The sequence below is a fragment of the Vibrio sp. SCSIO 43132 genome (assembly GCF_019904195.1).
Classification (GTDB): Bacteria; Pseudomonadota; Gammaproteobacteria; order Enterobacterales; family Vibrionaceae; genus Vibrio; species Vibrio nigripulchritudo.
This window is the reverse complement of record NZ_CP063199.1, coordinates 173014-230684: the sequence shown is the minus strand read 5'-3', so window position 1 is coordinate 230684 and position 57671 is coordinate 173014. Positions and strand designations below refer to the sequence as shown.

The 57671-nt window shown below is 43.6% G+C and carries 57 protein-coding genes and 3 pseudogenes (2 of these 60 only partly in view); 28 read left to right on the top strand and 32 right to left on the bottom strand.

The window, feature by feature from the left end; genetic code table 11:
* The 13 genes in view from INR79_RS01055 to wecB are tightly spaced (at most 27 nt apart) and all read right to left on the bottom strand, a layout consistent with a single transcriptional unit that may run on beyond the window.
* On the bottom strand, positions 1-99 hold the 5' end (the start) of the coding sequence (locus INR79_RS01055; protein ID WP_223095639.1) for a hypothetical protein. Its footprint begins 681 nt before the window's first position; only the first 99 of its 780 coding nucleotides appear in the window; its start codon is at positions 97-99; its stop codon lies off the left edge, out of view.
* Positions 86-1078: a glycosyltransferase family 4 protein gene (locus INR79_RS01050; RefSeq protein WP_223095637.1), complete on the bottom strand. Its 993-nt coding sequence runs from the start codon at positions 1076-1078 to the stop codon at positions 86-88. Before INR79_RS01050 ends, INR79_RS01055 begins: the two co-directional genes overlap by 14 nt.
* 22 nt (positions 1079-1100) lie before the next feature.
* Positions 1101-1556 carry an acyltransferase gene (locus INR79_RS01045; protein ID WP_223095635.1) on the bottom strand — a complete coding sequence of 152 codons (456 nt, stop codon included), beginning with the start codon at positions 1554-1556 and terminating at the stop codon, positions 1101-1103.
* The gene (locus INR79_RS01040; protein ID WP_223095633.1) at positions 1557-2228 is read right to left on the bottom strand and encodes a PIG-L deacetylase family protein; all 672 of its coding nucleotides are present in this window, start codon (positions 2226-2228) and stop codon (positions 1557-1559) included.
* The gene (pseI, locus tag INR79_RS01035) at positions 2218-3273 is read right to left on the bottom strand and encodes a pseudaminic acid synthase (protein WP_223095630.1); all 1056 of its coding nucleotides are present in this window, start codon (positions 3271-3273) and stop codon (positions 2218-2220) included. The genes INR79_RS01040 and pseI overlap by 11 nt, the downstream gene beginning before the upstream one ends.
* Before the next feature lies 1 nt (position 3274).
* Entirely contained in the window at positions 3275-3970 is a 696-nt protein-coding gene (locus INR79_RS01030; protein WP_223095628.1) for a hypothetical protein, read from the bottom strand.
* Positions 3957-4610, bottom strand: coding sequence for a formyltransferase family protein (locus INR79_RS01025; protein ID WP_223095626.1), 654 nt, complete (start codon positions 4608-4610; stop codon positions 3957-3959). The genes INR79_RS01030 and INR79_RS01025 overlap by 14 nt, the downstream gene beginning before the upstream one ends.
* On the bottom strand, positions 4607-5695 hold the full coding sequence (pseG, locus tag INR79_RS01020) for a UDP-2,4-diacetamido-2,4,6-trideoxy-beta-L-altropyranose hydrolase (RefSeq protein ID WP_223095624.1): 1089 nt from the start codon (positions 5693-5695) through the stop codon (positions 4607-4609). The genes INR79_RS01025 and pseG overlap by 4 nt, the downstream gene beginning before the upstream one ends.
* On the bottom strand, positions 5692-6384 hold the full coding sequence (gene pseF, locus INR79_RS01015; RefSeq protein ID WP_223096932.1) for a pseudaminic acid cytidylyltransferase: 693 nt from the start codon (positions 6382-6384) through the stop codon (positions 5692-5694). The genes pseG and pseF overlap by 4 nt, the downstream gene beginning before the upstream one ends.
* Positions 6385-6386: 2 nt before the next feature.
* The gene (pseC, locus tag INR79_RS01010) at positions 6387-7547 is read right to left on the bottom strand and encodes a UDP-4-amino-4,6-dideoxy-N-acetyl-beta-L-altrosamine transaminase (protein ID WP_410482889.1); all 1161 of its coding nucleotides are present in this window, start codon (positions 7545-7547) and stop codon (positions 6387-6389) included.
* Between the two features lie 8 nt (positions 7548-7555).
* The gene (gene pseB, locus INR79_RS01005; RefSeq protein WP_223095620.1) at positions 7556-8569 is read right to left on the bottom strand and encodes a UDP-N-acetylglucosamine 4,6-dehydratase (inverting); all 1014 of its coding nucleotides are present in this window, start codon (positions 8567-8569) and stop codon (positions 7556-7558) included.
* A gap of 27 nt (positions 8570-8596) precedes the next feature.
* On the bottom strand, positions 8597-9856 hold the full coding sequence (wecC, locus tag INR79_RS01000) for a UDP-N-acetyl-D-mannosamine dehydrogenase (RefSeq protein ID WP_223095618.1): 1260 nt from the start codon (positions 9854-9856) through the stop codon (positions 8597-8599).
* A 17-nt stretch (positions 9857-9873) separates the two neighbouring features.
* A complete protein-coding gene (gene wecB, locus INR79_RS00995; protein WP_223095616.1) occupies positions 9874-10998 on the bottom strand; it encodes a non-hydrolyzing UDP-N-acetylglucosamine 2-epimerase in 1125 nt (374 codons plus the stop codon).
* Between the two features lie 109 nt (positions 10999-11107).
* Here wecB and INR79_RS00990 point away from each other — a divergent pair.
* Positions 11108-11758, top strand: a pseudogene (locus tag INR79_RS00990) (IS630 family transposase); the annotation flags it as partial.
* Between the two features lie 33 nt (positions 11759-11791).
* On the opposite strand, the pseudogene INR79_RS00985 reads toward INR79_RS00990, so the two are convergent.
* A pseudogene (locus INR79_RS00985) lies at positions 11792-12554 on the bottom strand (IS5 family transposase).
* A gap of 93 nt (positions 12555-12647) precedes the next feature.
* Between INR79_RS00985 and INR79_RS00980 the strand changes: the two are divergent.
* Positions 12648-13025, top strand: a pseudogene (locus INR79_RS00980) (IS630 family transposase); the annotation flags it as partial.
* 30 nt (positions 13026-13055) lie between these two features.
* Here INR79_RS00980 and INR79_RS00975 read toward each other — a convergent pair.
* The 4 genes from INR79_RS00975 to INR79_RS00960 form a co-directional block, all read right to left on the bottom strand.
* On the bottom strand, positions 13056-14039 hold the full coding sequence (locus INR79_RS00975) for a Wzz/FepE/Etk N-terminal domain-containing protein (protein ID WP_223095614.1): 984 nt from the start codon (positions 14037-14039) through the stop codon (positions 13056-13058).
* 75 nt (positions 14040-14114) lie between these two features.
* On the bottom strand, positions 14115-16745 hold the full coding sequence (locus INR79_RS00970) for an SLBB domain-containing protein (RefSeq protein WP_223095612.1): 2631 nt from the start codon (positions 16743-16745) through the stop codon (positions 14115-14117).
* Between the two features lie 84 nt (positions 16746-16829).
* Positions 16830-18155 (bottom strand): capsule assembly Wzi family protein, encoded by a 1326-nt coding sequence (locus tag INR79_RS00965; RefSeq protein WP_223095610.1) that lies wholly within the window; start codon positions 18153-18155, stop codon positions 16830-16832.
* A gap of 384 nt (positions 18156-18539) precedes the next feature.
* Positions 18540-19169, bottom strand: a complete 630-nt coding sequence (locus INR79_RS00960; RefSeq protein ID WP_223095608.1) for a TetR/AcrR family transcriptional regulator — start codon at positions 19167-19169, stop codon at positions 18540-18542.
* 190 nt (positions 19170-19359) lie between these two features.
* Here INR79_RS00960 and INR79_RS00955 point away from each other — a divergent pair, with 190 nt between their 5' ends.
* The 8 genes from INR79_RS00955 to INR79_RS00920 all read left to right on the top strand — a co-directional run bounded on the left by INR79_RS00955 (position 19360) and on the right by INR79_RS00920 (position 28054).
* Complete coding sequence (locus INR79_RS00955) at positions 19360-19596, top strand: hypothetical protein (protein ID WP_223095606.1); 237 nt, start codon at positions 19360-19362, stop codon at positions 19594-19596.
* Positions 19597-19669: 73 nt separating this feature from the next.
* On the top strand, positions 19670-20338 hold the full coding sequence (locus INR79_RS00950; protein ID WP_223095604.1) for a YjbF family lipoprotein: 669 nt from the start codon (positions 19670-19672) through the stop codon (positions 20336-20338).
* Positions 20339-20344: 6 nt separating this feature from the next.
* Positions 20345-21067 carry a capsule biosynthesis GfcC D2 domain-containing protein gene (locus INR79_RS00945; protein WP_223095602.1) on the top strand — a complete coding sequence of 241 codons (723 nt, stop codon included), beginning with the start codon at positions 20345-20347 and terminating at the stop codon, positions 21065-21067.
* The gene (locus INR79_RS00940; RefSeq protein WP_223095600.1) at positions 21067-23280 is read left to right on the top strand and encodes a YjbH domain-containing protein; all 2214 of its coding nucleotides are present in this window, start codon (positions 21067-21069) and stop codon (positions 23278-23280) included. The genes INR79_RS00945 and INR79_RS00940 overlap by 1 nt, the downstream gene beginning before the upstream one ends.
* A gap of 88 nt (positions 23281-23368) precedes the next feature.
* Positions 23369-24310 carry an ADP-glyceromanno-heptose 6-epimerase gene (gene rfaD, locus INR79_RS00935; protein WP_223095598.1) on the top strand — a complete coding sequence of 314 codons (942 nt, stop codon included), beginning with the start codon at positions 23369-23371 and terminating at the stop codon, positions 24308-24310.
* A gap of 148 nt (positions 24311-24458) precedes the next feature.
* Complete coding sequence (gene waaF / locus INR79_RS00930) at positions 24459-25493, top strand: lipopolysaccharide heptosyltransferase II (protein WP_223095596.1); 1035 nt, start codon at positions 24459-24461, stop codon at positions 25491-25493.
* A complete protein-coding gene (gene waaA, locus INR79_RS00925; protein WP_223095594.1) occupies positions 25490-26740 on the top strand; it encodes a lipid IV(A) 3-deoxy-D-manno-octulosonic acid transferase in 1251 nt (416 codons plus the stop codon). The genes waaF and waaA overlap by 4 nt, the downstream gene beginning before the upstream one ends.
* Before the next feature lie 60 nt (positions 26741-26800).
* Entirely contained in the window at positions 26801-28054 is a 1254-nt protein-coding gene (locus INR79_RS00920) for an O-antigen ligase family protein (protein ID WP_223095592.1), read from the top strand.
* Between the two features lies 1 nt (position 28055).
* Here INR79_RS00920 and INR79_RS00915 read toward each other — a convergent pair whose 3' ends face one another.
* Positions 28056-28730, bottom strand: coding sequence for a glycosyltransferase family 32 protein (locus INR79_RS00915; protein WP_223095590.1), 675 nt, complete (start codon positions 28728-28730; stop codon positions 28056-28058).
* Between the two features lie 89 nt (positions 28731-28819).
* Here INR79_RS00915 and INR79_RS00910 point away from each other — a divergent pair, with 89 nt between their 5' ends.
* Genes INR79_RS00910 through INR79_RS00890 form a run of 5 tightly spaced genes read left to right on the top strand, consistent with a single transcriptional unit; the run spans position 28820 to position 33828 of the window.
* On the top strand, positions 28820-29551 hold the full coding sequence (locus tag INR79_RS00910) for a glycosyltransferase family 25 protein (protein ID WP_022596490.1): 732 nt from the start codon (positions 28820-28822) through the stop codon (positions 29549-29551).
* Positions 29552-29570: 19 nt separating this feature from the next.
* Positions 29571-30260: an acyltransferase gene (locus INR79_RS00905; RefSeq protein WP_223095588.1), complete on the top strand. Its 690-nt coding sequence runs from the start codon at positions 29571-29573 to the stop codon at positions 30258-30260.
* 48 nt (positions 30261-30308) lie between these two features.
* A complete protein-coding gene (locus INR79_RS00900; protein WP_223095586.1) occupies positions 30309-31940 on the top strand; it encodes a sulfatase-like hydrolase/transferase in 1632 nt (543 codons plus the stop codon).
* Between the two features lie 41 nt (positions 31941-31981).
* Entirely contained in the window at positions 31982-33052 is a 1071-nt protein-coding gene (locus INR79_RS00895; RefSeq protein WP_223095584.1) for a glycosyltransferase family 9 protein, read from the top strand.
* Positions 33049-33828, top strand: a complete 780-nt coding sequence (locus INR79_RS00890; RefSeq protein ID WP_223095582.1) for a glycosyltransferase family 2 protein — start codon at positions 33049-33051, stop codon at positions 33826-33828. Before INR79_RS00895 ends, INR79_RS00890 begins: the two co-directional genes overlap by 4 nt.
* Positions 33829-33849: 21 nt before the next feature.
* Here INR79_RS00890 and INR79_RS00885 read toward each other — a convergent pair whose 3' ends face one another.
* Positions 33850-34878 (bottom strand): glycosyltransferase family 9 protein, encoded by a 1029-nt coding sequence (locus INR79_RS00885; RefSeq protein ID WP_223095580.1) that lies wholly within the window; start codon positions 34876-34878, stop codon positions 33850-33852.
* A 111-nt stretch (positions 34879-34989) separates the two neighbouring features.
* Here INR79_RS00885 and coaD point away from each other — a divergent pair, with 111 nt between their 5' ends.
* Complete coding sequence (coaD, locus tag INR79_RS00880; RefSeq protein ID WP_022552050.1) at positions 34990-35496, top strand: pantetheine-phosphate adenylyltransferase; 507 nt, start codon at positions 34990-34992, stop codon at positions 35494-35496.
* Here the strand turns inward: coaD and mutM are convergent.
* Positions 35475-36296: a bifunctional DNA-formamidopyrimidine glycosylase/DNA-(apurinic or apyrimidinic site) lyase gene (gene mutM, locus INR79_RS00875; protein ID WP_223095579.1), complete on the bottom strand. Its 822-nt coding sequence runs from the start codon at positions 36294-36296 to the stop codon at positions 35475-35477. The two genes, coaD and mutM, sit on opposite strands and share 22 nt — an antisense overlap.
* 77 nt (positions 36297-36373) lie before the next feature.
* Here mutM and INR79_RS00870 point away from each other — a divergent pair, with 77 nt between their 5' ends.
* On the top strand, positions 36374-36844 hold the full coding sequence (locus INR79_RS00870) for a hypothetical protein (RefSeq protein WP_223095577.1): 471 nt from the start codon (positions 36374-36376) through the stop codon (positions 36842-36844).
* An 88-nt stretch (positions 36845-36932) separates the two neighbouring features.
* On the opposite strand, the gene rpmG is transcribed toward INR79_RS00870, so the two are convergent.
* From rpmG to INR79_RS00850, 4 genes are all read right to left on the bottom strand, one after another.
* Positions 36933-37100, bottom strand: coding sequence for a 50S ribosomal protein L33 (gene rpmG, locus INR79_RS00865; RefSeq protein WP_004405486.1), 168 nt, complete (start codon positions 37098-37100; stop codon positions 36933-36935).
* A 13-nt stretch (positions 37101-37113) separates the two neighbouring features.
* Positions 37114-37350, bottom strand: coding sequence for a 50S ribosomal protein L28 (gene rpmB, locus INR79_RS00860; RefSeq protein ID WP_004405487.1), 237 nt, complete (start codon positions 37348-37350; stop codon positions 37114-37116).
* A gap of 367 nt (positions 37351-37717) precedes the next feature.
* Positions 37718-38392 (bottom strand): RadC family protein, encoded by a 675-nt coding sequence (gene radC / locus INR79_RS00855; protein WP_022552053.1) that lies wholly within the window; start codon positions 38390-38392, stop codon positions 37718-37720.
* Between the two features lie 161 nt (positions 38393-38553).
* Positions 38554-39534 carry a cytochrome-c peroxidase gene (locus INR79_RS00850; RefSeq protein WP_316606961.1) on the bottom strand — a complete coding sequence of 327 codons (981 nt, stop codon included), beginning with the start codon at positions 39532-39534 and terminating at the stop codon, positions 38554-38556.
* Between the two features lie 505 nt (positions 39535-40039).
* On the opposite strand from INR79_RS00850, the gene coaBC reads away from it, so the two are divergent.
* The 3 genes from coaBC to lpxL all read left to right on the top strand — a co-directional run bounded on the left by coaBC (position 40040) and on the right by lpxL (position 42927).
* On the top strand, positions 40040-41242 hold the full coding sequence (gene coaBC, locus INR79_RS00845) for a bifunctional phosphopantothenoylcysteine decarboxylase/phosphopantothenate--cysteine ligase CoaBC (protein WP_223095573.1): 1203 nt from the start codon (positions 40040-40042) through the stop codon (positions 41240-41242).
* 148 nt (positions 41243-41390) lie between these two features.
* A complete protein-coding gene (gene slmA, locus INR79_RS00840; RefSeq protein WP_004405494.1) occupies positions 41391-41981 on the top strand; it encodes a nucleoid occlusion factor SlmA in 591 nt (196 codons plus the stop codon).
* Positions 41982-41988: 7 nt separating this feature from the next.
* Complete coding sequence (gene lpxL / locus INR79_RS00835; protein ID WP_022605214.1) at positions 41989-42927, top strand: LpxL/LpxP family Kdo(2)-lipid IV(A) lauroyl/palmitoleoyl acyltransferase; 939 nt, start codon at positions 41989-41991, stop codon at positions 42925-42927.
* Between the two features lie 74 nt (positions 42928-43001).
* Here lpxL and pyrE read toward each other — a convergent pair whose 3' ends face one another.
* Positions 43002-43643: an orotate phosphoribosyltransferase gene (gene pyrE, locus INR79_RS00830; protein WP_223095571.1), complete on the bottom strand. Its 642-nt coding sequence runs from the start codon at positions 43641-43643 to the stop codon at positions 43002-43004.
* 105 nt (positions 43644-43748) lie between these two features.
* A complete protein-coding gene (gene rph / locus INR79_RS00825) occupies positions 43749-44465 on the bottom strand; it encodes a ribonuclease PH (RefSeq protein ID WP_223095569.1) in 717 nt (238 codons plus the stop codon).
* A 210-nt stretch (positions 44466-44675) separates the two neighbouring features.
* Here rph and INR79_RS00820 point away from each other — a divergent pair, with 210 nt between their 5' ends.
* The 3 genes from INR79_RS00820 to INR79_RS00810 all read left to right on the top strand — a co-directional run bounded on the left by INR79_RS00820 (position 44676) and on the right by INR79_RS00810 (position 47180).
* Positions 44676-44906 carry a hypothetical protein gene (locus tag INR79_RS00820; RefSeq protein ID WP_004405940.1) on the top strand — a complete coding sequence of 77 codons (231 nt, stop codon included), beginning with the start codon at positions 44676-44678 and terminating at the stop codon, positions 44904-44906.
* 23 nt (positions 44907-44929) lie between these two features.
* Positions 44930-46162 carry a hypothetical protein gene (locus INR79_RS00815; protein WP_223095567.1) on the top strand — a complete coding sequence of 411 codons (1233 nt, stop codon included), beginning with the start codon at positions 44930-44932 and terminating at the stop codon, positions 46160-46162.
* Between the two features lie 151 nt (positions 46163-46313).
* Complete coding sequence (locus tag INR79_RS00810) at positions 46314-47180, top strand: YicC/YloC family endoribonuclease (protein WP_022605219.1); 867 nt, start codon at positions 46314-46316, stop codon at positions 47178-47180.
* A 62-nt stretch (positions 47181-47242) separates the two neighbouring features.
* Here the strand turns inward: INR79_RS00810 and INR79_RS00805 are convergent, their stop codons facing one another.
* Positions 47243-47518, bottom strand: a complete 276-nt coding sequence (locus INR79_RS00805) for a hypothetical protein (protein ID WP_223095565.1) — start codon at positions 47516-47518, stop codon at positions 47243-47245.
* A gap of 272 nt (positions 47519-47790) precedes the next feature.
* On the bottom strand, positions 47791-48063 hold the full coding sequence (locus INR79_RS00800; protein WP_004405944.1) for a hypothetical protein: 273 nt from the start codon (positions 48061-48063) through the stop codon (positions 47791-47793).
* Between the two features lie 277 nt (positions 48064-48340).
* Between INR79_RS00800 and INR79_RS00795 the strand changes: the two genes are divergently transcribed.
* The 5 genes from INR79_RS00795 (at position 48341) to trmH (ending at position 54221) form a co-directional block, all read left to right on the top strand.
* Positions 48341-50236, top strand: coding sequence for an LTA synthase family protein (locus INR79_RS00795; protein ID WP_223095563.1), 1896 nt, complete (start codon positions 48341-48343; stop codon positions 50234-50236).
* Between the two features lie 134 nt (positions 50237-50370).
* A complete protein-coding gene (gmk, locus tag INR79_RS00790) occupies positions 50371-50994 on the top strand; it encodes a guanylate kinase (protein ID WP_004405946.1) in 624 nt (207 codons plus the stop codon).
* 59 nt (positions 50995-51053) lie between these two features.
* Positions 51054-51326 carry a DNA-directed RNA polymerase subunit omega gene (gene rpoZ, locus INR79_RS00785; protein WP_004405947.1) on the top strand — a complete coding sequence of 91 codons (273 nt, stop codon included), beginning with the start codon at positions 51054-51056 and terminating at the stop codon, positions 51324-51326.
* 34 nt (positions 51327-51360) lie between these two features.
* Entirely contained in the window at positions 51361-53484 is a 2124-nt protein-coding gene (gene spoT / locus INR79_RS00780) for a bifunctional GTP diphosphokinase/guanosine-3',5'-bis pyrophosphate 3'-pyrophosphohydrolase (RefSeq protein WP_004405948.1), read from the top strand.
* A 50-nt stretch (positions 53485-53534) separates the two neighbouring features.
* Complete coding sequence (trmH, locus tag INR79_RS00775) at positions 53535-54221, top strand: tRNA (guanosine(18)-2'-O)-methyltransferase TrmH (RefSeq protein WP_004405949.1); 687 nt, start codon at positions 53535-53537, stop codon at positions 54219-54221.
* A 290-nt stretch (positions 54222-54511) separates the two neighbouring features.
* Here the strand turns inward: trmH and INR79_RS00770 are convergent, their stop codons facing one another.
* The 3 genes in view from INR79_RS00770 to INR79_RS00760 are tightly spaced (at most 60 nt apart) and all read right to left on the bottom strand, a layout consistent with a single transcriptional unit that may run on beyond the window.
* Positions 54512-54898 (bottom strand): VOC family protein, encoded by a 387-nt coding sequence (locus INR79_RS00770; protein ID WP_223095561.1) that lies wholly within the window; start codon positions 54896-54898, stop codon positions 54512-54514.
* A 38-nt stretch (positions 54899-54936) separates the two neighbouring features.
* Positions 54937-55746: a helix-turn-helix domain-containing protein gene (locus tag INR79_RS00765; protein WP_223095559.1), complete on the bottom strand. Its 810-nt coding sequence runs from the start codon at positions 55744-55746 to the stop codon at positions 54937-54939.
* Between the two features lie 60 nt (positions 55747-55806).
* A protein-coding gene (locus tag INR79_RS00760) for a non-ribosomal peptide synthetase (protein WP_223095557.1) crosses the window boundary here: on the bottom strand, positions 55807-57671 show its 3' portion. The gene runs 3763 nt beyond the window's last position; only the last 1865 of its 5628 coding nucleotides appear in the window; the start codon falls outside the window, past its right edge; the stop codon is at positions 55807-55809.

The following is a 57671-nucleotide window of genomic DNA, read 5'->3' as shown; positions in this document are numbered from 1 at the left end:
AGCTATCATATTATTTATAGCTTTCCTAATTGACCAAGGAATTGGTAGCCTTACTGCTTTGAAGACTAATTTTTCTTTTAAAGTTCTAGTTTTTATCATTTTTAATCAAACTCCTGTATTTTTTAATTCCAAGGCTGCCATTATATTTATTGGTCCAAACATCTCTAATCGCATCTCTTGACATACTTTTTGTGAGTGATAGCTTCTCATTAAAATCACTAAAGCTCTTATGATTGAAAGTAACTCCAATCCCATCTTTCGACAACTCCCTATGAACTGCAATATTAGACATAATACTTGGAACACCGTGCATTGCAGCCTCAATACAGACCGTAGGTATCCCTTCAGCGAAAGAAGGTAATACCAACGCGTCAAATTGGGAAAAGTACATATGTGCATTATTTTTTCTGCCTAGATATATGATATTGTCCTTTGCTTCAATCATATTCAAGACATTGCTCTTTAAATGACCATCACCTATGATCACTAGGCACATACCTCCTTTTATATTTTCAATAAGTTTCAAGATATTTTTTCTTTCATCTAGAGAGCCACAAAACCCAACAATAGTCCTGTTTTTATTTTTATTAAGGAAATCAATATATCTTTCATCTGGGTTTATAATTTGGCAATCTGACTTTCTCCAATTCCTAATTACATAACTACTTTCATTCTTTAGCTTATATTTATAATATCTCTGCATCGCATTAGAAATGAATACCCTTTTATCTATCCGATTAACAAAGAAAGACCATAGTAAATATGATATTTTAGATTTAAAGACCCCGTAATCAAAAGCTAAAGCATGCTCAAAAAAACTGTGTATTGTTGTGACGGTCTTAGCTTGGGTGAAAATTGAAATCAAGCCGCATATAATATCAGGTCTCAATGTATGAGAGTGAACAATGTCGCTTTTGTTAAGTTGTAAAATATCTTTTAGAGTAAACCTACTACACGGTATGCCCTCGCTAGAACCAGTTATTGTCTTATTAAGAGTTTTTATCTCAACATCCATTCCGGATGCTTTGAGCCCTTTCGCTATCTCCCTAGCAATTATTACTGGACCAGTCTCTTCCAATCTAGGCACCAACACTATATACCTAGCCATTCGTAAAAACCTCTCCCGCTTCGACGTCATTTCGAACCACTGAGCCAGCACCTATTATAGCTTTTTCACCAATAGAAACACCGGCAAGTATAATTGCATTAGCGCCAATCCAAACACCATCAGAGATAAAAATATCTTTAGATTTATGCTCTCTTTTAATAGAATGACGATTCAGACCAGCAGTTTCAATAATTACGCCTTGTGATATCGTAACATCATTCCCAATTACAACAGAGCTATGAGCTCCAATTGAAACACCTAATGATATTCTGACATTATCCCCAAGAGTTATATTTTCCGGATACTTATAGTAAAAATCGTGCGAAATATACCGACAATCATATTTTCCAAATTTAGATTTTATCTCGGCTCTTTTAATTCCTATGTATAGTAGCTTTAGAAAACTCTTTATTTTAAGAATAGGTTTTACAAACAAATAAAATTTCATTTAAGCTACGCACCTTTCGATAAAAAATGCTTCTGCATATGGCAATCCATGTGTCAATCCCCTATATTCAGCTAAAGCTAGTACACTCCGATAACATCGGCTATGAGGACTAGGTCTCATCTCCTGCTCATAACATTTTAATGCATCTATCTTCCTGTCAATTTGGTTGGTTATATCAACTATCCTTTGTGGCAAGAACTGAGGTGCACTCTTTGAATTCCACTCTGTCGCAGATAACACTTCGAAACAATAGATCTCCTTTACACTACACCACGCTTGCGGGCGACAGGCGGTCATCACTGCTTTGTGTGTAATCTGGTGATCAATATTTAGATCTCCAGCAAAATGGGTATAGATAATATTCGGAGAGACTTCAGCGAGTACTGCTTCAACTTGTTTTGTCACAGATAATAGAGGAACGCTATCCATTTGGTTATCGGGAAAGCTAAACCTGAATGCTTTTTTAACACCAAGTACTGACAATGCAGCCTCTGAGGCTTCATGGCGCTCATCACTGCCATCAGCACTTCCTCTTGCAGTAACGCCATCTGTCATGAAAACAACGAATACATCATCTCCGCTGTCAATGTGCTTAGCGATGGTGCCAGCACACCCCAGCGCTTCATCGTCAGAGTGTGCTGCAACAACAAGAACCGTGTTTTTACTCGCCACGTTCAATGTTCTCCCAAGAGGTCGCGTCACCAAAATCAACATTCACTTTGACTGACTTTCCGATGAGCTCCTCAAAGTACTTCGGAGGTAACCCGTACCCAGGGCGTACTCTTCGGATATGCTCTGGCGTGATCTCTTCACCCACTTTCAAAGGTTTTACGAAGTAAATGGAACGTCGAAACTTCATACTTGCTTCTTCAACCGGCTTACGCTCGTAGCCTGCTTTACCAATCGCTTTCCAAGCAGATTCAGTATCCAAGCACAAAGTCTTCAGCTCCTCAGGCTCAAGTGAGAACTCAGAATCAGGCCCCTTATCTTCACGGCTAAGAGTGACATGCTTTTCAATTAGGCTTGCCCCCATAACAATCGACGCAACTGAGACAGCTGTTCCTAATGTGTGGTCAGAGAGTCCAACAACACAATCAAACTCTTTAGCGATATCTGGAATGGTCGCAAGGTTGGCTTGATCAACGGGTGACGGGTACCCACTAATGCAATGCAAAACAACCAACTCTTGGCATCCATTATCTCGTGCCGTGCTCACAGCCTCAGCGATCTCTTTGTAGTTGGCCATACCAGTAGACATAATCATTGGCTTGCCTGTTTGAGCAACACGCTTGATCAACGGTAAATCGGTGAGTTCAAATGATGCAATCTTATAAGCTGGCGCATCGAGCTCTTCCAGCAAATCCACAGCTGTTTCATCAAATGGGGTAGAGAAAACTGTGATTCCTACTTCTCTCGCTTTCTCAAACATCGCTTTATGCCACTCGAAAGGAGTATGCGCCCATTGATACAAATCGTAGAGTTTATATCCGTCCCAAAGACCACCTTCTACCTGAAAGTCCGGTTTGTCACAGTCGATGGTCATAGTATCAGGAGTATAAGTTTGTAGTTTTATAGCGTCTGCACCTGCACGCTTCGCCATCTCTATTGTTTCAAACGCTCTATCGATCGAACCGTTATGGTTTGCAGATAACTCAGCAATGATGTAGGGCTTGCTGTTTGGGCCAATGGTGCGCCCTTCAATTTTAATTTCTTTCATATTACTTACTCAAATTACTCTTCATGATACTCACACGAGCGTGCAATTGACCGTGTTCATCTATCTCTGCTTGACTGAATTCTAAACGAAAATCACCATGCTCCAAAAACGCCATCGGATAGGTTTCGGCATCTAACATGCGAATATGGTCATATACGTTGTTAATATCCCCTTCACTTGGCAGTACACTCTGCTCCGACGTCCGTCTTTTAAACAAGGTGACTTCACCTTCTTGATCTTTCGGCTCTGGCTCATCAGTGGCAATATCTCGTGCCAGCTCAAGCATCAATGGTGCCATTCGATGGAAAATGTCTTGGGCCGTCCCCTCCAAAGAAAGCGGAAGTTTACGATAAACAGGACCAGCATCTAACTCACTTACCATCCTAAGTGCACTCAGCTTAGTTTCGGTGTGCCCTCTTACAATCAGGTTTTGTAAAGGACTACCACCTCGCCCATAAGGAACATCGGCCATGTGGAAACAAACGCACTCCCATCGTTCAAGTATTGCGCTTGGTACAATCCAACTCCAATGAGGGAAGAAGATGTAGCGTGGGTTTAACTTCTCGAGTAATTCTACTGTCAACTCAGTTTGATCGGTAACTAAATGCCAGTTACCAGGAAGCGTATCTTTTACTTTTTGAAATTGTTCGATGTTCCAAGGTTTTATGGTGGCGACAAGGTAATTATTCGACGTCATATTCTGAAATCTCGATTTTGTATTTTTTCCCGCGATGGTGAAAGAACGCAGGAAAATTATCATTATCAACAGTTCGTAATAGATCAAACTGTTGCTCTAGCGTTTTCTCAATCGACAACTCACTATCGAGAGGAGTACGTCGGGCGTAAAAAGATTCCACGCCATGCTGTTTGATAGGAGTAATGCTCTGAGAGTCATTTAGAAACTTGATGCACAGAGCGAGTGTGGCTTGCCCTTGCTTAGCTCTCCACTCATGGTACAACTCATTTCCAGTAAGTGAAAAGTTGTCTTGAAGCCAAATATCCCCACTGTCTGCAGCTTCTGATGCTTCTATCAAACAAATGGGGATATCATGTTTCCCTTCAATGATCTGCCATGCTACCGGTGCAAAGCCTTTACCTTCTGGAAGGGCACTTTCATGCACGACGAGACTCAGCGCACTTTTTTTCAGATTTTCCGGACTCACCAATTGAGTACAACCAATAAAAAAACTGACATCACTTTGAACCAACTGATGCTGATTGCGTGCAAAAGTTACGTCCAGTCCCATCTCTTTGCAAGTCGTCACCAACTGTACTGCATACGGGAGTATCCACGAGTCATTATCAACCAATACATTGACTGTGTTTATGTTGTTCATTGCGTTAAAACTCCTACCACGCGTTGAGTACCAAGCCCATCACTCACTTTAAAACAGCTTGCGACCATTTTACTGTATGTGTTCGTATCAAAGGTCTGATGTAATAGTTCTTTTATGTCCTCTGGTTGATCAGTGAGTTCAAAAACAGAAATCGCACCAAATTGGTTGAGCATCGACAAGATAGTCTTTTGATTGCTCGCAAAAGCAACCAATATACTTGGAAGACCCATTGCGCAACGCTCCCAAGAAGCCGTCCCCGCTGCGCCAAAGCACACGTCATGCTCTAGCATTAGCTCAGCAACATTAGACACACCAGAAAGAATCTCTACGCGACTATCGGATCCAAATGTCTGCTCTATCGCCTCACGATGAGGTGCAGTAGGACCTAACACCACGGTGATTTTTGAAATTGAAGATTCCGGCTGTATGGCATTTAACACCGTCGCCGTCACATTTAGGTGATCAGTCCCACCCATCATCACGAGAATACGCTTTGCTGCCTCATCAAAGCCCAAACGACGAACATCTCTAGCTTCAGAGCTAAATAAAGCAAACTCAGACCTGAGCAACGCAAATTGAGTGCCTAGCATTAATTGGCAATGCTTAGGAACAAGCGAGGAATAATCCGAATTTAAACGCATAAATGTCTGATCTAAAAGATAGTCACACTCGTGGTCTCTATCTGCTAAATCATCAATAACAAAAATCTTCGTTGCGTCAGAGTGCGCTTTAACTACCTTGTGCCACTCTCTGTCGATACCGTAATGGTCAACAATCACCAAATCCGGGGCTTTCTCGAAATATTGCTGGCTCATTGCAATGGTTTGTCTTGCATCAACTTGTTGAGAGCCACCTAACCATTTTGAGTGATCGAGAGTGCCCCGTTCGTTTTTACTATCGACAGGGAGTAGCCGTACTGTAAACTCTTCATTCTCTAGATGGCGAACAATGTTTCCATCATGATCTTTACAGACAAAAACAATCGTATGCCCTGCCGCTCTGAGCGCCCTAGCGAGCGTCAGACACCGCATTACGTGGCCTGTACCGATTTCTACACCTGAATCAGCTCGAATGAAAATATTCACTCAAATGCTCCCTGTGAGTGAAGCACATGGTACATTGACTCCGCTCTAACCCAATCTTCTAGCGTATCTATGTCTTGCACAAAGTGTCTCGGTAGCACTATAGGAGAAGTGGTGCCCGAAAAAAGGGGAGCATCCTGCAGAAATGCTTGTGCCGTACCCCAATACACTTGTCCGGCATCGTGAAACATCTCTGGTAAATCTTGAGAACGTGTCATTCGATGTTCGGGCTCATTCAGCTCCAACATCTCTGCATCATTTACCCTGGCAGCTCGCTGAATAGGAAAAGGAAAGGACGTCACTGTCACTGCATAATCGCCGCCGCTTTTTGTCAAGGTGCTCAGTCCACGATTTAACGTTTTAGAAGTCACAAACGGCGCGGTTGCATAGATACAACAAACCTCACCATCAGAGATATTGAGCCTACGCAGGACATCTGCAACTACCGCATTAGTCCCCGTGAAATCATCGGCCAGCTCCGGAGTTCGAATAAAAGGAACTTCAGCGCCGTGATCTCGGGCAACATCAGCGATCTCCTGGTCATCAGTAGATACAACCACTCTATCAAAGCAACCTGCGCCCAATGCCGCTTCAATCGAGTACGCAATAATAGGCTTACCATGAAACAGTTTAATGTTCTTTCGAGGGATCCTTTTACTGCCACCTCGAGCTGGGATAACGGCTATTCTCATCATTACTCCACTAAGATTTTCGTCAAGACCTGAACAACCTCATCTTGCTGTAGTTCGGTCATGGCATGGAACATAGGAAGGGAAATGGCTTCTTGGTAGTAACGCTCAGATTCTGGGTAGTCACCAAGTCGGTGACCTTTCGCTTGATAGTAAGGCTGAGTATGCACCGGAATATAGTGTAAGTTCACACCAATTCCATTTGCACGGAGTGCGTCGAACACCTCACGATGCGACAACTTAATTTCATCGAGTTTTAACCTGATGACGTATAGGTGCAGACCCGAGTAGGTGTTCTCAAGTTGATGAGGAAGCACCACCGGCAAGCTTGCCAATTTTTCGTAGTAGCGCGCAGCCAATCGATGGCGAGCAGCAACAAATTCATTAAGACGCTGCATTTGAGTAATACCAAGCGCCGCTTGAAGCTCAGTCATACGATAGTTAAAACCAAGATCGACCTGCTGGTAGTACCAACCTCCATGGCTTTCACCAACCATTTTCTCGGTATCACGCGTTATACCATGACTGCGCAGAAGCGCCATTTTATCGGCAAGCACTTTGTCGTTAGTAACAGCAGCACCGCCTTCGGCAGTCGTTACTATTTTTACGGGGTGGAAACTAAATACCGTAATATCAGAGTAGATGCAATTTCCAATCGGCTCATCATGGTATCGACCACCAATAGCGTGTGAAGCATCTTCAATGACTTTAAAACCGTACTCATTAGCTAATTTACCAATCGCAGCCATATCACATGGCTGTCCACATAAATGCACTGGGACAACCACTTTCGGTAACCTACCTTCAGCTTTTGCTTTGATTAGCTTCTCTTCAAGGCGCGTAGGACACATGTTATAAGTTGCTGGGTCAATATCAACAAAATCAACTTTAGCACCACAATAAAGGCCGCAATTTGCAGAGGCCACAAAAGTCACAGGCGTTGTCCACAAAAAGTCTCGATCACCTAGCCCTAAAGCTAAGCAAGCGATGTGCAAAGCTGATGTCGCACTATTGACTGTAAGTGCATACTTAGCACCTGTATGTTCAGTTAGCGACTTTTCAAACTCAGGCACCTGTGGGCCCTGAGTGAGAAAATTAGACTTTAAAACATCAACTACACTATCAATGTCTTGCTGTGTAATATCTTGTTTGCCGTAAGGGATCACTTTGCATCTCACACTGTAAAGTTTGGTTCAACGTGCTCTTTAATCAGTTCACGCAAGCCTTCAATGGTTTCCCATTCAGTGTTGGTTCCTGAGTTATACTTAAAACCAAATGGGACCTTTTCCGCTTTATGATGATCAATATATTGTTCTTCAGTGTAGGTAAACGACACTGACGGAAGGATGGCGTAATAACGACCAAGATCTATTGTGTTTAAAGAATCGGTATCAGTAATCATCTCTTCATGAAGTTTCTCACCAGGACGGATGCCAACCACTTTTATCGGTACACCTGGCGCAACAGCTTCAGCAATATCAAGAATCTTATAAGATGGAATTTTGGGGATAAAGATTTCCCCACCGAGGTGGTTCTCTAAAGCATACATAACCATATTCACACCATCTTGAAGAGAAATATTGAAACGAGTCATCTCTTTATGAGTGATTGGTAATACACCTTCCGTGCGCTTACCTAAAAAGAATGGGATTACCGAACCACGAGAACCCATCACATTACCATATCTCACAACACTAAAACGAATATCTTTCGAACCTTTAATATTGTTAGCCGCAGTGAACAATTTGTCTGACGCAAGCTTAGTCGCACCATAAAGGTTAATTGGAGCACAAGCTTTGTCTGTAGAAAGCGCTACAACATCCTTAACGCCACAAGTTAAAGCAGCATTAATCACATTTTCTGCTCCATCTACGTTTGTGCGTATACACTCTGTTGGGTTGTACTCAGCTGTATCAACTTGCTTAATCGCAGCCGCATGTATAATTACATCAACGCCTTCACATGCTTGTACCATTCGGTTGCGGTCACGGACATCACCAATAAAGAAACGTAATTGTGGGAAATCTTTTGACGGGTACTTTTGCTTGAGTTCAAACTGTTTGAGCTCATCACGAGATAAAATTATGATCTTCTTAACATTCTGGTAACGCTCTAGTATTGTCTTAATAAATTGCTTACCAAATGAGCCTGTTCCGCCCGTAATTAATACTACTTTATTATTTAACATTTAAATTTCTCTAATTCGGTTATCTATTTACCAGATACCTTTTGTATCAACTAGGTATCTCAAGCTAGGTTTTAGCATAATGAATTTATTATGATCGACAAGTAAGACATGAATATCTGCTATCGCTAATGCTTCATTTATATCAACTAAATCTACATTTTCTAGGTCCAACTCCGTTATATTAGGTTCAACAGCTACAACCGTCCCCGAATGCACCTGCGATAAGCTTTTAGTGATATCCAAAGCAGGACTTTCTCGTAAATCATCAATATTAGGCTTAAAAGCCAAACCATAACAGGCTATTGTAATATCTTTTGTCGTTTTATCAGCATTCTCTTGCAGGAAGTCTGCAATAGCCATTTTGGTCTTATCGACAACCCAACCAGGCTTGCTGTCATTAACTTTACGTGCCGTATGAATAATCTGAGCTTCTGCTGGTGTTTTTGAAACGATAAACCATGGATCAACAGCAATACAGTGGCCACCAACACCTGGACCTGGTTGAAGGATATTCACTCGAGGGTGACGGTTTGCCAGTGCAATCAACTCCCACACATTGATATCTAACTTATCACAGATAACAGAAAGCTCATTTGCAAATGCAATTTGAACATCACGAGAGCTGTTTTCGGTCAACTTCGCCATTTCTGCTGTTCGTGCGTTGGTGACAACACATTCGCCTTGAACAAATGTTTGGTACAATTCAACTGATCGTTGTGAGCATTTAGGTGTAAGACCGCCAATAACGCGGTCATTTTCAACTAACTCTCTCACTACATGGCCCGGTAATACACGTTCGGGACAATGTGCGATATTAATGTCTGCATCTTCACCGTGGGTCTGTGGGAACGTAAGATCTTCTCGAGCTTTAGATAACCACTCAGCCATTTGCTCTGTTGCACCAACTGGTGAAGTCGATTCTAGTATAACTAAATCACCTTTCTTCAAGACAGGAGCAATTGCCTTACTTGCAGCTTCAATATAGGAAAGATCAGGAGCAGGGACTTCACCTTCTTTACAAGGTAAGAAGGGAGTTGGAACCGCAATGAGAAACGCATCCGCTGCTTCTGGAGTTGTCACCGCTTTTAGATAGCCCTCTTTGACTGCAGCATTTACGATCATATCAAGCTCTGGCTCTACGATATGAATTTTACCTTGATTGATAGTGTCGACAGCATGTTGGTTAACATCAACACCAATGACCTTTTTTTTGCGTGATGCGAACATTGCTGCAGTTGGCAGACCAATGTAGCCCAAACCTACAACTGATATCGTTTCAAAAGACATATATACTTCTCGTTAAATTATTTTGCTAGAACATCTAGAATTCGTTGGCATGCTTTTCCATCACCGTAAGGGTTATGCGCAAAGCTCATTTCCTTATACGCCTGCTCATTTTGAAGCAAAGTCGTTAAACCTTTAACGATTCGATCTACATTGGTACCAACCAATTTGACCGTACCTGCCTCTACCGCTTCTGGACGCTCTGTTGTATCTCTCATAACCAATACGGGCTTTCCTAAAGAAGGAGCTTCTTCTTGGATACCGCCCGAGTCGGTAAGAATAATATGAGATCTATTCATTAAGTAAATAAATGGCAAGTATTGTTGAGGCTCAATCAAATGTATATTGCTTATTCCTGCAAGAATTCGATTGACAGGCTCACGTACATTAGGGTTCAAGTGCATTGGATAAACGATTTGAGCTTCTGGATGCTTCTGCGCAGTATGGGCTAACGCTTCACAAATACGCTCAAAACCACCACCAAAACTTTCTCTTCTATGCCCAGTAACGAGTACCAACTTTTTATCTTCGTGAAGAAATGGAAATTGCTCAGATAGGTGCTGCTGAAGGGTATCATTATTATCGATTTTTTCTTTGACCATCAAAAGAGCATCAATAACAGTATTCCCTGTCACTGAGATGTTCTCTTCATCAAAGTTTTCTTTCAACAAGTTGTTTTGTGAAGTCTCTGTAGGGGCAAAGTGATATTGAGTTAGCGCTCCCGTCAACTTTCTGTTTGCTTCCTCTGGCCAAGGAGAGTAGATATTTCCTGTTCTTAATCCAGCCTCTACATGACCAACAGGAATTTGCTCATAATATGCAGCAAGGCTCGCTGAAAATGTTGTTGCTGTATCACCATGAACTAATACTACATCCGGTTTAAACTCTTGTAATACTGATTTTAATTCTAATAAAATTTGTGCCGTAACATCGTTTAGTGATTGCCCAGCTCTCATTAAGTCCAGGTCATAATCTGGCTTGATTTCAAATAGTTCAAGCACTTGGTCTAGCATCTCTCGATGTTGAGCCGTTACACAACACTTTGCTTCAAATCTTTTATCATCAGATAAAGCATGAACCAAAGGTGCCATCTTTATTGCTTCAGGTCTCGTGCCAAAAACACTTAAAACTTTCTTTTTAGACATGGAGTTACCACTATTTACTATTTGGGAGGACTAACAGAATATATCTTTATATACCCGTGATCATTAAAGGTGCTTGATTTTCTTCGAATAGAGGATCATGCTAGCAGCAATGAAAATTACTCTGACCAATCAACAGAAGCAAGAACTCAAAACCCAACATAGAACGACTCGTGGTGCACGAGTTCGTGACCGTATAAAAGCAGTTATCCACGCGAGTAATGGTTGGAGTCCCGAGGAAATTGCTGATGCACTTCTTACTCATGAATCCACTGTTCGACAACATATCAAAGATTACCTGCAATCGAACAAGCTCAAGTCTGAAAAGGGCGGCTCACAAGGTTATCTGTCTGCTCATCAAACCCTAGAGTTGGTTCAGTATCTAACTGAAAATACATACCACCATTCACACGACATTGTGGCTTATGTACTGGAACGTTATCGGGTTCACTACAGTGTTCCTAGCATGAATAAATGGCTTCATCACAACGACTTCAGCTACAAGCAACCTAAGGGGATTCCTCACAAGTTTGATGAGGGTAAACAGCAAGCGTTTATTGAAGATTATGAAGCCCTTAAAGCGAGCTGTGGTAAGGATGAGTCGATAATCTTTATTGATGCTGTTCATCCAACTCTTTCGACGAAAATCTCACATGGTTGGATACGGACAGGTCAAGATAAAGTGTAGGAAACGACAGGGAATCGTAGCCGACTGAATCTTGTTGGTGCGCTGAACCTATCGGATATAGGAGCGACCACTATTAGGTCGTGTTGATCTTTGCTGCACATTTCATGCTCAACAATACATCGGTAGCCACATTAACATGAATGCCAGCGATAACATGCTGGCATAATTCCTTTCTAGCTCGTCATATCTACTTGAAATTGCTCGATAATGCTTAATTCTCCCAAAGGCATTTTCGACCAAGTGACGATACTTGTATAGACACCAATCCATACTGTCTTTGTCTATATCTTGTCCGTAATTGCGTTTAGCAATTACCGTTTCTCCGCCACGTTCCTTAACAAAAGTACGGAAAGGTTCGCTCTCATACCCTTTATCACAAACGATGGTATTAACTTCATCGAGTTGTTCAACTAAGCTTTCGGCATGCACTATATCGTGGCGTTGTCCTTCTGATAAATCAAAGCAAATCGGCAGACCACCACCATCCACAGCTAAGTGAACTTTGGTTGAGTTGCCCCCGCGACTTTTTTCCTATTTGCTCTGAGCTTTCAGTAGCTGTACCTGTGCTATGCTGATGCGCTCGAACTATAGAGCCATCAAGAAAGACCCATTCAAAATCAGCCATACTAGATAAGACTTTGAAAAGCTTATCTAAAATTCCTTTCTTTGACCAAAGATTAAATCGTCTGTAAACGGTACTTCACTCTCAGAACTCAGAGGGTAGATCTCGCCAAGGAATACCTGTCCTCATAAGATAAAGTATTCCTTCAAATGTCATTCGATGTTCAGTTTTATCTTAAATACGACCTGTACTTTTCATAACTTGGAGTAGCAGTTCCCATCGAATATCAGTTAGCATTGTTCTTGGCATGGTATTGGTTATGGTTTTACTTTTGTCGAAGCAAATTATAACTCTTTACCATGCTGTTCAAAAAACACCCACAAAAGATCAACACGCCCTAGCAATTACGAAGGTATTAATAGTGAAAACATCGTTCGCTTTTTCTGCCATTTAAGAGAGAGTTATCCATTATAGCACAAGCTTTATATCATCTTAGATGGAGCAAGATATCATCGTAGTGATTTGGTCAGAGATGCAGCGCTCATCCTAAATATCAGCCTTCATTATCTTCCACCTTATAGCCCTAATCTTAATCCTATAGAAAGGCTATGGAAGGTAATGAACGAGAAGTCGAGAAATAACGTTTACTTCAAAAATAAACGTGACTTTAAGGCAGCCATCGACCAATTTTTTACAGTGACTCTTCCGGAGATCGCAGGCTCACTGACCTCTCGAATCAATGATAATTTTCAGGTGCTCAAGCCGGCACCTTCAAGTTGATTGTGTATAGCCCTTTGAAAATATGCGTATTTAAGTTGCTTCCCTAGAACAAGTTCCTTTAGTGAAATGAAGAACTAGAACTACCAAAGCGCCAAACATGCCACCAACTAAAGTGGCTAATACGTATATGAAAACTCGCTTTGGTCCAGCTTTTTCTTCTGGTACTACAGCTGGATCTATGGTTTTAAAAGCAAATTCGGTTTCCACTTCTGCCAACATCAAATTTTTGGTTTGCTCTTCAATTAATTGGAAAAACACAGTTCTCATATCAGATAAATTGGTTTTGCCTAACTGTTGCTCCAAATATCCAATATTTCGTTTTGTTTCAGTCAGAGATTTTTCTTTCATCCAAGTATTTAAGTCTAACACTAACCTGTTAACCCACTGCTGAGCGATTATTGGAGAGTAATGGGTAATAGATATACTAACTAACCCCGTGTTCTTATCTTCTGAGCTGGAAAGGATCGCTTTAAACGCTTTATGTGCTTCCCAATCCGTCGGAATCGCCGATTGTCCGGCGGATACCTCTCGGATCCATTGACTAGATATGACATCATATAACTCTGGGTTCAATTCAAGCTCACCGCTGGCTTTATGCCATCGTGTTGAAGCCATTAATGGCACCAACAAATCGTGCTTATGGATGAACGCATTAATAAATTGGCGAGAATGCAGTACCGCAAGTGCCATGGCTTTATTATCGGTTTCGCCCCCCCCTAGGTTGATACCCGCTAAAGAAGCCAAACCACCAAATTGACTAGCCATTGCGGCCATCCCTCCCTTTCCACTGTCACTGGTAGCAGCCAAAACCGTGGTTGCTTTGTAAGTATTGGGCTGTGAAAGCGCATAAAACACACCGCCACCAGCAAATACAACGGTGAATAGAATAATTATCCACTTCCCTTTCCACAACGCAGAAAAAAGTTCTCTTAAATCAATTTCATCATTTTCAGCGACTGGTGGTTGGGGGTAATATCGAGGATACGGTTGATTTGGCGGTAATTGTTGATTCATAGGGTTACCTAAAAATAGAGCGCGAAATTAATCATGCTCCAAATACATATTTTGAAAAAAGTTTGGAATCGATGATTAATCTGAGACAGCTTTCCAAGCCACACCAATTTGATAAAGAATCTGAGTTGCTGAAGTAAGTGTGCTTAACCCATCTAGGTAGTCCGTATCAATCGGTACTATGATGGTGTCACCTGGTGCTAGAGGTTTATCTTTTCGACTAAACCAGAATGAATTATTTGGTAGCATTACTGAGCCGTCCGCTCTTACTATGTAGATACGGTCTGTATCCGCCTGTTTTTTGGTACCACCAGCTGATTGCAAATACTCTTCCACTGTCATGCTTGGACGGAAAGTGTGGTTCGAAGCGTATTGAACTTCACCCATAATACTGATCGTAGGATTTTTCGCTGGAATGTACAGCTTATCGCCTTTTTCAAGCATTACATCCGATATTGGGTCTTCTTCCATCGCTTCAGGCAAATTGATTACAAGTCGCCCTACCGCTTCAGTTTTAGAAAGCTCTTCTGCAATCTCCATTGCCTGTGCAGGCGGGGTTGTATAAGTTGCGGATGAATTTTGCCTTCTAAGTGCAAGATTACCGATCTCTTGCTTAAGCTGCATATTAAGCAACCTCAATCGCTCTTGCTCCTGCCGCTTAAGTCTTACACGGCTGAACACAGCACCCTTTGCATAAGCATATTCCGTTAAACCACCAGCACGGTTAATCACATCACTCAATGTTTCACCACGCTGAAAACTATACTTTCCAGGAAATACGACTTCGCCTTGAAGCTCGATTACCATATCTTGCTGCCAGTTTGGCTGAGTTTTAATTACGATATGATCTTGTGCTTTTAGTTCGAGATTTGAGTTTCCAGCTAGAACATCGCGCAATGAAAATGGAATGTGGCGGGACTCAAAACTTTCACCAGTACGTTGACTACGAGTGACCTCAGCTTGTGTCAAGTAAGCTCTTTCACTCAAACCACCTGCTGCTTCAAGTAGTTTGTTGAGCGTTTCACCTGAAGGTAAAGGATACGTACCTGGAAACTTTACTGCCCCTGAAATTTCAACTAGCTTGGCTGGTTCTTCAAAACTTGATTGCGCCTTCAGTCGCTCGATTATTGGATTGAGCAACTGTTCACGACTTGATTGTTTGATGTTGTCTGCATTCGCGATCGTATCCGCTTCTTGAACGTTTATTTCATTCACGCTGTCATTGATAACAACCGCTCCCGTCTCAACATCAATCATTTCTTGATGCTTTTCGCCCCCCCCCTTTTTAGTCTGGACTTTTTTGTTCTTTTGGGTGTCGTACCAGTATCCAATCTCTAAACCGTTATCGAAGACAAAGATTTGGTCTCGTTCTTTCAGTCTCAAGTTCTCTTTAGATCTTCTATTTTTTATAACTTGACTAAGGTTAAACTGAAGAACTTCGATATCTCTGTTAGCGTTGATTTCTCGGACGATAAGCGCATATTCAAGATCAGCGTTGAGTTTGAGATCATTTTCTACGGAGCCGATCACATCTGAGACTCTCATCCCCTTTTTATATGCAATGGCTCCTTGCCTGACTACTTCACCACGAATAGCGACGGCACCTTGAAGAATATTGGAGGAAGTGGCAACCTCAATTTCATCTCCTGACTTAACCATAAAATTAAGACCTGAGGATTGTGTAATGTCGAGTGTAAATTGCTCTTGACCACTAGCTGTTTGTCTACGAACACTTATCTTTGAAAGATATGCTTGAGGCAGCATACCACCGGATAACGATAATACGTTTTCTAAAGATGTAGAACCAGAAAGCTCATAGGTAGCAGGTCTTAAAACCTGTCCATCAACTGCAACCGTAGACGACTTAGTTGGAATAAAGAGTGTATCACCGGCACGAAGGCGTACATCTGACGATGTATCGCCATCCATAAGGAGTGCATAAAGGTCTAATGTTGCAACGATTTCGCCTTTGCGTTTTAGCTGAATGTTCCTTAAACTTCCGGTTTCTTTTATACCGCCGCTGGCAACAAGCGCCTGTGTCATCGTTGTAAGACCGTTGACATTGTATGCACCAGGCTGCGATGTTTCACCAACGATGTAAACCTGCATAGTTCGCATGTTGCCCATGGTCACAACGACATCTACGCCCAGTACTTTTTGTTCTACCAGCTGTTTTATTTGTTCTCTAATTTGAGCAAAGGACTGGCCAGATACCGCTACTGGACCAAACTCTGGAAAATAGACCTTTCCTTCTCTGTCAACTTTTAAGCGAAACTCTTGGTTATTTTTCCCGTAAAGTTGCACTTTTAACTCGTCACCAGACTCCACTATGTAGTCGAGCGGTACTGGAATATTATCTATAGCCGTAAAGCCTTGAGACTCACCAAGTAGAACATCGTATCCAAATGCTTTGAGTTCATCGTTATCTAAGTTGGCTTCAAGCTTAGCATCAGTTTCAGTAGTACGAATCTTCTGCGTTACTCTTTCTGGAGCATTAGTCATTTCTTGTACGTCATGGGAAACCGTTTCCCCATTACCAGGAAGCGCATTTAAGTCAATACCGTAATGACGGGCCAATTGCTCTTGTTGTGCTTTAGGCAAACTCTTAAATTGAGCCACTTGGGCTGCTGTTGGTGATGCTGCGATCCCGCTAAAGCTCACGGTTGATATACACAGAGCTAAGAATCGAGTTTTGAGGGAGTTTTTCATACTTACGTCACTGTTGAAAGCTCACAGATACTAATATCGCGAGCAAAAAGTCATTTATTTTATTTGGTTGTATATCGCATTTAACTAGAAACGGAACTCATAACCTGTCCAAAATGAGGTTTGATTATCTCGACCATCATTCTGACTATATCCAACTCCGGCATGAACCATACCCGCTAAAGCAGGCAATCGATAAGATAACTGGCTCGTACTACATTGCTGCTGATCTTGCTTAGAATTCTGCACAACAAGACCGAGCTTGTGATCATTTTCTAGCTGGACATACAAAGAAGCAGAAACACTGCTGTCTAGAGTATATGTGTTTCGCATTTGGTTATTATGAGATGAGGGGTAACTGTTTCGTTGCCAATGCGAATCAACACTTTCAATCTTGTCTTTTGTTGAGTTTTGTTTTTCTAGAATCAACCGCCATGTTTGATCAAATAAATCGATCTGCCCAGTCCAGCCATAAAGGTAGGCACCAAGCTTTGTTGTCTTAGAAGTTGACGCTAGCTCAGTATAGACAGAGTGGTACATTCCATTCATCTCTGGCAGAGAGAATTTCAAATCCAATGCACTTTGCTGCTCACCGCTTCCAAGATTCGCTCCGTCAAACCATGTTTGGTAAGTAAGACCAATATCTAGCCAACGACTGGGTTTTGATGTGAAACGAGAAGCGGTGTACCGCTCATAGTCAGAATCGTCGGTAAAACCGATGATGCTTTCAACACTCCATCCACCCAGGTAATCATTACTACTTATATAGCTAATACTGAAATCTGGACTGGAAGCACTATTGCTGCCCAAAATTAAATTGTGTTGCCAACCCTGCCCCCACCAACGGTCTAAGTCACCGACGGAAAACAACCACTTTCCAGCATTTAATGAAAGATAACTATCATCCCAAACAAACTGACTTTCACCAGTATGGTTGGCATACCCTGTAGATACGCGAAAAGCAAAGCTATCTTCCAAAGACTCATAACTGGCATATGCTCCCCATTTCTTTTGGTTAAACTGACCAAAGCTACTAAGTTTGGGATCATAATTTCCCAAGATGACTTTTGCTGCGCGATTACCGCGTAGATATTTTGCTGAGTTCAAAGCGTAGCCAACATGAGCATTGGCTCGCTCTAGTTCTACATTGTTATCAGTAGAACGGCTTAAATCATCGCCGATGGTCGCCCATCTTAAGGGATAGTGGTTGACTGAAGAACTAAGCAGACCAGCATCAGAAAGTAAGACAACATCTGAGCGAAGGAAAGGGTCAGTAGCTTCTAACCATGGGGAGGAAAATGAAGGCATTGGGATGAAACATAGTGAAGATAGAGCAGCTAGTCGCTTTACAGCTGATCTTGTCAAAGCCAAAGAAGTGCAATGAGAATTTATCACGGGGGTGCGTCCTGTCATAATGCAACTCGTCTTTTAGACACGCTACCGCCCATTAGCGAACGTATAGCCACATTACGTATCATCTATCCAAGATTTGTATTCAACACGGCACTTTATAGGTATCTTCTTAATATCGTGCCGACGGTTTGGGTCACCATTATCCACACTGCGAGTCAAATCTCAACGTGCCTAATCTGCTATTTGATAAAAATACATCATTCATTTATCTCGAAAATACAGCCAACCCACATAACCTCTTGGTTTCATATAGAACGCTTACTCATAATAACTGTGTAACCATTTATTTATACGAAAGAATTTTTAGATATAATTTCAAACAAAAACAAAAGGCATGCGAACACAAATCACTTCAAACCAAAGCTAGTTAAACTGCTGTAATATCTACCCTTTATCTAACACTTCGGTGATACATACAGACAAGACAGAATTACCTCTTGAAGTTGCATAGGGTTGAACAACACTCAACATTTGTTTAATACCATTAATTACGTCACTCTTAATGACTTTGGTTTCATGTTTCAATCCTGTCTGATAGTTAAACCAATTGGTAGTGATTAAATGCATAGTTGTAATGGTGGTTTCCTGCTCTTTATCATTCATCTCCAACAGCTTTGCTTCACGAAACTGAAGGCAGATTTGTCTTAGATTCTCCCTCAAACGCGTTTGAGTAGCTGAGTACCTTTCATGCAACTCGGCATCATTGGAAAGGATCTCCGGAAGGCTGGAGTAGAAAAAACGGTATTTCCACATCATATTAAAAATACTGCCCATATACGTTTCGAAAAGCTCAACCGAGTTGACTGATTCTCTAGGTGCAAATGAAGTCAAAAGTTCATTTTCGTAAATATCATAGATACTTTGGATGATTTCTTGTTTGTTTCTGAAATGATAATAAAGATTACCCGGACTTATGTTTAAATTTTCAGCAATATGATTAGTCGTGACATTTCTCTCCCCTCTTTCATTAAAAAGCTCCAATGCGGTAAGCACAATTTTTAACTTTGTCTTCATATACTATCCATCAAATGATCCATCATTCCTAAAGTTCGATGTTACGGCACTCTAGTTTGACAAAAAATGTTTATAAACTTGGTCTGATCTGCTTGCTGATTATTTACTTTTTCTAAATCAGTACACTAGAATAAGGTTGAGGTAAATTTCATCACCTCATTACATCGATGTAAATTAGTAAGGATAAAAAATGAAACATATCGCTCTAGCAATGCTAGTTGCACTAGGTGCTGCAGGTAACGCTTTTGCCGCTGGTGAAACGGGTGGTTCAACAGCAGCTTCTGGCGGTGGTGCCGCTGGTGGCGCAGGCGCAGCTGGCGCAGCTGTTGGCACTACTACTGCTATCGTTGGTGGTGTTGCAGCCGCGGCAGTTGTGGCAGTAGCTGTAGCTGATTCAGGTACGACTTCTACGTCTGTATCTCAATAAGCACACACTGCATTGCAATCGCCCTGACTTGTTCAGGGCGATTTTTTATATATGCATTTAGGAAGTCAGAATAGTGCTATCTCGACCTTTAAAACTCTTAATCTTCGCTGTATTGATAATTTTTGTATCAGGCTGCACGCAAAAAATGACTGACGTTGGCAGTAGCTTATCGGAAGCATTTACAGCATCTGATGATGTTACACTCTCATCTAACGAAATTTCAGAGCTTCCCTACGCCAGTACTTATGTTCGTATCAACGAAGGCAGACAAGTTTTTATGGTTTTGGCATTTGCCGACTTAAATCCCCAAACAGGAAATACACAATTAAAGTGGGTCTCAGCCGACAGCTCAATTATCGTTACTGAAAAAGGACGAATTGTTAAGACGCAAGGGTTTGATGGCAATAACCTACTGCAGCTTTCTGGGACAGGTCTTAATAATGGAGTGTCTCACAAAAGAGATTGGCATGCCACGTATGACTGGTCACCAGATTACCGTTATCAATTCGAAGCAACAGTAAGCCCGAAACTTCTTGCTAATGAAACATTAAGAACAAGTCAGTGGATGCTAGAAACCAAAAAGATTGAAGAAAAGGTCACTTTCAAAGGTCTTGGTTTGGGGTTTACCAACCTGTTTTGGGTTGCGAACGATGGAGATGTAATGAAGTCCATTCAGTACATCGGTCCTGATATGAATAAATTTGAGATGACTATTCTCAAAACGTTTGCACCGAATGAGTAACCCGCTATGAAAATACTCTACTCTCTGCTAAGAAGTATTCCTTTTGTTTTACTCTTTTTTCTTAGCACCAAGGTAATCGCCCATCAACTCACAGTTCGTTTGCCTGAACAACGGCTAAACCTCAGCTACATGGCGCCTGCTCGTCTCTCTCAAGTTATCTCAGATACCCAAGCTCAAAGTAAAGAAAACCTATTTTTCCCAGCAGCAATATTGGCTAGTCGTAGCAAACAAGAAGAAGTTGATGCGCTAAGACACTCGATTTCAAAACAACTGACTCGAAAAAACTCTGACGACAGTTCAAAAGTCCTTAATCAACTCACAGACTTTCAATTCGTTGGAAGAGAATGGGTTAGCACAGATTTTGATGAACTTCGCTTAAATCCAGAACTGAACCCATTGCTATCGGGGAGCTATGACTTGTATGTTTCCCCTCGTAAAAACACAGTGGAAATTTTAGGTTACGTAAAAAACTCAGAGTCTCTGCCAATGGCGAGCAGCCAAGATTTAATTCACTATCTAGATTCTATTGAAGCTCTTACATCTGGTGATTTGGATGAGTTGTACATTATTCACTCCGATGGCACAGTTATTAAAACAGAACTTGGATACTGGCAACCCAAGCGATATTACCTTAGCCCTGGAGCTAAAATTTTTGTCGGCTCAGAAGACAATCCAAATCTGAATAGAGAAATTGCTGAACTTCTAAGATACGCTGTGGAGAAACCGTAATGCGCTTGTCTGTCATCACTGCATCATTCTTCGCATGCTTCTACGCTAACGCCTCAAGTGGTAATTATTTTCAGCCAGTTACCTATACCCCATCCCAAATGGACTTTGGCGGTGTAGGATTGATAAAGATGCCGACTGGAAGAATGGCTCCGGAAGGCGAATTCAATCTCAGTGCCAATATCAACCACGAATACCGAATGTACAACGCCTCCATCGCATTGTTTCCTTGGTTTGAAGCGACCATTCGTTATGCCATTGTCCCAAATAAGCGAATGGGAACCCAAGAGTTCAGCGGAGACAGCCCGTATCTGGATAAAGGCATTGATTTTAAATTCCAATTGTTGGAAGAAAGCCGTTGGCTACCCGAAGTGGCAGCAGGTATACGAGATTTTGGCGGTACAGGTCTATTTGATGGGGAATTTATTGCTGCATCTAAGAAGGTCTATACCAATAACTATGGCGTGTTAGATTTCACCGTCGGTATGGGCTGGGGATACATGGGCATGCATGGCAACGTGACCAACCCATTTTGTAAAGCCAACGATAAATTCTGCGAACGTCCGAAGGACTTTGGCGGTACTGGCGGTGAAGTAGACTATCATCGATGGTTTAAAGGTCCAGCCGCGATTTATGGTGGCATCGAATACCAAACACCTTACCAACCATTGCGTTTAAAAATTGAATACGACACAAACGACTATACCGAAGATTTCCCTACAAGATTTAGACCGGGTGACTTCTACGAAGTCGACATGACGCAGCATACACCATGGAACTTTGGTTTAATCTATCGCGCTCACCGAAATATCGACCTTCGATTAAGCTATGAGCGAGGCGACACGGTATCAGCCGGGTTCAGTTTGCGCACCAATTACAACGAACTGGCTTCGCAATGGCGAGATGAGCCTATTCCGAGACCAAGTAACAACCAACCAAAAGAATTGGCAGGTGTTGATTGGCAAGATCTAGAAAAGCAACTTGCTGTTGTTGCAGGCTATGAGAATGCCAAAGCTTATTTGGATGGAAATACCATCATCATTGAAGGTGAACAGATAAAGTACAGAGACTCTGAACTTGCTCACGAGCGCGCTGCGGCAGTTTTACGCAACCAACTTCCAAAGAGTATTGATACCTACAAAGTGATTAATGCTCAACAGCACATTGCAACAGAATCTGTTGATATCGATGCTAAAAAATATGACCAAGTTGCGAATATAAAATACATCAACCCTCATATTTCGGATGCGTCTACGACAAGTGAAAATACCCGTACGACAGGCAGCTTGTTACATGATGGTTCTGAACGCCTTTACTATGGTGTTTCACCCACCCTTCGTCAGTCGATCGCTGAACCCGAGGAGTTTTACATTTTCAACTTTGGTATTCGCGGCGAAGCCCGTTATTGGTTAACAAATCACCTTCAAGCTTCTGGTTCAATTCAAGTAAACCTTTACGACAACTATCCTGAGCTGAATTTTATTGTTCCGCCAGATGGCACCACAGTGCCACCAAGAGTGCGCTCGCTGGGCAGAATGTACTTCCACGACAACCCAGTTCGCATGGACACCCTTCAACTGACCTGGTTTGATAATTTTGGCGACAGTATTTATCAGCAAACTTATGCTGGTTATCTCGAGAGCATGTTTGCTGGTGTAGGAACTGAGTGGCTCTATCGTCCAAGAGGTAAAAATTGGGCGATCGGGGCTGATATTAACCTTATCACTCAGAGAGATCCGGATAGTTGGTTTGGAGTATACCAGCAAGAAAATCAATTCAGTGAAAAGGACGGACGTTCATTCAAAGTGCTAGACAAAGGCTACACCGGATTTGTTTCTGGCTATTACATGCCAAAATGGTCCTGGTTAGATGACACACTGTTCCGAATTGACATCGGTCAGTATCTGGCTCAAGACGTCGGTGTACGCGGTGATTTCTCTAAGCAATTCAAGAGTGGTGTTATTGTTGGAGCATACGCAAGTATGAGTAACCTTTCTGCAGAAGAGTTCGGAGAAGGCAGCTTTACCAAAGGCTTTTATATCTCCATTCCATTTGACGTCATGACAGTCAAACCTAGCCGAAATCGCGCTAAGTTCGACTGGCAACCCCTGACTCGGGATGGGGGGCAGAAACTCAACAAAGAGCATGACCTATTTAGTATTACTGACTCTGCATCACCTTGGTATACGAGGAAAAATACTGTCCCCCAACCTTAAACTAATATACAGAGGCAATATGCCTCTGTATTTTTTAGCGCCTTATTTGGTACACTCGCATCAATTCAATATTAAGCTTGGTGAAAACATGATCATTGTAACTGGCGGCGCTGGCATGATTGGCAGCAACATTATCAAAGCCCTGAATGAAAAGGGCATCAACGATATCTTGGTAGTTGATAACTTGAAGAATGGCAAAAAGTTTAAAAACTTGGTTGATCTTGATATTGCCGATTACATGGATCGTGATGACTTCCTGACTCAAATCATGGCTGGCGATGACTTTGGTCCAATAGATGCCATATTCCATGAAGGTGCCTGTTCTGCAACCACCGAGTGGGACGGTAAGTACATAATGCTCAACAACTATGAGTATTCAAAAGAGCTCCTACATTACTGTTTGGATCGCGAAATCCCTTTCCTATACGCATCTTCTGCTGCTACCTACGGCGAAACCGATGTATTCAAGGAAGAGCCTCAATATGAAGGCGCACTCAACGTTTACGGATACTCAAAGCAGCAATTCGACAACTATGTAAGAAGAGTCTGGCAAGATGCAGAATCGCATGATGAAAAATTGTCTCAAGTGGTTGGCTTTCGCTACTTCAATGTCTACGGACCAAGAGAAGATCACAAGGGCTCAATGGCATCTGTCGCTTTCCACTTAAATAATCAGATGAATGCTGGCGAAAATCCGAAATTGTTTGAAGGTAGCAAGCATTTCAAACGTGACTTTGTCTATGTGGGTGATGTGGCTGTCGTTAACTTGTGGTTTATGGAAAACGGTACGTCGGGTATTTTTAATTTAGGCACTGGTCAAGCTGAATCTTTTGAAGAAGTGGCTAAAGCAGTTATCGCACATCACGGTCAAGGTCAGGTCGAAACCATTCCATTCCCGGAGCACCTAAAAGGCGCTTACCAAGAATACACTCAAGCGGACATGTCCAATCTAAGAGCGGCAGGGTGTAATCATCAATTCAAAACGGTTGCACAGGGCGTCGCAGAATATATGAAATTAGTGAATGCATAATATCTGTATACAGGCTCTAGATTATTGGAGCCTGTACAAAAAACTACTGCAAAGTATCAGGACGCTATACTTTCATTAAAATGATCACGCGATAGGATTCAAAGATGATATCGTATTGTGTTTCGATGGGTATTCAGTGAGCAACAAGATGAAAATTCTGGTAATTGGTCCTTCATGGGTAGGTGACATGGTGATGTCGCAAAGCCTGTATACCGAGTTGAAGAATCAACACCCAGAAGCCGTAATTGATGTTCTTGCCCCCGCATGGTGTAAGCCCATCTTAGAGAGAATGCCAGAAATAACCAAAGCAATCGAAATGCCTTTGGGACATGGGCAATTTGATCTAATGGGTCGCCGAAAAATTGGCAAATCTTTATCTCAGGAAGGTTATACACATTCCTTCATTTTGCCTAACTCAGCCAAATCAGCCCTCATTCCTTGGTTTGCAGGTATTCCCCACCGTATTGGTTGGAAAGGGGAGATGCGTTACGGTCTTTTGAATGACTTGCGCCCGGATAGAAGAGTTTTTCAATACATGGTTGAGCGTTATGTCGCGCTTGCTCACTCAAAAAATAGGATGTTAGAGTCCGTTTCTCTGCCGGATTGCCCGACACCTAAGCTCACAATCGACACTGAATCTCAGAACGGCGCAATGCAGCGGCTAAACCTTTCCAATGAGCGTATTGCGGTAGGATTATGCCCCGGGGCAGAATACGGTCCAGCCAAACGATGGCCAGATCATTACTATGCTGAAGTGGCAAAATTTGTCATTCAGCAAGGCAAACAGGTCTGGCTTTTTGGTTCCGCTAAAGACAGAGAAGTCACCCAGAAAATTCGCTCTGCCTTACCTGAAGGTCTTCAAATTCACTGTCATGATCTGGCGGGCGAAACCAGCTTAATTGAAGCAGTAGATTTATTGGCAGCATGCGATACCGTTGTGTGCAACGATTCAGGACTAATGCATGTGTCTGCCGCGGTGGGTTGCAATATTGTGGCTATTTACGGCTCCAGTTCACCAAAATACACGCCACCACTCACCGAAAAGTTAACGATGCTGCATACCGACATTGAATGCCGACCTTGCTTCAAAAAAACGTGCCCCTACGGACACATGAAATGCCTGACCGAACTTCCTCCAAGTCGTGTTATTTCTGCTCTTAGTTCAATTAGGCTTTCAGCATGATAGTAAGAATGCTCTACACCTTTATCTTGGCAATAGCCGCTCCTTTTCTGTTGTATGGACTGTTCAGAAAGCGTTCGAATAAGCCTTCAATCGGAAAACGCTGGAAAGAACATTTTGGGTTTACTCCCAAATTAAATTTCGATAAGCAACCCATATGGATACATGCGGTTTCCGTCGGAGAAGTATTGGCAGTGACTCCCTTTATTAAGGAACTCAATTCACGTAAGCCAGAAACACCTATTCTACTGACAACCACGACCCCAACAGGAGCAAAACAAGCGGAAAAACTGTCTGCGATAGCTATACACCGTTATATGCCGATTGACTTTGGCTTTGCGGTTAAGCGTTTTTTAAAGGTCACCAGCCCTTCGCAAATGATCATTGTTGAAACCGAGCTTTGGCCTAATACCTTGCATACAGTAGGCAAAGCAGGTGTCCCAATTTCAGTATTAAATGCTCGGCTTTCTGATAAATCTCGACGTGGCTACCAAAAAGTTCGCCCTCTATTCAATGAAATCAGTAAAAATTTGACCAAAGTGCTTTGCCAACACCTAGAAGATGCTGGTAACTTCAAAAAGCTCGGTGTTTCCGAAGAAAAACTGCATGTAACTGGCTCGATAAAATTTGATATCACGGTTTCAGATGAAGACATTCAGGCTGGTAATACGTTACGAGAGCAAATCGGCAAAGACCGCCCAGTATGGATTGCAGCTAGCACGCACCAGGGAGAAGACGAGCAAGTATTAAACGCTCATAAAGAAATTATAAAAAAGCTTCCAAATGCAGCTTTAATTCTCGTCCCTCGACACCCAGAAAGATTTGATGCGGTTTCACAGCTTGTAGCTAATGAAGACTTTTCTTTTGCAAGAAGAACTTCCACAGACCATCTCAGCGCCATCCAAGTGTATATCGGCGATACAATGGGCGAGATGCTCACTCTGATGCAAGCGGCTGATGTGTGCTTTATGGGTGGAAGTTTAATTGGCGATAAGGTAGGTGGGCACAATTTATTAGAACCTACAGCAATAGGAATCCCTTCATTAATTGGCCCGAGTTTTTACAATTTTAAGAGTATTACAGAGAAATTAATTGCTATCGGTCTAACTGAAGTTGTGGGTGGAAATGAATTATCAAGTAAAATCCATAAGCATTTTTCATCTAATAATCATGACTTTTTAAACATATCTAGAGAGTTCGTTCTTAAAAATAACTCCACATCCTCGTATATAGAATTACTAGAAATTTAGATAAAAATGAGTAGAGACAAAGTAGCCAAAATTTTAGATTCTGAAAGGTTCATCCTTCTAATGGCTTTCAGCGCTTGTATTTATGCGGCATTTAAGGATTCATGGAGATTATTTGCTGATATTTTTCAAACTTTTTTATTATTGGCGTCTTTGGCAACCCTAACAGTCCATTGGTCTTTCTTTAAAAAAGAAAAACTCTTATGGCTGTTACCTATAGCATTGGTAGTCCAATTAAGTAGCTGGCTATACTCCCTACACTCTTATCCAGAGATAGCAACTGATTCCCCACAATTAGGACGATTTCTTGAGTTTTTCATTTTTTTCTTTATCGCATTTTGGCTTAGAGGCAATGAAAAATATATCTGGGCTATGCTGACTTGCTTTGTTTTCGGCTCTATTTTTACGCTCAACTATCATTCTCCTCTGCTCGAAGAAATCTCTGTAGGTTTATCTGGAAAACGAGTAGACTTTGACTATAGAAATGCTCAACATGGTGCTTTAATTATTGGCGCATCGACTTTAACTTTAACCTATTTTCTTACTAAGCTTTGTAGAGAAAATCTTAAAAAAAGCACACTATTCGTAGCTTCTATCTTAGTACTTCTATTACTTGTACTTCTTCAAATAGTAATGCAAACTCGCCAAGCTTTGCTTGGTATTGCAGTAGCTTTAGCATGTTCAAAAATTTATAACTATCACACTAAAGAAAAACTAAAGATTAAAACCATAGGATTTATTTTTGTAGCCGGTGTTTTGTTAATTCTTATTGGGCTTCAGTTTGACATTATCTACAAAAGATTACAGTCTGAGCTTTATGTTATAACCGATTATATTCTAACTGGAGATTTTTCTAATATTCCATATACAAGTATTGGTATTAGAGTTCAACTGTGGTTTGAATCTGCTATATGGATCATCAAAAGCCCTCTATTAGGGTTTGGTAATGGAATTGAAGCGTTTATGATTGAACAATCGTCTCGATTGGCACACCCTATCACTGTCGAGTTCAAACATGTACATAACTCATATATAGCCACTCTACTTAGGTTTGGTCTTCTGGGTCTATTACTAGGTTTTGCTATCTTAATATTCCCAATAATAGATTTATTTAAATCAACTAAAGGCAAAGAACATATTCAGCATATGAAATATCTAGCTATTATGTTTTTAGTCTACTGGCTAGTCGTCAATGCTTTTGAGTCTTTTTGGTATATGAAGGCAGGGCTATGGACATATACAGTCTTTATGGCTGCAATCTATACCATTCCTTTGTCCCAAAGATACGAAAAGTATCAAGCTTCGTTAAAAAGCTAGCTTATTTCCATCTAAATAGGGGCTTCTGGTATTCATACAATTTGCCAAGAAGTCCTTTATGTTTAGATTTTAAATAAGGAATCTCATTGTTTTCCCAAGTATGCTGATACCAATGTATCAAATATGCATTATCTGGATGAGAAAATTCAATAGCTTGCCCCTGATAGGAAAAAAAGTACTCCGTATCTAATATTTTAACTGAACTATCATCTTGAGACTCCTCAAGTATCCGCGTCATGATATCTGGTCCCATGTACAAGTCAGACTCCATTATGCCTTTTTGATAGAAATCCAACAATTTACTTAAAACTTCGTTTGAGCGTTTTGCAAAAATAGAGGCAGTGCCAACCAAACTATCATTTTCACGTCCAACGCAGAAATCGCAGTCACTAAACAACTGAAACGGTTCTCGCACTATCGTCACATCCGTGTCTAAGTACAAGCCACCAAACTCAAATAAAATGCGAATTCTTAGATAATCACTAACGAATGCAAAAAGCCCTCTCTTGTAACACTCTTTTGTAAACTCGCATTCATCAATCCAACTTAAAACCTGCTCAGACGAATCTGTCCATAGTTTCACTTCATACCCTTGTTTTTTCCAGTCATTAACACAGGCATGGGAAAGAGGGGGCATTTTGTTACCAAGCCAAATGGCATGAATCAATTTACTCATATGAATTAGAAGAACTTTATTATGCGTGGTCTTGTGTTGCTATGTTAAACTACATCCCGAACTAAGTCAGCAGATACAGTTAATAGACCATGGACATCTTCATCATAAGTTTGGCGGAAGCCACTGAGAGACGTTCAAGAATCACAAGTATTCTTGACGAAGCAAAGCTAGACTATTCCATCTTTGATGCTGTCAACGGGCACAAAGGGTTACCCAGCGAGCTTATCGGTTTACCTGATGACCATTTTAGAAAAGTGTATAAAAGCCGACCTCTTTCGAGTGGCGAGCGTGGATGTTATGCAAGCCATTATTTGCTATGGCAAAAATGTATCGAATTGGGAAAGCCTATTGTTGTTCTCGAAGATGACGCCATCCCATTAGATGGCTTTAGAAGCATACTCAATAAACTCAAAGAACTTCATACTAAGTACGGTTATATACGACTAGAAACACAGTCAGGCAGGCAGTCTAGAGTTCAATCAATAGACGAATCCTTCGATTTGGTGTATTGGGACTCCAATGATATGCGAACTGGTGGTTATTCTATATCTCCAGCAGGTGCTAAGGCATTTCTTGAAGCAAGCTCAAGATGGTGTTACTCGGTTGACTACTTTATTGGAAGCTCTTATTTGCATAAAGTACCTTCTGTTGGCATTGAGCCTCCAATAGTATCTGCGCCCAATGATTTAGGCACCCATATACAATTGGACGCTAAAACAAAAGTTCACTTCTTCTATAAGATCACACGTGAAAGCTATAGGTTTTATCGTTTTTGTCGAATGAGATTGTGGAACTTAATGTGGAAGAAACACGTTTCCTAGAACCAGAATAAAGGTAACCATGAGTCTCGTTAAACCATTAGCAAAGATCTACCTCTATTGCAGAGCAATACCAAAAAGCATTCTCTTTAATTTTTGGTATTTGCCGTTTTCTCAAGCCATTAGGCTACCTATCGTCGTATCTCACCGAGTTAGAATTTTACGCTTAAGCGGGAAGCTAGACATTCCCAAATCAGCAAAAACCGGGAAAATCCGATTTGGCTTTGGTCAAGTTCAAGTTGCTGATAGTCACCGCTCTCGCATGCTTTGGTCATTAGGGAAATCCGGAAAGATAACATTGGGTGAGCGAGTAAAAATCGGTACTGGTTGCAAACTATTTGTGGATGGGGCACTTAATATTAGATCTCGAACAAACCTCACTGGTGAGTCCACTATCGTTTGTGAAAAAGAAGTCCATATTGGCGAAAGTTGCCTTATTTCATGGCAGACCATAATCATGGACACTGACTTTCACCCTATCTTCGACATTAAGCAAAACACAAGATTAAACCCAAACTCCTCTGTTACTATCGGAAATAATACGTGGCTCGGCGCAAGAGTAACTATGAACAAAGGGACCTCAATCGGAAGTAATTGCGTGGTTGCTACCTCAACGCATATTCACAAACCATTCAATCAGGATGACATCATTCTGGGCGGCAACCCTGCCAGGGTAATCGGTAGTATGAAAGACAAGCATTTCACTGACTAACCAGCGATACAACATATTCAGACATTAAAACCAAGTTGAACAAAAAGCATGACCTTAAAACACAAACTACGTAATACTTTATTGCTTACTGTATTGCTTTCAGCGACCTTGTATTTCGCCGAATATCTACTGCGTTCAATTACAGATATTACATCTAGCCAAAATATTTCTGAGAGTTTACAAATCTCTCTAGTGCTTAGCTTACTTATCGTTTTTTCAACTAAGAAATTCAAAGTCTTTCTTTCTGCGTTTATCTCTATCGCATTGATTTTTCAAAGTTCAAACGCACTTTTTTATGGAGGGTGGATCGATCCTGTAAATCTCTACCTGTTCTTTGAAAACCTGTCTGAAGTGGTCAATATCCTCCCTAAGCTGAGCCTTTCAATTATATTGAAATCTTTGGCTTTTATTGTCGTATCAATAGCCCTACTGTATTGGTGCTATAGACTCGCTAAAGACTCATCTGGTTACAAAATCGCCAATACACTCATCTTGCTAATTTTTATATTTCAACCCATTAGAGATGGCGTGTTTTATCCTGAAAAAATTGAAAAGAGATTCACGAAAGACACGCACAGTCTCATCCGATCTTTTCACAACTCATACGGTATTTTTGCTTCTATGCTGATTTCCGATGCAACAGGGGGAAATCTATACTCGAGTTTCAGGCAAGATGAGTATCAGGATTTAAGAAACAGCTCGTCTGAAACTCCTAATATCTTTATCTACTTTGGGGAGAGCCTAAGCTCAAAATACATGGGAGAGTATGGCTATCATTTAGACACAACACCAATAATTAGTAAGCTCATTGAAGATAGCGACATACATACATTATCAAAAGAAACCGTCGCTGGGGCAGCCGCTACGATGCCGTCAAGTGTGCGCTTTTTCCACATGATTGATAAGCCTGATGCGAGAAAACAGGCATCTTCATTCAACACAAGTTTGTTCCGATACGCAAAACTTGCTGGTTATGAAACGACTTATCTAAGCACACAGGGAGAAAGCTATGTGAATCACATCTATAAGCTGATAGCAGGCAAATATAGTGACCACTACTTTACCCCACCACTCATGGATAGTCGCTTCAATGACAGGCAGGAGTCAGACGACAGACTCGCCATTGACCAGTTCGCAAACTTGGAGCTTCAAGAGCCATTTTTTGCAGTCTTGCAACCAAATGGAAGTCATGCTCCGTTTGACGCGAAGTCCCCTAGTGATAAAAAAATCTTCGGTACCGGTACAGAGTTGAAGGAGTATGAAAACTCTGTGTACTACACAGACTTAAATATCAAGGCGATCATAGAACAAGTTAAAGAAAAATCTAAATCTAAGCCTTGGATCATTTTCATTACTTCCGACCACGGTACACACGTTGACGGAAAGCGAATCAGTCGCTCTTTGGATTTACCAGCATCCTATATGGTTCCTGGTATTGTGCTAACGGACTCTCAGAGTATCTACAATACCATCGTCAAACCTTATGCAGACTGTAAAAAGCTCTTCCATAAAAATTTCAGCGAGATGATAGCGAAAGCCTTAAACAGAGACGTCCCTATTGGTTCTTGCGATAAAGGCGTTTTGTTTAACGGATTGCTCAACGGTTACGACTCAAGGTTTGTCGATATAGATGAAGACGGTGCTGTTAAATTATCCGTTTTTTCCGAGACTAAAAGTTAAGTAATATACGTCTATGTTCACTATTTTAACGTATTCATATTGTGAAGAATAAGCTGGTATCAGAATCAATCTGCATTGTCAGACTCTCCGCTCTCGGAGACGTCTGCAATGCCGTTTCGGCTGTCCAAGCGATTCAGAAACATTACCCTTCAGCGAGAATAACTTGGGTATGCGGTGGAGTAGAAGCACACCTTATCCGGCTAATTCCTAACGTTGAAGTCATGCCATTCGATAAAAATAATGGTGTTAGAGGCTACTTTGATATTTGGAAAAAACTCAAAGACCGTCGTTTTGATGTCCTTCTCCACATGCAATATGCTTTGCGTGCCAGCTTTGTTGTTTTAGGAATTAAGGCAAAACGTAAAATCGGATTTGATGAAGACCGCAGTAAAGATCTTCAGCACTTGTTCATTAACGAAAGAATCAAAAGCTCTGACAAAAAGCATGTGCTAGATGGAATGATGGGTTTTGCTGAAGCAGTTGGTGTCGAAGACATAACGCCAACTTGGAACCTCCAGCTCTCTGAATCAAACAAAAATTGGGCGACAGGACAGCTATCTGAATCAGGATCGAACTTAGTTATCGCGCCAGCAACCAGCAAAGCTTACAAAAACTGGACGACAAAGGGTTACCAAAATTTAATAAGCCATGCTCTCAACCTAGGTTGGAAAGTTACGCTTATTGGAAGCCCTGATAAGACCGAGATAGCACTCGCGCAAGACATCGTGAACCATTTTGAGGACACCCAAGTTAATAATTTGGTTGGAGAGACTACGATAAGTCAGATGATCGCAATCATAGACCAAGCTGATCTTCTCGTTGCTCCGGATTCGGGGCCAACGCACATCGCAAATGCAATGCAAACTCCGGTCATAGGGTTGTACGCACACCATAATCCTGAAAGGACCGGTCCCTATTTGCAGCTTGATAACGTTGTCTCTGTTTATAACGAAGCTATTTTGGAAGAAACAGGGAAAACATCAGATGAGCTTCCATGGAGAACCAGAGTAAAAGATCCGAATGCCATGGAGCGTATTACTTCTGATATGGTGATTAACAGATTTGAAACAGTTGTTAGCCGACTCCTACCAAACAAAAAGGAATCATCGTGAGCAGACCGACACTTGCCGTTGCACTGATAGTAAAAAATGAAGCTGCTCATCTAGAACAGTGCCTCTCAACTGTCCATGAGTGGGTTGATGAAATCGTTATTCTGGATTCAGGAAGCACAGACAACACAGAAGAGATTGCGAAGAAGTTCACTGATAAGTTCTATGTGAATACTGACTGGAAAGGCTTTGGACCTCAGCGTCAGCTCGCTCAATCCTATGTCGAATCGGATTACCTGTTCTGGCTTGATGCCGATGAGAGAGTTACGCCAGAGCTCAAAGACAACATTCAGATTGCATTGGAAAAAAGCCCTTCATCCACCGTTTTTCAGATACCAAGATTAAGCTGGGTGTTTGGTCGATACATCAAACACAGTGGATGGTACCCAGACAGAGTGCTTAGGCTCTACCCAACAAAGCTCACCAGTTACAACGATGCGTTGGTCCATGAAAAAGTCATCACCGACGACAACATGAAGATTGAATCACTTGAGGGTGATCTACACCACTATACGTACAACAATCTAAATCATTACCTCGTTAAATCAGCAGGATACGGCAAGGCATGGGCAGACCAAAGGCAGGCGAAAGGTAAGAAAGCATCGCTTTCCCAAGGAATCGTTCATGCGTTGGCATGTTTTATCAAAATGTATGTATTGAAACGAGGATTCTTGGATGGAAAACAAGGCTTCTTAATTGCATTGCTGTCAGCGCATTCAACCTTCATCAAATACGCAGACTTGTGGGCACGAGATAACGATCAACACTACAAGCTGTAATACGAAATATCCGTGGGTAAACTAATTCAGATTTGCCCACCACTTATTGGTTTCTTCCGCGCACTCCAACACATCAATCCGCGACATATCTTCTTGTTGTTCTTTGCTGCTGGCTTCTGGTGGGCAAAACGCAATGTGCTTGCCTTCTGAATTGATAGGTCGCCAGCGAAGTGGTGTAGCGGAGCGTTTTCTTGGGAAGAACCCGACTGTTGGTACATCTAAGGTCGCAGCAATGTGCAGAGGTCCAGTTGAGCCAGCGATAAATAGATCCGCGCAGGCGATGGATTGAGTGAAATCGACTAAGCCATCATTTTTGCTGTATACGACTGACTCTACGCCCAATCGACTTAGCAAAATTTGAAGATCAAGTGCTTGTTCTTCTCCCGGTCCCGCTGTAAGAATGTATTCACCATCAAACCGCAAGTTTTGAATAAACGTGGAGTACTGCTCTAAAGACAAATTATTAGCAGAACCTCCGCTTCCGGCATGAACAAACACCCAAGGTTTGTCTTGGGATATTTCCAACTGATTTGCCAATTTGTCCTTTTGTGCAGCCAAAACATCCGCTTTCAAATCCAAATAAGGCGCACTTGGCTCAACAATCTTGTGTCCATTATCCGATAGAAATGAGCGAATAAGATCCAGATTGTATTCAAACTCCGGTTTCGCCGATTGAGAGCGCTTTTGTTTGATTCGCTTGTTATAGAAAATTTGTGCGATCTTAGTCGCTGGTGCAAGCCGATATGGGATCTTTGCTTTCCATACCAGAGAGGCATTATAAGTCGTCGAAAACAAGTTGATTGATGCATCAAACTGCTCCGCACGTAAAGCTGCGACGAGTTCATTTTTGTCTGTCTTGGCGGCTTTCGAACCACAATCCACCATCACAGAATCTATCCACGGGCAGATCTCTGCCAAAGCTTTGGTGTAGTTTGGAACCAAGGCGGTTATTTCAACGTTGGGTAGAGACTGCTTGAGCATAGCGAAGCTTGGCCATGCCAACATAAAGTCGCCAATTTTATCGTTTCGAATAACCAGTATTTTTTTCATTGTGATTCCTACGCCGTGGTTCGCCCCACATGATAACCACTTCCATGGCGAAGTTTGAGCGTTTTTTGCTATGATGACAGCAGATTAACGAATATAAAAAGTGAGTAAGCAGTGTCGCCAAAACGCATTTCTCGAGTCATTTACCCTGGTACTTTTGACCCTGTGACCAACGGTCACCTTGATCTTATTGAACGTGCTGCAACCATGTTCGATGAAGTGATCGTTGCCGTAGCGGAAAGCCCAAGTAAGAACACCATGTTCAGCCTGGAAGAACGGGTTACATTCACTCAGGAAGTCACCAAACATTTGGATAATGTCACATCAAAGGGGTTTTCTGGTCTCATGGTAGATTTTGCCCGTGATGAGCAAGCCAATGTTTTGATTCGGGGCCTGAGAACCACGGTCGACTTTGAGTACGAATTTGGTTTAACCAACATGTACCGCCGCCTATTACCTGGTCTGGAAAGTGTATTTCTAACACCAGCAGAAGAGCATGCGTTTATCTCTTCAACCATAGTCCGAGAAGTCGCGATTCATGGCGGAAATGTCGAGCAGTTTGTTCCCGCCATTGTTGCTAAAGCGCTAGAAGATAAATATCAGGAACGCTCAAGCGGCTGACATTCCGGGCAGTAGAAGGTGTTTCTCTGCCCGATCTTCACCTCTTCGATTTCTGATTCACACGCTTGGCACTGCTCTCCAGTACGTCCATACACTTGCAGCACCTGAGCAAAGTAACCCGGCTTGCCATCCACTTGGTTGAAGTCTTTTAATGTCGTCCCGCCTTGCTTAATTGCGGTTTCCAATACAGCAATAATATTTTTATGCAGCAATGCGAGCTCGTCATCAGTGAGTTGATTGGCAGGAGTTTGTGGATGAATACGAGACATAAACAGTGACTCATTGGCATAGATGTTCCCCACCCCTACCACCACTTTATTGTCCATGATGAACTGCTTCACCACCGTTTTTTTACACTTGGCTTTATCTACAAAATATTCAAGGCTGAACTCTTCAGTAAGAGGCTCAGGACCAAGGTGGCTTAATACTTCATGTTGTTCGCCCGGCTCTGCATGAAGCCAGGAACCAAAGCGGCGAGGGTCGTTGTAGCGAAGCACTTTGCCATTTTTCAAAACCAGATCCACATGATCGTGCTTTCCCGGTTCCATCATCGCATCTAGAATTCTTAAGCTGCCAGACATTCCCAAGTGCACCACGGCACTTCCTGCTTTGGTTTCAATCATCAGGTACTTGGCGCGGCGAGTAATGTCTACGATCTCTTCTCCAACCAACGATTGAAGGCTATCTGGCACCATCCATCTGAGTTTCGGTTGCCTGACGTGTATGGCTTTGACCTTCTGCCCTTTTAGATGAGGCGTAATACCCAATCGACTCACTTCAACTTCTGGCAACTCTGGCATCTTAAATCCTTGATTAGACTGTCTGCGTAGCAATAGCGTAGTATTATATACATAAATACTTCTGTTTGAGGCACTCAATGAAGCTATCCCGCCGTGGCTGGAATAACGTTCTGATCTTAGCGATCTTGGCATTCATCGCCATCATCAATGCCCCTAGTGTTCTTCGGGAACATTTTGGTTTAGGGCAGACAAGCGCTTTACCTTATGTATTGGACCCCAATGAAAAGCCCGTTGCACTGCACTTTGCACAGTGGTCAGTAGAAAATGCGAATAATGAATGGCAATCGACCAGACAGTTGTCTGTTGAACCGCTTCAAGCTGCACTTCGCTGGACGGAATTGACAGGGACTTCCGTAGATCAAGCCACTTACAACAAACTAAAAGACAACCTTCCCCCAGCCAGAACTCTAGAGGTTTGGTACTCAAACGTCGAAGAGCCCGCGAGAATCACGTTTTATCAAACGCCGAGCTTTTGGTTATTGCAAAATTGGGAAAAAGAGTGGGTTGCGGTATCAGTAGATAAACAGTATTTGTTCCCGTTTTTGTAGCAACCTGAATCTCACCTTGGAGAGCAGGCAATAAAAAACCCAGTCGGTTGACTGGGTTTTAAATTTTTACAAAGATTTTAAAAATCAATTACTTGATTTTCGCTTCTTTGTACATAACGTGCTTGCGTACAACTGGATCAAACTTTTTGATCTCAAATTTGCCTGGCATGTTACGCTTGTTTTTGTCAGTTGTGTAGAAGTGACCAGTTCCAGCAGAAGATACTAGACGGATTTTCTCACGAATGCCTTTAGCCATTGTTCAATTCCTCTTATACGTTCTCGCCACGAGCACGGATATCAACAAGAACAGCTTCGATGCCTTTCTTATCGATGATACGCATACCCTTAGCAGTTAGACGTAGTTTAACAAAGCGCTTTTCGCTTTCTACCCAGAAACGATGAGTTTGTAGGTTCGGCAGAAAACGACGCTTGGTAGCATTTCGTGCGTGTGAACGGTTGTTACCCGTTACTGGACGCTTACCAGTTACTTGGCATACTCGGGACATGAATGTCTTCTCCAAATCGTTTCAGCTCGATATCAACCTTGGTGGCCGAACCTCTCTATCTATCATTAGAAGACTGGAGGCCAAAAACCGTTATGGAATACCCATACAAGGCTATCAAAGGTCGCGCATTATACTAACTTGATATGCATTGCTCAAGTCCCGAACAGATCCTTTTTCAAGGTTTTCGAGATCTTTTTTAGGCAGAGCTGATTGAGGTTCAAAAATTTCAGTGCGGGGATGATAGCAGATTCTGACCACCAGACAACAAAAATGTGACTTTCCCACAGGCTAAATTCCCACTCTGTAAGCCTTGGTACCTATCTTTCTATTTTTATGACGGTTTTCATGCGAAAAAGGTCATAAGCTTTTATATCCAGCCCCTTTCTGCAAAAGACACCACCTCGCCATCTCCAATCACAAAGTGATCCAAAATACGGATATCTACCAATGCCGTCGCATCCACCAACCGGCGTGTGATTCTTCGGTCTGCCTGACTGGGCTCTGCAACACCTGAAGGGTGATTGTGGGCGAGAATCAGCGCAGCAGCATTATGATGGAGCGCCCGCTTGACCACTTCTCTGGGATACACAGAAGCCGCATCAATGGTGCCTTCGAACATCACTTCATCCTGAATCACCCGGTGTTGGTTGTCTAAAAACAGTATATAGAAGGCTTCTCGGTGCCTATCTCGCAAAATACTCGAAAGATAAAGCTTGGTGTGTTCTGGGCTGGTCAGTGCATCTCCTCGCTTTAACGTTTCGCCTAGGTAACGCTGAGTCATTTCCAGTACGGCTTGAAGTTGCACGTATTTCGCCTGCCCCAAGCCTTTGCGCAGACAAAATTCTTCTAAGCTTGCAGAAAACAACGCCCTCAGCGACCCAAACTCTTTTAACAAGAGAGAAGCCAATTCAATAACGTTGGTGCCTTTAATGCCCGTTCTTAAAAAAATTGCCAATAACTCAGCATCCGTTAGAGCACTGGGTCCCTGATGAAGTAATTTTTCTCTGGGTTGGGATTCTGAGGGAAGATGCTTAATGCTCATACCGACTACTCCAATCATAGAATTGGGCGTATTGGATAAGGGATAGCGTATGTTATCAATCCAGATTACGGATTCTTCGAGCGACTTTAGAACTTCATGAAACTGAGGATTTGGTTAATTCCATTCAGATGCGGGAAACAGATTCCCGCATCCGTCCGAGCTTATCCTACGTCTGGCCTTGGTGTATTCACCGTTGAAGGCGGCAGTGCAGGCAGCACCACCTTGGGTTGGTCCCCAGTTAGAGACTTGAGAAACTCAGTGATCTTAGTCGCTTCTCCATCCGTTAACGGCTGACCTAACTGGATGTCTGCCATGGTTTTCACCGCTTGTTTGAGATCCCACTCTGAGCCGTCGTGGAAGTATGGGTAAGTCAATTCCACATTTCTAAGAGTCGGGACTTTAAACACGAAGCGATCAAAGTCGTTCCCCGTAATCGCTTTTCGTCCTTCATCTGGGTTATTGGTTTCAAACGGCTTCACCAAGCCCATTTTTTGATACATCTGCCCACCTAACAGAGGTCCTGCGTGACAAGCGGTACAGCCTTTCTGTTTAAATAAGGCATATCCCTCTTTCTGCGCATCTGTCAGAGCGGTTTTGTCTCCTTTTAACCACAAGTCAAAGGGGGCATTCGGGGTTCTCAGCGTCTTCTCAAACTCCGCAATGGCAACCGTCACCTCATCAATATCAAATTCCTTCTTACCAAACGCCTCTTTAAATAGAGCTTGGTATCCCGGGATAGATTTAATGGTATCGACCGCCAAAGTATGGGTAAACGCCATTTCTTTTGGGTTTTCAATAGGGCCTGCGGCCTGAGCTTTGAGATCCTCCGCTCTTCCGTTCCAGAACTGGACAAAGTTCAGCTCTGCATTAAGAACAGTGGGAGAATTAATAGGACCGATTTGCCAGCCATGACCAATAGAGCTGGGAAGGTTATCCACCCCTCCAGTCGCGAGGTTATGGCAAGAATTACAAGAGATGGCGTTTGATTTGGACAAACGTGGGTCAAACCACAGCTTTTTTCCCAGTTTCACCAAGGATGGATTTAAGCCTTCAACAGGTTCTATCGCTTGAACAGGTTCCTGTGAAGACACTTGGGCTTGCACGCTAAGCGATAGCGCGCTCAATGTTACCAGTGTTTTTATTTTCATTGTTGTCTTCCTTAAATTGCCCAAACATTGTCTGTTTGGTATTCCGACATCACATAGGTGGCAGCAAGTAAACACCTGACAACAAAGCCTGTTTTACAAAAACCACACTATGTATGAGCCATTAAAAATAAGTGATGAAAAAAAGAACAACGCAAAAAATCGATTGGATTTATCGACAAATTAGATGAATAAATGAGCATTTGCTTATTTATCTTCAATTTCAGTCAATTATTCACATGCACCTGTGTGGTTCTCATTAATGAGTCAGAAATTTATCTCAACCTTTATTGATTAAGGTCAAAATATAACCACATGAAAAATATACGGTTCAATACCAAATATTGACCTCAATAACCCAGAAAGAAAGCGAACAACAAACTGTCAGGTCTTATAGACAACTTCATAGCTCTGAGATTTAAATGACTGGGATTCACACCAGCGCTCGCGAGCTGCGGTAGATATGGTAAGGTTTACACAGGAATAGCTTGAGAAACAAAACATGCAGACATTAGCTGGAAAGAAAATACTGTTAGGGATCAGCGGCGGGATTGCTGCTTATAAATGTGCAGAGCTGACACGTCGACTGACTGAACGAGGTGCCACGGTTCAGGTTGTTATGACTAAAGCAGCCAAAGAATTCATCACACCGCTCACTATGCAAGCCGTCTCGGGAAGACCCGTTTCCGACAGCTTGCTAGACCCTGCTGCCGAAGCGTCGATGGGTCACATTGAGTTGGCGAAGTGGGCAGATCTTGTTTTGCTTGCCCCTGCTACCGCTGATCTTATTGCTCGTATGGCAGCCGGCATGGGGAACGATTTACTGACGACATTAGTGCTCGCAACCGACGCGCCGATTGCGGTATCCCCGGCGATGAATCAGCAAATGTACGCCAATGTAGCCACTCAATCCAATATTCAGACACTCGCCGATCGAGGAATGCACATTTGGGGACCCGCTTCTGGTGAGCAAGCCTGTGGGGATGTGGGTAAAGGTCGAATGCTAGAACCAATGCAACTGGTTGGGTTCTGCGAGGAATTCTTCACGCCTTCTGAACTTGCGGGTAAATCCGTCGTAATCACCGCAGGCCCCACTCGCGAAGCGATCGACCCGGTCCGATACATCTCCAATCACAGCTCTGGAAAAATGGGCTTTGCCATTGCAGATGCTGCAGCAAAGTTGGGAGCCAATGTCACCCTAATCAGTGGGCCTGTTTCTTTAGCCACACCAGTAGGCGTTCAAAGAATGGATGTCGACAGTGCCGTCGAGATGCATCAAGCCGCGCTTGAACAAGCTATAAAGAGTGACGTGTTTATCGGCTGCGCCGCCGTGGCCGATTACCGCCCGGAATCTGTTGCCGATCAGAAAATTAAGAAGACTGATGACAGCGACAGCATGACCGTCACCATGGTGAAAAATCCAGATATCATCGCTTCGGTAGCACAGCTTTCAGAAAACAGACCATTCACCGTCGGCTTTGCCGCCGAAACGCAAGACGTTGAAACCTATGCTCGCCGTAAACTTTCAAAGAAAAATCTCGATATGATTTGTGCGAACGACGTGTCCATCTCGGGGCTTGGTTTCAATAGCGACAGCAATGCGCTCCACCTATTCTGGCAAGACGGCGACAAGGTGTTACCAACCACCAGCAAAACTGAACTTGGCAAAGCATTGATGAAAGAGATTGCGTCGAAATTGAGCTAATCACCAAATTCAGTAGTATTAAATGATTACTGAAAAATGCGATTTTCTCTATTCAGCGAAAATCGAGACTTCATCTCTAGCCTACTCTGCAAGCTGGCGCTAAAATGCTGGCTTGTAAATTTTCTGCCAAAATTAAGGAATGGACTGAATGACCGGCAACCGAAAATCCAATCGTCGTGAAGAAATCCTGCAGGCACTGGCTGAGATGCTGGAATCCGCTGATGGAGCATCCCGCATTACTACAGCTAAACTAGCCAAACAGGTAGGCGTCTCAGAAGCCGCGTTATACCGTCATTTCCCAAGCAAAGCTCGCATGTTTGAAGGGCTAATCGAATTTATCGAAGATGCTCTGATGTCACGTATCAATCGTATCCTTGATGAAGAAAAAGACACACTTCAACGTATTCGCCTCGTCATGCAGCTCATTCTGGCATTTTCGGAACGCAACCCAGGTCTCACACGTATTCTATCTGGTCACGCTCTGATGTTTGAAAATGAGCGTTTAAGAGAACGCATCAATCAGCTGTTCGAACGCATCGAAACCCAGCTTCGCCAGATCCTACGTGAACGCAAATTGCGTGAAGGCAAATCTTTCCCGGTGGACGAGAGCATTCTTGCGACTCAGCTACTTGGTCAGGTAGAAGGTAGCTTAAACCGCTTTGTCCGTTCCGATTTTAAGTATCAGCCAACCGACAATTTTGAGGAATACTGGGCACTACTTAGTGCGCAGATTCAGTGATTCATTCATGAAAGAATTCGAAACTGCCACCTTCCACAAAGGTTTACTCCACCCTCGATACTGGCTTGTCTGGTTTGGTTTTGGGCTGCTTGCCCTAATTGTGACGATTTTTCCTTACCCGGTCCTTAAGAAATTGGGGCGAGGTCTGGGGAAGCTTGTTGCACCATTGATAAAAAAGCGCGCCAAAATCACTCACAAAAACCTTGAGCTTTGTTTCCCTGATATGGAAGAAGCGGAAAAACAGCGCATTACCGATGAGGTATACAAAAATTCTGGCCTCGCTTTAATCGAAACAGGTATTGCCTGGTTTTGGCCAACATGGCGGTTTAAACGCATCATCAACTTCAAGAATCATCAGCATGTTCTTGATCTTGAAGCTCAGGGAAAAGGTGTACTGGTGGTGTGTACTCACATGCTAAACCTTGAAATCACCGCGCGCGCCTTTAGTTTGTTTGCCCCAGGGTATGGGGTATATCGACCTCACGAGAACCCAGCGGTGGATTTTATTCAGAACTGGGGACGCACTCGTTTTGGTCATCAAATGGTGGATCGCGAAGATGTACGCGGCATGGTACGAGTCCTTAAATCAGGCGGACGTTTGTGGTACCTGCCGGATCAAGACTACGGCAGCCAGAATTCCGTGTATGTCCCATTCTTTGCTTATGATAAAGCTTGCACACCCTCAGGAACCGGGTTTCTGGTAGACATGGGTAAATGTGCCGTTATTACCGCTTCCAGCCTTCGTGATGGTAACCAGTACTGCCTGGAAATCGACAGTGATATCAGTGCCAACTTCCCGCGCCGGGATCCAGAAGGCGCAGCCGTTGTGATGAACCATGCTATAGAGAAAGTCATTACACGCGGTATGGACCAGTACATGTGGATGCACAGACGATTCAAAACCATGCACGACGGCAGTGAACGCGGACATCTTTACAACGATTAACTCTTTGTAAAAAATCAAAAAAGACAGCCAAGGCTGTCTTTTTTGTTGTCCAGAAAGTGACTAACTTTGGTTAGTTAAATTCCATATTCTGCTCGGTACGCTTTTACCGCTTCAAGCTGCTCAGGGTTACCACCCTTCTCTTCCAGGTAAGTAATTAAATCTGTCAGGCTGACAATTGAGGTCACTGCACAACCAAAGTCGCGTTCTACTTCTTGAATGGCAGACAGTTCACCTTTGCCTTTCTCTTGACGGTCAATCGCGACCAAAACACCCGCTAAGTCTGCACCGTTGGCTTTGATGATTTCCATCGACTCACGAATCGCGGTGCCTGCAGTAATCACGTCGTCCACCAACATGATACGACCTTCAAGTGCGCTACCTACCAAGTTACCGCCTTCACCGTGGTCTTTGGCTTCTTTTCGGTTGAAACAGTATGGCGTGTCTACATCGTGGTGATCAGCCAACGCCACTGCGGTTGTTGTGGCAATTGGGATCCCTTTATATGCAGGACCAAACAACACATCAAACTCAATACCCGAATCTGCCAATGCAGCCGCGTAGAAGCGACCCAGCTTTGCCAAATCACGCCCAGTATTGAACAAGCCAGCGTTGAAGAAGTAAGGGCTCTTACGACCTGATTTTAAAGTAAACTCACCAAACTTAAGCACTTCTTTCTCTAGTGCAAACTCAATAAAATCACGCTGGTATGCTTTCATTTTTCGCTCTCTAATGATGGTTATAATCGAAACCAAGGAAGGTCAATGCCTTCTCCGGTTTCTGCTCAAAAAAATAGCCCCTCAATGAGGAGCTACCTTTCAAAATCAATTCTCTAACGCTTTTTTCTGTGTTTCTACAATGGTGCCAATACCGGTCTTCGCCAGTGCCAGCAGCTCAAGTAATTCTTCGTGGCTGAACGGTTCGCCTTCTGCGGTGCCCTGAACTTCGATCATACGACCATCTTCTGTCATGACCACGTTCATATCCGTGTCTGCTGCGGAATCTTCAACGTACTCCAGGTCGCACAGCGCCTTGCCTTCGACCACACCAACCGACACTGCAGCCACATGCCCTTTCATCGGGTTGGCTTTCAGTTTGCCCTGCTCAATCAGGTATTGGAACGCATCTGCCATAGCGACGCTTGCACCGGAAATCGATGCTGTACGCGTTCCGCCATCGGCTTGAATCACATCACAGTCAACGGTAACCATGATTTCACCCATGGCTTCCAAATCCACCACTGCGCGCAGGCTACGAGCAATAAGGCGCTGGATTTCCATGGTGCGTCCACCTTGTTTACCACTAGCAGCTTCACGACGGTTACGTGTGTGTGTGGCGCGAGGTAACATGCCGTATTCTGCGGTCACCCACCCTTTACCCTGACCTTTCAGCCAACGAGGTACGTTTTCTTCCACACTGGCATTACACAGTACTTTGGTATTGCCAAACTCAACCAGCACAGAGCCTTCTGCATACGCTGTGTAGTTACGAGTCATTTTGATTGGGCGAACTTGGTCCGCAGCGCGATCGTCTGGACGCATGGAATCTTTACCTTATAAGGGAGGCGAATCGGATTGGGAGCAAAGTATATAGGAAATCGCTCGGGCTGCCTACCTGTATGGCGTGTTAAGAGGGAACTAAACATCTTGTCAATTATGTTTAGCCAGATCGCTTAGTGAGTCTTTCCAACAATGGTAATTTTGTATGCACAAAAAAACACCGTTTGTTTTCAAGCTAGTGCGAGGTACTCCATGAAAAAATTCCTTATTGTAGCGATAGCAGCGTCGCTTTCCGCATGTGGCGGTGGCAGTGATGACTCAGGCTCTTCTTCAAACAAAAACTCTTCTAGTAACAAATCATCTTTCAACATACAAAGTCGTCCTGATATCGCTCTTACAGAAGCTCAAATCAGCCAGTTAAGATCTGAATCATTCAGTGCTCTCAACAAAACTGGTTTCAAATCACCAAAACACTTCGAATAAATTGCGGAATAAGGAAAACCCACATGAATAAGACAACCTTAGCTTTGCTTATTGGTGCTTCCATAGTGAGTGTCGCCTCTTTTGCCAGCGAGCTGAATAACTTACAGGGCTACTACAAATCGAAAGCTTCCATTAGCCATACAGCCAAGAAAATTCAGCAAAACAAAGTAGAATTTATGAACCTGGATGAGGCTCTAAAAACGCTTTCACCAGGTAACTCTCCTCAAACACTTCGCTCGATTTCTGATATCGCCAATGGCAAAGGGCAAGTCTATCTGGACACTTACAAGAAGTTTAATCTGAGTAACAAAGTGTGTGTGGTTGGCAAAGGCGGAGCAACGATTGCTTTCGAAGCCAACGATGGCGACACTAGCTGCTCATTTAACGCTGGGAAAGTATCAAAAGCGATGGCGAAGTCCAGTAAGGGGCTGACTTTCTACCAGCAATTTGGCACAGGTTCAAACGCACAATATTCAATAGACAGAATCAGTGCTGATGGTTCAAAACTATCGTCTAGTTTCTTATTTAGCTTTAAGGGTCAACTGGTTGGCGAAGTTGCGATAGTTAATAAAGCACTAAAATCCGGGCTTTACACGGTTGAACATTATTCTGACTATGGATCAGCGGATGGTGATAAATACGCATACAAAGCCTACCAATGGACCAACGAATTTAGCGAAAGCTCTGACGCTACAGTAAACACATTTTCGCAATTGTCAGCGACGAATGTTCCTCCTTATTACTGGGCAGCAACAGATACCGTGAAAAAAGTACCCGTGACGTCAAACGCCGAGCACTTCACCGTATCGCAAGTTCAACAATTCCAACAACCTGTATCGGGTGGTGTAGCCATTAAATATAATTACTCTGCAGCCGATCCTGGTGACCTCATTGCCTACATTTTTAACAATGAAAATAGACTGGTTGGATTGAGTCCTGATGCTTGTACGATTAAACAAATTGCTGATGGAAAATCGCCAGTGGTTTGGTACAAAGGCTGGAACCGAGGGACAAGCTGTGGATCTGCGGGAGCGAATTCGGAGAAAGTATCTTCAACCACTTTGCTAAATGATGCGAGCAAAGCTATTCCTGTTAACACTCTTCAGTCCAGTGCAAAGACAGCCATCGAAGCAGTTGGAAACCTGTCGACATCAAATTCAAAAATGACAGACCAGCAATTCAATGCATTAAAAGCCAAATACGAAAGTGCGCTGAAAACGTTCTCTAACTTTAATAGCCTTGAGTTTTGGAAATAATTTACCCAAAAGGTTCATCGAAAGGCAGCACTCGCTGCCTTTTTCTTTAAGCTAAATTTGAAGCCTTTGGTTGTCTATCCCTGTTGATGCACAACTGTGCTACTATACCGCCCATTCGACATTTTCATCTCCGCGAGCAAAGGATAATTCAATGATCTACAGCATGACTGCTTATGCACGAAAAGAAATCAAAGGTGACTGGGGCAGCGCAGTTTGGGAGATTCGCTCCGTAAACCAACGTTATCTGGAAACTTACTTTCGATTGCCAGAGCAATTTCGAGGTCTTGAGCCTATCCTGAGAGAGCGTTTTCGTAAGAAATTGGCGCGCGGTAAGGTGGAATGTCACCTGCGCTTTGAAGCTAATCCAGCAGCCAAAGGCGAAATCACCATCAATCAAGATTTGGCTAAGCAAGTGATCAATGCTGCAAATCAAGTGATGTCGATGACGGGCGAAGAAAGCCGCATTAACCCTTTCCAGGTGATGAACTGGCCAGGCGTGATGGAAACGCCAGAGCAAGACATGGACGCTATCAATAAAGAGTTGCTTGGCGCATTTGATGAAGGCTTGAAAGACTTCATTGATGCTCGTGGACGCGAAGGTGCGAACATGAAAGCGCTTATCGAGCAGCGCCTGGAAGCCATCACTGAACAAGTCGTCAAAGTACGTGCTCGCATGCCAGAAATTCTAGAGTGGCAACGTGAACGCCTGCTGTCTAAATTCGAAGAAGCGAAGATTGAGCTGGACGGCTCTCGCGTTGAGCAAGAACTGATTCTACTGGCTCAAAAATCCGACGTTGCAGAAGAGTTAGACAGGCTCGATTCACACGTAAAAGAAGCCAATAACATTCTTAAGAAAGGCGGCGCATGTGGTCGTAAACTCGACTTTATGATGCAGGAGTTCAACCGCGAATCCAACACCCTAGCTTCTAAGTCCATCAGCACCGATATCACGGCATCTGGCGTAGAACTGAAAGTGCTGATCGAACAAATGCGCGAGCAAATTCAGAATATTGAATAAATCAAACAAAAAACGGGTCACTAATTATAGTGACCTGTTTTCATTAGAGGTGTTCGTTTCGGCTACACACCAAGCTTTTCACAGGCTTTAGCGCTTAAATGCAACCCTAAGAGTAATACAGCAAACGTTGCTACTCCAACAATGAACATCATGACGACAAACTCTATGTTTCCGGTTTCACTGGCTGAGGCAGAAAGATCAATACCTATTATTTCCGCACCAATATGCGCTGCCAGCATACCGGCTGCGCCAGTAAAAAAACTTACAGGTATGAGAAGCAGGTGTCTCACCACTCGTTTAAATAAAGAATCAGCTTCTAATGTATATATGTGTTTCATATTAAGTAACCACCTACAAGTGCTTAAAAAGTACACCTCGCTCCAACATTAAAACTTCCGCTTCCAGAATCACCTGAGCTATTTGGGCTTGTATGTCAACTAACAAACATTGGTGCCTGCCTTGCAAATGAACGTCACCGACATCACGGCATCTGGTGTGGAACTGAAAGTGCTGATCGAATAAATGCGCTAGTAGATCCAGAACATCGAATAACAAGAAGGGAGAGGTCGCTAAAATAACGACCTGTTTTCATCGGGCATATTGGTTTCAGCTACACACCAAGCTTTTTACACACTTTGCCGCTTAGATATAAACCTAATAAAAATACAGCGAATGTTGCTACACATCCAAAAAACAATGCGACAAACCCAATGTTTCCAGTTTCACTGGTAGGGGCAGAAAGATCTATACCTATCAATGACGCAACATAATGTGCTACTAGCATACCAACCGCTCCAGCCAAAAAGCTAACTGGTATTAAGAAAAGATGCCTCACCACCCGCTTAAAGACAGTATCAGCTTCCAATGTATAAATATGTTTCATGTTGTCCCTAAAAAACAAACGATCCTAACCTAACTATTTAAAAAAACGTCTTTTTTCGTTGCTACTACTGTGATTTGGGAGTGACTCCACACATTCTTGTACCTGAAAATGTGTCTAACTTAATCAGTCATGCAAGAAATTACTTTGTCAAAGAGACAGGTTGAGAGATTTTGTTTTTGTTCTGGTAATCTATGTGAAACTTTTTCAGGCAGTTAACTCATAATACGAACTCTGGCCTTACTTACTACGCGAATACTGACCACACCCCGAGTAAACAATGATAAGAAACATCGTAAAACTCTTTCTATTTTTCTTGCTGACAGCATTTTCCAGCAAACTGATTTTTCTATCCGCTGCCAGTTACATTCCAATCAGTATTTTCAGTGCAGATGGTGCCCTAAGTCTGCTCTACGGATTGAGATTTGATGCCACCATCGCAGCATTACTCACCGCTCCTGCTGCATTAGCCTTATTGGTATTGAACTTTATTCGCTTGGATATGCGCTGGGCAGTGCGCTTATGGGCGGCGCTTGCATCTTTATGGATCGTCGGCACTACGGCATCTGACACCATTTACGCCGAAGATGCACGAAAGCATGTCACCTTTGAATTGTTTACGGCTTCAGGTCTGGTGGATTCGGTACTGATTACCGCTTTCACCTTATACTACCCTCTCATCATTCTGGGGCTTGTGCTCAGTGTGGTATCGGTCTTTATTAGCTGGCGTATCCGTTGGGTCAATATGAAAACCAGCCGACTCACAGTTGGTAAATACACGCTGGCAACGTTGTCTTACTTAGTGCTTACCGTCACCTTTATCCGTGGTGGTTGGTTTGATGCTCCTCAATCGCCGATGAGTGCCTATAAAATTGGTCACAACGATCAGGCGTATCTGGCGTGGAGCGCCCCCTACAGCGTGACCTATTATCTAGCGAATGGAAAACACAAATCGGTTTCCCGCGTAACAGCAAGCCCAGATGAGTCCGTACAAGAGGTATTTAAAGCGGCACTCAACAAAGAAAGTCAGGCGAATATCAGTAACCTGAAGAAAGCGAATGTCGTCTTAATTTTGCTGGAGAGCTGGGTTTCTATAGATATGAATAGTGAGAATCCCGCTCATCACTCCACACCGTTTTTCGATGAGCTACGCGCTAAGTCGCTGACTGCAGATGCCATGTATGCCGATGGCTATCGCACTGTGCAAGGTGTGTTTGCCAGCATGTGCAGCTTCCCGAACCCAAATGGTGGTATCGTGGCGGGTACACACCTTCAAAACAGCAAATATAAATGCTTGCCGCATATGCTTCGTGAACAAGGCTGGGATACCCGTTTTATTCAGGGAAGTGGTAAAGGGATCGTAGGTGCCTATTCTCAGTCTCTTGGATTTACCGAATCTTACGGCAAAGAAGACTTTGACTTTGAAGCGCCTCATAACGAATGGGGATTCCAAGACGACAGCATTTATCGTTTCTCAATGGATCGAATCAAAGAAATTCAGAACAGCGATTCTGACTCACCATTTTTCGTCACGATAAATACAGGCACCACCCATGGTTCTATTTTGCCAAACGAAAGCGATTACACTTTTGGTAAAGAATCGATGCCTGAACTTCGTCGCAGTACCATGCATTATGCCGATCTTGCGTTGAAAGACTTCATTAAAGAACTGCATGAAACAGTGAAAGAGCCAACTTTAGTGGTCATGATGTCGGATCATACCGCGAAGATTGTCGAGCCAGGTCTAGCCAAAAACTCCATCCCGTTCCTTATCTACGCGAATGACGGCAGTGTACCGGCTCTGCACCACAAAACCGCAGTATCTCAGCGGGACGTCGGTGCAACGATACTTGACTGGCTTGGGGGTTCCGCTCCTTGGTTTACCGGCAGTTCATTACTGGATGAAAATTTTAACGGGCAATCAAGCTTCTCAGACGGCAGCCTGTTCTTTTGGGTCGATGGTAAAAACATGATAACCATTGAATCCAGCAATCACGAATTACAACAATGTTTCCATATCCAGAAAGACACCGTGACTCTACAAAAAGCCGACTGTTCAGAACCTTGGGTCGAACCTTTGTACCAACAAGGTCGAGATTTTAATGCCCTTACCCAAGAACTTCTGTTCAACGGTGAAACAACCCAATATCGGGATATATTTAGCCAGAAAAACTAAACTCAAAGGGCGAAGACAAGCATTGAGATGATCGAACAAAAAATGCTATCCTTTCGCCCCATTTTTTAGGCATCTTATCCTACTGTGATTTAAACTTGCAGGCAGGTAACCAGGAATCAACAAGCGGAATTTTCATGGGTAAAGGTACGTTATACATAGTGTCAGCGCCAAGCGGTGCAGGTAAATCTAGCTTGATTTCAGCGTTGTTGGAGAAAAACCCAACCTACGCAATGAAAGTCTCTGTATCTCATACAACTCGTGGCATGCGTCCTGGTGAAGAAGATGGTGTCCATTATCACTTCGTTAGCAAAGATAAGTTCGAAGAACTGATTGAGCAGAAAGCGTTTTTGGAATACGCCGAAGTATTCGGAAACTACTACGGCACATCACGCCCGTGGATTGAGGAAAACCTAGAAAAAGGCATTGATGTGTTCTTAGACATCGACTGGCAGGGCGCGCGTCAGATTCGCGAGCAAATGCCACTGGCTAAGAGCATTTTCATTCTTCCACCTTCAAAAGAAGAGCTGGAACGTCGTCTTAACGCACGCGGTCAGGACAGTGAAGCTGTGATCGCCAAGCGCATGAACGAAGCACAATCTGAAATTTCTCATTACAATGAGTATGATTACGTCATTGTAAACGATGACTTCGACACCGCAGTGGTCGATTTCAAAGCGATCCTTCGCGCTGAACGCCTGAAGGAAGACAAACAAGCCGCTAAATACAGCAGCATGTTAACAGCGCTATTGGCCGAATAAGCTATTAGACTGTATAATTTCTCGTCATATTAAATTTTTAGTTAAATATTGGAGTCCTCATGGCACGCGTAACTGTACAAGACGCTGTTGAAAAAATTGGCAACCGTTTCGACTTGGTTCTGATTGCGGCACGCCGCGCTCGTCAAATGCAAACTGGCGGCAAAGATTCACTAGTGCCAGAAGAGAACGATAAGCCAACGGTTATCGCACTTCGCGAAATCGAAGAAGGTCTTATCACGAAAGAAGTTCTGGATGCTCGCGAGCGTCAAGAACAGCAAGAACAAGAAGCAGCAGAACTGGCGGCAGTTAGCAGCATCGCTCACAACCGTTAATCGCTCCACTTCATAAAAATTCCGGGCCCGTAATTTGTATCTTTTTGAAAGCCTAAAAGAAGTTGCCCAAGAATATCTGACAGAGCCTCAACTTGAGGCTCTGAGTCGATCTTATGTGGTAGCAAGAGACGCCCATGAAGGGCAAACCCGCTCTACTGGCGAACCTTACATCATCCATCCTGTTGCAGTTGCACGTATCCTCGCAGAAATGCGTCTTGATAACGAAACCCTGATGGCAGCCCTGCTGCACGACGTTATCGAAGATACCGAAGCCACCAAAGAAGATTTGGAAGAGCAGTTTGGCACTACGGTAGCCGAGTTGGTCGACGGGGTATCTAAGCTGGATAAGCTTAAATTCCGCGATCGAAAAGAAGCGCAAGCCGAAAACTTCCGCAAGATGGTGCTCGCCATGGTTCAGGATATCCGCGTTATCCTGATCAAACTGGCTGACCGCACGCACAACATGCGCACGCTTGGGGCACTTCGCCCCGACAAAAAGCGTCGCATTGCTCGTGAAACTCTGGAAATTTATGCACCGCTGGCACACCGTTTAGGTATCCACAACATCAAAGTGGAGCTGGAAGAGCTTGGATTTGAAGCCCTCTATCCCAACCGCTACCGCGTTCTGAAAGAAGTAGTGAAAGCGGCTCGTGGTAACCGTAAAGAAATCATTCAGCGTATACACTCTGAAATTTCTGGTCGCCTGGAAGAAATGGGGCTTGAAGCACGTGTCTTTGGTCGCGAGAAGAACCTGTTCTCCATCTATAACAAGATGCGCACTAAAGAGCAGCGTTTCCATACCATCATGGATATCTACGCATTTCGTGTCGTCGTCGATTCTGCCGACATGTGTTATCGTGTACTCGGGCAGGTACACAGCTTGTACAAGCCACGTCCGGGCAAGATGAAAGATTACATTGCAGTCCCTAAGGCCAATGGCTATCAGTCTCTGCATACCTCGATGGTAGGCCCTCATGGCGTGCCGGTTGAAGTGCAGATCCGTACCGAAGATATGGACCAAATGGCAGACAAGGGTGTCGCGGCACACTGGTCTTACAAATCCAACGGTGATAAATCCGGTACAACGGCGCAAGTGAAAGCCCAGCGCTGGATGCAAAGCTTACTAGAGCTTCAGCAAAGTGCTGGTAACTCTTTCGAATTCATCGAAAACGTAAAATCTGATCTGTTCCCAGACGAGATTTACGTCTTCACGCCGAAAGGTCGTATCGTTGAGCTTCCTGTTGGCGCAACTGCCGTCGACTTTGCTTATGCGGTGCACACCGACGTAGGCAACATGTGTGTTGGTGCGCGCGTTGATCGTCAACCATACCCACTTAGTAAGTCACTGAAGAATGGTCAGACTATTGAGATCATCAGTGCGCCGGGTGCTCGCCCGAACGCTGCCTGGTTGAACTACGTAGTGACTTCACGTGCTCGTACTAAGATCCGTCAGGTTCTGAAAACCATGCGTCGTGAAGAGTCCATTACCCTTGGTCGTCGATTACTCAATCACGCATTGGGCGACAACTCGATTTCAGACATCAAGCAAGAGAACATTGATCACGTACTGGCAGAGCTAAAAGTGGAATCGCTCGACGATTTGCTGGCAGCTATTGGTCTAGGTGAATTGATGAGTATTGTGATTGCGCGTCGCCTGTTAGGTGATGTGGATGAATTGACGGAAACCGAAAGCTCCGATCCGAAGAAAGCCAAGAAGAAACTGCCGATTCGTGGCGCCGAAGGTATTTTGCTGACCTTTGCCAACTGTTGTCACCCGATTCCAGACGATCACATCATTGCACACGTCTCTCCGGGTCGTGGCTTGGTGGTACACCGTGAAACCTGCCCGAACGTTCGTGGTTATCAGAAAGAACCGGACAAATACATGGGTGTTGAATGGTCGAACGATTACGATCAGGAGTTCATTACCGAGCTTCAAATCGACATGCAGAACCATCAGGGCGCATTGGCCGCACTAACCAGCGTGATTTCCCAGACGGGTTCAAACATCCATGGCATCTCGACTGAAGAGAAAGACGGACGCTTGTACACAATCACCGTACTGCTGACGACCAAAGATCGAGTCCATTTAGCTGGCATCATGAAGCGCATTCGCGTTATGCCACAGGCAACCAAGGTTCGCCGTCGCAAACATTAATTGCTTTAAAGCCTCTTCTCTCATGAGAAGAGGCTTTTTCAGAGTTTCTTATGAATTTAGACCGTTACCATCGCATTCAAACCGTGCTTAAAGCGCGCCAGCCAGATTTAACCCTGTGTCTGGAAGAAGTCCACAAACCCAACAATGTCTCCGCCATCATCCGCAGTGCCGACGCCGCAGGCGTTCATAAAGTACACGCTGTGTGGCCGGATCCAAAAATGCGTACCCTAAGCCATACCTCTGCAGGAGCAAGAAACTGGGTTGAAGTAGATACCCACGAGTCCATTGACGACGCCGTAGGCGTATTGAAAGGTCAGGGCATGCAGATTCTGGCAACCAACCTGTCAGACACGGCTGTGGACTTTCGTGAGATTGACTACACCAAACCAACCGCAGTTATTCTAGGCGGCGAAAAGCATGGCATCACCAAGCACGCTCTATCCATGGCGGATCAGGACATCATCATTCCTATGGTCGGTATGGTGCAGTCTCTGAACGTATCGGTCGCCAGTGCGCTGATCTTGTTTGAAGCACAGCGTCAGCGTCAGAATGCGGGAATGTACGATCGCAGTGAGCACGCCCTGCCAGAAGAAACCATTCATCGAATTCTGTTTGAACGAGGGCATCCGGTATTGGCGAAAGTCGCCAAGCGCAAAGGGCTACCTTACCCTCCTCTTGATGAAGAAGGTCAAATCGTGGCTGATGAAGCTTGGTGGGCAGAAATGCAAAGAAAGTAGTCATCAGGGTCTGTTAACCTTTCGCGGTTAAGTTTTGTTCGAGTTCTATGTGATTTAATCGCGGCGCAAGGTCTTTAGCTTAGTCATTCTAAGCAAATACCTTGCAACAAAGAGTAAAGCACATAGAAACGAACCCTTCGGGCAGCATTTGTGGCTCCTTTCTACTGTGTTACCGCTTATTGATGTAGAGCGGCTACACCGAATAAGCGTTGCCTTGTATAAAGCACCCACAAATGGCTGCAAAAATCAGCTCGAAAGGTCAACAGACCCTAGCTACTTTCTTTTTATATCTACTGAGACACGTGCTCAACAACATCAATTCTAAAGCCTGCCGGGTCTTCCACCATAAAATGTATCTGCCCCCAGACTTCTTCTTTTAAGGGCATCGCCAGCGTGAGTTTGTTTTCCATCGCCCATTCATAAGCCGTTTGTGCATTGGCAACCTCCAATGAAATCACGTACCCATCCTTCCCCATTTGAGGGTGAAGAAACTCCGGTTGTGTCGCATGGGAAGGGACTAAGAACCCCAATTGAATGCCGCTCTCTGACACAAGATGCAAATAGAATTCAGGGTCATAAAACACGGCTGTAAAACCAAATGTCACTTCATAAAAGTGTTTGAGCGCTTCCAGATCATTCGCCACCATCACTGGAAACATCGCTTGTACATCAATCATCACTCTCTCCTTGCTGTAGTAAACAAGTTCAGTGTGAATTAATCGGACTCTTCTGAATTGTACAAAACGGACATATTGCGAAACTGCAGATAGGTCATTCCCATAAAGCGCTGGCAGTCGCGAATAAAATGGGACTGGTCGTAATAGAAGTCAGCCCAGGCATTCTCCTCCGGAGTATTTTCAAGCTGCTTGATTGCGTGTTGAAACCGCATGACTTGCTGAAATTCTCTTGGAGACACGCCAAGATGATGCCGAACTACCCTTCTGAGCTGACGCGACGATATTCCAAGCTCCTGACAGTGCACATCAGAAAGTGCCATACTCCCCGCCGTTGCTCTAGAGAAATTGAGAAAGTTCGCTAAACGTGCATCGATAACACTAGGCGAAGCAACTCGCGTAAGCCATTGCGTTATAGCGCCGCAACGCGAATAGAAGTCTGGATTTTCCACCAGAAAACGTTGAACTGCATCACTGTAGTCCGAAGGAAGCAAATCTAATACCGATAGCCCCTGAACTTCACTTGCCCAACTTTCCAGCGGATGAGCCGTTAATGCCTGATAGCCCAAGAGTTGAAAACGCATGCCAAAATAGGAAACAGGACCTTCGAGCTGAAATGGATTTGCCGATAAAAACGGAGGAATGAAAACGCTCTCCTGCGGGTTGTCTACTCGCGTTATCCAGTCGACACAATTATCTGGAATACTGTGGTACACATACCGACCACAGGGCACATTCAACTGCCAGAAGCTTTGCACTATCTGCGAAACTGGCTCTGGCGGCACCAATGTCTGGTATCCATCCTGAATGTGCACATTGCCTTGAATGGGGTGGTAGTTCGAGGAAGCCACGGCATATCCTTATTGCCTCAATAGCTATAAATCTACCTCAAACCCCACCCTTTTCCTAACTTAGGACGCAGTACTCTCTTTCATTGAAGTTGACCGAATCCCCTCTGCTACTGGTAATTCGTCAGGAATCACATCAGGCAAACGCTGCTCCATCAACCTCAGCGGGCGATACAACAAACTTGCGATACCCCATAAGACAGCAAATGCCCCGAGCCCCGCCAGTAATACGCCAACACCAAGCCCTTCCCTTTCCCCCAATGCAGAGGAAATCAGCTCAGCCACTGGTGAATCGCCATAAACAAAAGGCTCTACCACATGCTCAGCCATGTAGCCAATCACAAAATACGCTAGCGGCATCATCGACCAGGACATCATCTGATTAGTGGCGATGACCCGCCCTTGAAGTTCCAGCCCCACTTTTACTTGAATCAAACATTGCCAGTGGGCGTTAACAAGCGCCAGAGACATACCAATTCCGAAGAAACCCAGCATTAAGAAGAATTGCTGCGCCATCAAGCCTGCGATCATCATCGACACGCCAGTCAGAAGGGTAAACCCAATCATTCCGTGGGCTCTCAATCTGGTGCCGCCCCAGATCCCCATCAGCAATCCACCAACCAGCTGACCAATGCCATCAAACGCCAGAACTCGTCCTAGCAAATCGGCTTCACCGACCGATAAAATCAACGGTGTGCCAAGCACCATAATGGCACTGAACGCAAAGTTATAAACGGCGAAGAAAATAACCATGGCAACCATTTCTTTGCGTTGCAGAATGTATTGCCAGCCTTCCATGATTTCCTGAATCAGCGGCAACTCGCGCTTTTTGAACATCCGATTAGGGAACCGAATCAGCAGTAATGTCGTGAACGCCACGCAGAACGCTGTGATGTCGAGCATCAACACGTTTCTCAGTCCAATTTCCAGGAACAGATACCCACCCGCAAAGACTGCGATTACCTGACTGGTAGACGAAGCCAACTGAGCCAGACCATTAGCTCGTCCCAGATAGCGCTTGGGTACCAGCTGGGCAATGGTGGCGATATAGGCGGGTCGCTGGAACGCTTGTCCTATCGAACTGATGGCGACAACAGTGTAGATCTGCCAAATCTGAAGCTCGCTGGTAGTCATCATAAAGAAGATAAAGAGCGTACCGCAGACAGAAATGGTATCGCTGAGCATCAGAATGATCCGCCTGTCCCAGCGGTCGACCAGCGCCCCGGCAAAGGGCAACATCAGAATACCGGGCAACAGAGCAAACACAGAAATGTACGCAAACTCGGTCACCGACCCCGTTTGCAAATACACCCAGGTACCCAATGCAAATGCCGTTACTCCCGTGCCCAGCATCGACATAAATTGCCCAAATACGATGATGAAAAACAGCGTTAGGCTGGGATTAGTCTCTTGCTCCGCTCGCTTGCCTTGTAGCCAACCACTAAAAGAGAAGCTTTCCTGACTTTTCGAATGCTCTTTCTCCGGTGGTTCGCTGCTGGGATGGTGCTTATCCGACTGCCATTTGGTTATCTGACGGTCTAAGATTCGGCTCAGCTCATGGGGCTGATGTTTAATGAAAAAGTGCCCTGCGTCTGGCAATACTTCCAAATCCACATCCGAAGAAAATGCCTGCCAGTCTTGGTGCCTCTCTTCAAAAAACTCCGTACTCTTGTCCTTATCTCCATAGATAGACAGAATCGGTGCCTGAATTTGGTACTGTTCAGGAGATAGGTTCGCTTGAGTGTAGAAATCCTCCGCATCACTGACATCCTGCCGCATGGCCGACATCATAAAGTCGAGCTCGTCTTCTTCTAACGATTCAGAAAAGCCCCCTAAAGACAGAATGGATTCAAATCGAAGGCGATTGGAAATCAGACGGTCAAACGGAATCCACTGCCTCAAAGACTCTAAAGCGGCAAAAGGCAGTC

Coding starts and splice junctions, on each gene's coding strand:
- INR79_RS01045 (WP_223095635.1), bottom strand. CDS start 1,556: ATGAAATTTTATTTGTTTGTAAAACCTATTCTTAAAATAAAGAGTTTT.
- pseI (WP_223095630.1), bottom strand. CDS start 3,273: ATGAAAGAAATTAAAATTGAAGGGCGCACCATTGGCCCAAACAGCAAG.
- INR79_RS01030 (WP_223095628.1), bottom strand. CDS start 3,970: ATGACGTCGAATAATTACCTTGTCGCCACCATAAAACCTTGGAACATC.
- INR79_RS01025 (WP_223095626.1), bottom strand. CDS start 4,610: ATGAACAACATAAACACAGTCAATGTATTGGTTGATAATGACTCGTGG.
- pseF (WP_223096932.1), bottom strand. CDS start 6,384: ATGAGAATAGCCGTTATCCCAGCTCGAGGTGGCAGTAAAAGGATCCCT.
- pseB (WP_223095620.1), bottom strand. CDS start 8,569: ATGTTAAATAATAAAGTAGTATTAATTACGGGCGGAACAGGCTCATTT.
- wecC (WP_223095618.1), bottom strand. CDS start 9,856: ATGTCTTTTGAAACGATATCAGTTGTAGGTTTGGGCTACATTGGTCTG.
- wecB (WP_223095616.1), bottom strand. CDS start 10,998: ATGTCTAAAAAGAAAGTTTTAAGTGTTTTTGGCACGAGACCTGAAGCA.
- INR79_RS00975 (WP_223095614.1), bottom strand. CDS start 14,039: ATGAATCAACAATTACCGCCAAATCAACCGTATCCTCGATATTACCCC.
- INR79_RS00970 (WP_223095612.1), bottom strand. CDS start 16,745: ATGAAAAACTCCCTCAAAACTCGATTCTTAGCTCTGTGTATATCAACC.
- INR79_RS00965 (WP_223095610.1), bottom strand. CDS start 18,155: ATGACAGGACGCACCCCCGTGATAAATTCTCATTGCACTTCTTTGGCT.
- INR79_RS00960 (WP_223095608.1), bottom strand. CDS start 19,169: ATGAAGACAAAGTTAAAAATTGTGCTTACCGCATTGGAGCTTTTTAAT.
- INR79_RS00955 (WP_223095606.1), top strand. CDS start 19,360: ATGAAACATATCGCTCTAGCAATGCTAGTTGCACTAGGTGCTGCAGGT.
- INR79_RS00945 (WP_223095602.1), top strand. CDS start 20,345: ATGAAAATACTCTACTCTCTGCTAAGAAGTATTCCTTTTGTTTTACTC.
- INR79_RS00940 (WP_223095600.1), top strand. CDS start 21,067: ATGCGCTTGTCTGTCATCACTGCATCATTCTTCGCATGCTTCTACGCT.
- rfaD (WP_223095598.1), top strand. CDS start 23,369: ATGATCATTGTAACTGGCGGCGCTGGCATGATTGGCAGCAACATTATC.
- waaF (WP_223095596.1), top strand. CDS start 24,459: ATGAAAATTCTGGTAATTGGTCCTTCATGGGTAGGTGACATGGTGATG.
- waaA (WP_223095594.1), top strand. CDS start 25,490: ATGATAGTAAGAATGCTCTACACCTTTATCTTGGCAATAGCCGCTCCT.
- INR79_RS00920 (WP_223095592.1), top strand. CDS start 26,801: ATGGCTTTCAGCGCTTGTATTTATGCGGCATTTAAGGATTCATGGAGA.
- INR79_RS00915 (WP_223095590.1), bottom strand. CDS start 28,730: ATGAGTAAATTGATTCATGCCATTTGGCTTGGTAACAAAATGCCCCCT.
- INR79_RS00910 (WP_022596490.1), top strand. CDS start 28,820: ATGGACATCTTCATCATAAGTTTGGCGGAAGCCACTGAGAGACGTTCA.
- INR79_RS00905 (WP_223095588.1), top strand. CDS start 29,571: ATGAGTCTCGTTAAACCATTAGCAAAGATCTACCTCTATTGCAGAGCA.
- INR79_RS00900 (WP_223095586.1), top strand. CDS start 30,309: ATGACCTTAAAACACAAACTACGTAATACTTTATTGCTTACTGTATTG.
- INR79_RS00885 (WP_223095580.1), bottom strand. CDS start 34,878: ATGAAAAAAATACTGGTTATTCGAAACGATAAAATTGGCGACTTTATG.
- mutM (WP_223095579.1), bottom strand. CDS start 36,296: ATGCCAGAGTTGCCAGAAGTTGAAGTGAGTCGATTGGGTATTACGCCT.
- INR79_RS00870 (WP_223095577.1), top strand. CDS start 36,374: ATGAAGCTATCCCGCCGTGGCTGGAATAACGTTCTGATCTTAGCGATC.
- rpmG (WP_004405486.1), bottom strand. CDS start 37,100: ATGGCTAAAGGCATTCGTGAGAAAATCCGTCTAGTATCTTCTGCTGGA.
- rpmB (WP_004405487.1), bottom strand. CDS start 37,350: ATGTCCCGAGTATGCCAAGTAACTGGTAAGCGTCCAGTAACGGGTAAC.
- radC (WP_022552053.1), bottom strand. CDS start 38,392: ATGAGCATTAAGCATCTTCCCTCAGAATCCCAACCCAGAGAAAAATTA.
- coaBC (WP_223095573.1), top strand. CDS start 40,040: ATGCAGACATTAGCTGGAAAGAAAATACTGTTAGGGATCAGCGGCGGG.
- slmA (WP_004405494.1), top strand. CDS start 41,391: ATGACCGGCAACCGAAAATCCAATCGTCGTGAAGAAATCCTGCAGGCA.
- lpxL (WP_022605214.1), top strand. CDS start 41,989: ATGAAAGAATTCGAAACTGCCACCTTCCACAAAGGTTTACTCCACCCT.
- pyrE (WP_223095571.1), bottom strand. CDS start 43,643: ATGAAAGCATACCAGCGTGATTTTATTGAGTTTGCACTAGAGAAAGAA.
- rph (WP_223095569.1), bottom strand. CDS start 44,465: ATGCGTCCAGACGATCGCGCTGCGGACCAAGTTCGCCCAATCAAAATG.
- INR79_RS00820 (WP_004405940.1), top strand. CDS start 44,676: ATGAAAAAATTCCTTATTGTAGCGATAGCAGCGTCGCTTTCCGCATGT.
- INR79_RS00815 (WP_223095567.1), top strand. CDS start 44,930: ATGAATAAGACAACCTTAGCTTTGCTTATTGGTGCTTCCATAGTGAGT.
- INR79_RS00810 (WP_022605219.1), top strand. CDS start 46,314: ATGATCTACAGCATGACTGCTTATGCACGAAAAGAAATCAAAGGTGAC.
- INR79_RS00805 (WP_223095565.1), bottom strand. CDS start 47,518: ATGAAACACATATATACATTAGAAGCTGATTCTTTATTTAAACGAGTG.
- INR79_RS00800 (WP_004405944.1), bottom strand. CDS start 48,063: ATGAAACATATTTATACATTGGAAGCTGATACTGTCTTTAAGCGGGTG.
- INR79_RS00795 (WP_223095563.1), top strand. CDS start 48,341: ATGATAAGAAACATCGTAAAACTCTTTCTATTTTTCTTGCTGACAGCA.
- gmk (WP_004405946.1), top strand. CDS start 50,371: ATGGGTAAAGGTACGTTATACATAGTGTCAGCGCCAAGCGGTGCAGGT.
- rpoZ (WP_004405947.1), top strand. CDS start 51,054: ATGGCACGCGTAACTGTACAAGACGCTGTTGAAAAAATTGGCAACCGT.
- trmH (WP_004405949.1), top strand. CDS start 53,535: ATGAATTTAGACCGTTACCATCGCATTCAAACCGTGCTTAAAGCGCGC.
- INR79_RS00770 (WP_223095561.1), bottom strand. CDS start 54,898: ATGATTGATGTACAAGCGATGTTTCCAGTGATGGTGGCGAATGATCTG.